The following is a 47658-nucleotide window of genomic DNA, read 5'->3' on the forward strand; positions in this document are numbered from 1 at the left end:
CTGATCTAAACCCTATCGAGAAAAAGTGGGCACAGGCTAAGTTTCTACGCCAAGGGTGGATGGAGAATAATTTACCAAAACTGTTTCAGGATATGGGCTGTATCTCTTTTATTATAGACTGACTATACATTACTTACAAATAACACCGATTTGTATCCACTAATTTCACTCATATAGTTTATCTTGCATACAATTGGCACGCTCAATTGCCTTCCACTGACTATATTCCGGCTCGTCCTTCCCTAGGTAAGCACTGTTTACTTTTATAGCTTGTTCACATATTGCTCGATCATCACTTTTTCTGCGTGCTATATCCCTCTCTTTTTTATCGTCCGCTGCTTTATGAACTACTTTTTCGTTGTAAGATTCTTTTGTTTTTATTGGTGTTTCGCGTACTTCATATTCTTTCTCACTACCCGAAGGGGCATTTGATAATAAAACTTCCCTCGGTCTTGCTTCTACTGATATCACCGGCTCTGGCTTGAATTGCTCCAATGTTACCTTTTCAACTACTTCGTTCTTTGGAGCTTCTAGCGTTACTACTTTCTCAACTACTTCATGATGTTCTATGTTTTTTGACACTACTCTTTTGGTTGGACATATGAAGTTAACAATATCTTGATCTGTCCAATCCGGTGTTGGCGTATACCAATCCCCTAGGTCTGCTGATATTAAGGCCTCAAGATTATCTGATGAGGTTTTTCTTATCTTATCGTTTGCGCAGTCAATTTGCATTTCTCCATAAGCATCACTCTCGTTCCCTCTACGTGCATACTTAACATTTTCAATGCCATAAGATGCAAAGTGAGAGATGAGGAAATAGCGTCCATTTTCACCTGAACCAGAAAGTAACATTGGTATCTGTGTTAATGGAGAATCAAATACTGATTCTTGGACTTGTGGTGATTCTTTATCAGGTTCTGACTGCTCTTCATTGTATTGTCTTGCTTTTTCTCTATAGCCATCATAAGCACTTACAAGCCAAAAGCCGATAAGAACTATAATAATGATTAGGAAGATAGTTGCGCCAGAACAGCCACTATTCTTTTGTCTTTGACGACTGCTTGCTAGCAAATTATTGTTATCTATCTGTTCTGAAGGAGTAGGGAAACCACAACTAGGACAAGCAGTACTTTGATCACTAATTCTTTTAGAACATTCAGGACAGTTAATTAAAGCCATTTTTTTCTACTTTATCTTCATGTGTAATATCATCAGCACATTTCTGCAAGGGTAAGTACTACAAAGTTGTTTAAATTGTTGGTAAATAAGATAAAGATTATAACTTATCAGTAATTTTTGAGCAACAAATGTCAAGATTTTATACTTTTTAAAATAGAGTTTTTAAAGTCTATTTTATATATCACCACCAACAAAAAGGCCACCCCTTAAAGAGTGGCCTTTTATCAATTATTAACCTATTTCTGTTAACTCACTTCTTTCATGCCTTGCTCTAGCATCGGCTTTAAGAATATACCAGTGTATGACTCCTTAACTTCTGCCACTTGCTCAGGCGTACCTTCAGCGATGATCATGCCGCCACCTTTACCACCTTCAGGGCCAAGATCAATCACCCAATCTGCGGTTTTGATGACGTCAAGATTGTGCTCGATGACCACGATAGTATTACCTTTATCGCGTAGCGTATGCAAGATATGCAGCAGCTTATCGATATCATGGAAGTGCAAACCAGTGGTTGGCTCATCCAGGATATAGAGTGTCTGTCCCGTATCGCGTTTGGCCAGCTCACGCGCCAGTTTGACACGTTGCGCTTCACCGCCTGATAGCGTTGGCGCAGACTGACCTAAACGAATATAGCTAAGACCAACATCCATCAAAGCTTGCAGACGACGATAAATCGCTGGAATGGCTGAGAAGAATTCAGTGGCATCTTCGACGGTCATATCTAGGACATCGGCAATATTTTTACCTTTATAGTGAATCTCTAAGGTCTCGCGGTTATAGCGCTTACCTTCACAGGTATCACATGGCACATACATATCAGGTAAGAAATGCATCTCAACCTTTATAAGACCATCACCTTGGCACATCTCACAGCGTCCGCCTTTGACGTTGAAACTAAAGCGGCCCGGCTTATAACCACGAGCACGCGCTTCTTGAGTTTGGGCAAACATCTCACGCACAGGGGTAAACACACCCGTATAAGTCGCTGGGTTTGAGCGCGGCGTACGCCCAATTGGGCTTTGATCGATGTCAACCATTTTGTCCAGATGCTCAAGACCGCTGATGCTGTCATGCTTATCCGCGATGAGCGTTGAGGCATTATTCAATTGCGTCGCTGCCAATGGCATAAGGGTACGGTTAATCAACGTTGATTTGCCCGAACCTGAGACACCAGTCACACAAGTCATAATACCAATGGGAATGGTCAAATCTACATCATGCAAGTTATTGCCTGACGCACCTTTGAGCTCAATCGTCATCGGAACTTGTTTGGGTTTGGCTTTACCTTTGACTTCCATATCGATCGTTTTGGCTTTATGACGAATGGCTGGAATCTCGATTCTCTTCTTACCAGACATATATTGTCCAGTCAGCGATTCTTTGTTTGCCATAATGTCATCGACCGTGCCCTGAGCGATAATATGACCGCCATGTACACCTGCACCAATACCGATATCAATCACATGATCTGCTTGGCGAATGGCGTCTTCATCATGCTCAACGACCAGTACCGTATTGCCCAAATCACGTAAGCGCGTTAAAGTTTTCAGCAAGCGATCATTGTCGCGTTGATGTAGACCAATCGATGGTTCATCAAGGACATACATCACGCCCATTAGTCCTGCGCCAATTTGGCTAGCCAGACGAATACGCTGTGCTTCACCGCCCGATAGCGTTTCAGCAGAACGTGCAAGGGAGAGATAATCAAGTCCAACACTGACGAGGAAGTTTAGACGCTCATTAATCTCTTTAAAGATTTTTTCTGCAACTTCACCTTTATGACCGCCAATTTTTAGCGTTTTATAATAGTCAGCCGCGTCACCGATGGAGAGTTTAACGATTTGAGCGATGGTTTGGTCATCGACACGCACGTTACGTGAAATTTCATTGAGTCGCGCGCCATCACAGACATTACAAGTGGTATCAGCCAGATATTTGGCTAGCTCGTCACGCACGAGATTGCTTTGCGTTTTGGCATAGCGACGTTCTAAATAAGGCAATACGCCTTCAAATGGCACGGTCTTATTGGTTTTACGACCGCGCTCATCAGTGAAATTAAAGGTTAGCTTTTCTTTACCAGAGCCTTGCATAATCAGGTCTTGTTGCGCTTTTGGCAGCTCTTGCCACGGCGCATCCATATCAATTTTAAAATGATTACAAACGGTCGATAGCAATCCAAAGTAGTAGGCATGACGTTTATCCCAACCATTGATTGCGCCTTGATTGAGCGATTTTTCATGGTGGGTAATGAGTTTTTCAGCCGCGAAGTATTGACGTTTACCAAGACCGTCACAGCTTGGGCATGCGCCGTATGGATTGTTAAAACTGAACATACGCGGTTCAAGCTCAGGTACGGCACGATCACAGACAGGGCATGAATGCTTGGCTGACATCACTTGGTTTTCGTCGCCGCCTTCTTTTGGATTGCCATCCATAAAGTGTAACGTCACTAAACCTTGACCTAAACGTAAAGCTGTCTCTAAACTTTCAGCGACACGGTTACCCAAGTCATCACGGACTTTAAAACGGTCAACGACGACTTCAATGGTATGCTTTTTCTTCTTATCGAGTGTTGGTAATTCATCGGTATCGTAGACATCACCATCGACACGTACGCGTACGAAACCTTGTCCAATCAGCTGCTCAAGTAAGACCGTATGCTCGCCTTTACGCTCACGAATCACGGGAGCTAAGATCATGATTTTGGTGTCATTTGGTAACGCCATGACTTGATCGACCATCTCAGTTACTGATTGCGCGACCATTGGTTCACCATGCTCTGGGCAAAAGGGCGTACCAATGCGCGCATAGAGCAGACGCAAATAGTCATAAATCTCAGTAATCGTCCCGACGGTAGAGCGCGGGTTATGGTTGGTTGATTTTTGCTCGATAGCAATCGCTGGCGACAAGCCTTCGATACTATCGACGTCAGGTTTCTCCATTTGTGAGAGGAATTGACGCGCATACGCCGATAAGCTTTCGACATAACGACGTTGCCCTTCGGCATACAGCGTATCGAATGCCAATGACGATTTACCAGAGCCTGATAAACCCGTAATGACCACAAACTTATCTCGTGGAATGTCTAAATCGATATTTTTTAGATTATGAGTGCGTGCGCCGCGAACCTTAATATACTCGTGTGCCATCGGTGTTAGGTTTCCTATTTGCTAAAAGGGTATTGAAAATATCTCAAATTAAAAGGTAAATATGAATCAATTAAATGGTCGGTTAAAAACGTGGATATTCTGTAAATTTATAATGTGGTTATAAATAGTTTTATTATCAAAGATTTTGTTATAAATAATATTTTTATAAAGTGTTCATACGTTGATGAAGTGAGAGCTATAGATGCCTAATTTACTGTTTTAATTTTTATTGCTGAGCGGTATGCTACTTGGCGTTCATTTTGCTGTTTTCTTATTCTACAGCCTTTGAGGTGATTGGTTTTCGTATGACTAAGCAAATCTAAATCAAATCAATGTTAAGTAGTAGTCACCTTTTGTCATGGTTTTGACCAACATGTCGTTTTATAGAGGAGTTTGTCATCTAAGCGATCGCTCTAGCTGACGAGTAATAATGTTTATGACGCCTTACTTTATTGTCATGGCGACCGCATTATTCAAGGTGTGATTGCGCATCCGATGCAGTTGGTAACAAAATAATCGCGTAATATGAATGGCTTGGGTTGAAGAGGTACGGGAGGCTGCATCAATAAGACAAAAGTCTCGGCAAGCAAACGGCGAATGTCTTATACTAGTGGGCTTAATTTGTAGCTAAAGTCTTGATAGCATCACAATAGTATAAGCAGCGCAGTAGTGATAAATCAGCAATGACGAACCAGTGAGGCAAGTATGAATAGCGTAGAAAAACGGGCAATCCTCGGGGTCGGTGGTATATTTGCTTTGCGGATGATTGGTCTGTTTATGATTGTGCCTGTGTTTTCTGTATATGGTGACAATTATACGCACGCGACGCCGTTTTTGATTGGTTTAGCCGTCGGTATTTATGGGCTAGGGCAGGCGATATTTCAGATTCCCATGAGTTTGGCTGCGGACAAATTCCCGCGTAAGCCGATTATCTTTTTAGGACTCATCTTATTTGCTCTCGGCGGTATCATTGCCGCCAATGCGACTGATATTTACGAGGTTATCATTGGTCGGGCGCTGGCAGGTAGTGGCGCGGTATCTGCAGTATTGATGGCATTATTGGCTGATGTGACGCGCGAAGAAATGCGTACCAAAGCGATGGCGACGATGGGCTTGACCATTGCGACTTCTATCATGCTTGCTTTTGCATTTGGTCCGTTATTGGTTGGCTCGCTGGGTATCTCTGGTTTATTTTGGTTGACCTCTGGCTTTGCTGTTTTGGCGATGCTGTTATTGTTGTTTGTGCCGACACCGCTACGAGTACTTAAACACAATTTAGACAATAAATCGATTGGTCAACAATTAGCGACCGTCCTAAAAATTGGCGATTTAAACCGCCTACATATCGGTATCTTTGCTCTGCATCTAACCATGACGGCGATATTTGTGATACTGCCGCATCAGCTTAATGAAGTGATGGGGCTATCGGTACGTCAACAAGGCTTGGTTTATTTGCCGCTGTTATTTATTGGTTTTGCCGTCGCCATTCCTTTTATTATCATCGCTGAAAAGAAACGCAAAATGCGCCAAGTATTCTTAGGTGCGATTGCGCTAATGACCGCTGCTTTAGCGATATTGGCTATTGGCAGTCAGGTTGGCGTTGGTATTATATTAGGTCTGTTATTGTACTTTATGGGCTTTAACTTGCTTGAGGCAACGATTCCATCATGGATATCTAAGCGCGCCCCAGTCGCCAATAAAGCCACTGCGATGGGGCTAAATTCATCCAGTCAGTTCTTTGGGGCGTTTGTCGGTGGAGCAATGGGTGGGTTGTTATTAAGTCAGCCGAATTTGCTGGCGTGGGGTATTTTGGCCGCTATTATGGCCGCTGCTCTGCTCATTATTATCCCTATTTCTCAGCCGCCTTATCTATCGAGTACTACTGTGACCATTCCTAAAGACATTAATATCCAAGACTGGTCACGGCAAATGCTGGCGGTAGAAGGCGTGGATGAACTGGTCGTGATGGCAAAAGAACAAGTTGCCTATCTCAAGCTAGACAAGACACAATTGACAGATGACTCGCGGATGCAGTTATCGAGTTTGGCACAGAGTCCGCTAGATATTTAATACACCGTATAGGCAACGTACTTAGGCGAGTAGAGATAAGGTTGAATAGGCAAAAACTGAGCAGACAACGACTAGATAGACAGCTATTATTAATAAGTGAACGCTAAATCTTTATCTCTATTTAAAAGGAATTAATATGAGTAAGTTTACGATGTTGTCGCACGGTGTTGCGCCTCGAGTAATGGCAAAGCTGGCAATAGGTGCTGGTCTATCAGCCACGTTACTACTCTCAGGTTGCGCCACACAAAATATCCAAGCCTATCAGAACAGCACGCCCACGCTCGATATGCATGAGTTCTTCTCAGGTCAAATCGATGGTTGGGGCATGTTTCAAGGTCGCAATGGCGAGGTCAAAAAACGCTTTTACGTCGATATTGATGCCACTCACGAAGGCGATAATGTCATCGTTTTAGATGAGAAGTTCGCATGGGCAGATGGGTCAAAATCACAGCGTATATGGCGATTGACCAAACAAGCTGATGGTAGCTGGAAAGGCACAGCAGGCGATGTCATTGGCGAGGCAACAGGGAAAGTGGTTGGCAATACCTTGCATTGGAATTACTTGTTAGAGCTACCCGTTGAGGATAAAACCTACAAAGTGAATTTTGATGACTGGATGTATTTGGTTGATAAAGACGTCATGCTCAATCGCTCAGTCATGAAAAAATTTGGCGTAGAACTGGGTAGCGTCACCTTGAGTATGCATCGCAATAACGAGAGCAATGATTCTAAATAAGTTTATAAAGGACAGAGTGAGTTGATAAGTCAGTAACTGGTAATAGTATTAATTCGCTTAATAAAATGGCAAAATAGCAATATCATGGTTTTTTAAACCCAAAAATTATAATATATATCTAAACGACATAGATTGTCGTCTTTAATAGATAGCTTGTAGATATTCCAATAAAAATTGATTACAGTAAAATCATTAATGAATGCACTTAGCTGCACAGTCATTAAAGCGATTCATAAAATTATTCATAAGTAAAAGGACGGTATCATGCGCGGAGTTAATAAAGTTATCATCATCGGTAACCTTGGAGCAGACCCTGAGGCACGTCAATTTAATAACGGCGGTAGCGTGACCAATATCTCGGTTGCAACGTCAGAGCAGTGGACCGACAAGCAAAGTGGCGAAAAAAGAGAAGCGACGGAATGGCATCGTATTTCTCTATTTAATCGTTTGGGTGAAATTGCCGCGCAGTATTTGCGTAAAGGCAGTAAAGTTTATATCGAAGGCAGTTTGCGTACCCGTAAATATCAAGATCCCAATGGTCAAGACCGTTATATTACTGAGATTCGTGCTGAGCAAATGCAAATGCTAGATGGTGCGACTGGTGGTCAAAGTGATAATAGCTTTGGCGGTCAAAATCAGGGTCAAGGTGGTGGCTATGGCAATCAAGGTGGTCAAAGCAATCAAAACAACTTTGGTCAGCAAGCAAACAATCAGCCAGCACAGCAAGGCGGTTACAACCAGCCAGCTGCTCAAGGTGGTCAAAACAGCTTTAACAATCAAAGCGCACCTGCCCAGCAGAATCAGTTCAATCAACCTGCGCAAAAGCCTGCACAGTCAAAGCCAACAGCAATGCCAGACGGTCCTGTCGATGATGATATTCCGTTCTGAGGAATACGTAATCTAATAGTGTTGATTAAATCAGATGGGGTCTATATAAATAGACCCTTTTCTTATGTCTAAAGAATAAAAATAGTTTATAATAGATTTTTGAATAAAATACATGATTAAGTGTTGATTAAAAGGTTTGTCACATGGCTCAGATTAAGAACTTAATATTTAGTAATGGGGAAAGATATCCAATGCTAATGGATTCAGATGGTACTCCTGACTATTGGGTTACATTATATGTGACAGAGAAGCTAAGACCTTCTCAAACACAATCCGCAATTATCAATACTCTTGGGCATTTGATACACCTTAAACTATGGGAAGAGATAAACAATAGAAACCTTATAGAAGAATTTGTAGAGTCTAGGTTCTTAAGTAATGAGGATGTCTACTCTATTCGTGATCACTGTATGCTGGATAGTAGAAGCTTGAGGAGTTGGTTAAAAAGATCAAAGAGTAATGTAGTAAGGTTTCCGTCAGCATCAACTGCGAGCTTTAAGCCTATTCAAAGTGTCTCTAGTAATCATGCATCAAATAGAATGACTCATATAGCTTTTTACTTAGACTTTATAGTTAGAGTCTTACTAAAGAACAAACTAATAAACGAGACTGTGTCTGCTTCAATTACTAGCATGAATAAGTCGTTATTAGCTAACAAGCCCAAAGGCAATAAGGGAAAGGGTTTAGCTGTTGACCCTAATTTAAAGTCTGCACCACCTGAAGCTTTCGATCGAATACTGGAGATTGTAAAAGAAGATTCATCTGATAATCCTTTCAAAGGTACAGATGTTAAATTACGCAATGCAATTATATTTGAAGTCATGAATCAGACAGGTATGAGAGCTGGTGAGATCCTAGCGTTGCAAATTGATGACATAGATTTCCATAAAAATACTATTTCAGTTGTGAGGCGACATGATGCGGTTGAAGACCCCCGAAAAAGGCAGCCAGTGGCTAAAACTAGAGAACGTAGCATACCTGTTAGTGCAACCCTCATTGGACGATTAAAAAGCTATATTATGGAAAATCGTGCAGCTACCGATAATGCTAAGGCGCATCCTTATATTTTTGTCACTCATAAGCGTGGTAACTATTTCGGTAAGCCAATATCCAATAGTACGTTTGTTAACCGTATTATTAAGCCTGCAATAGCAGTTAGCCCAGAGTTACTTGAAGAAGTAACAAGGCATGGTTTTCGCCATAATTTTAATTACAACCTCTCAAAGCGCATAGATGCTAGAAATCAAGCAGCAAAGACCAATCCAGAGATATCTCCAGTTACAGAGAAAATGGAAATACAAATTAGGAAGCAACTTAATGGATGGAGTTCTGATAATACTGCTGAGGGATATAATTTAAGATATATAAGAGAAGAAGCCGATCGCGTTATGCGCGAAGATATAGAACACTGGTCTCAATTCATTAAGAAGGATTTATAGCGTGCAAAGTTTACTGAAAAATAATAGTAGTGTAGAAGTTTGTGCTGAGCTTGAAAAAGCAAGAATCAAGATACCCACTCAACATGTTAGTAAAAGTGGATATCCTTTTCAATTTAATAGTGATGAGTGGCGTTTAGATGGCTCCACTGTTATCTACTTCGAACGTTTGTCACCTATGCCTAATAAGCTAAAAGATAGCTTTAAGAGAGCTTTGTGTCGATATGCAGAAGAGCTTTCAGCAATGCATACCTTCAATATGTTTAATCGTTTTAATGCTTTCATGAAAGCTAATAGTGATGAAAATATAACAGTAGACGCTTTATCTAACTACAGAGCTTCGTTTAACTCAGATAATGAATACAAATTAGGGGCTTTAAAAGGGTTTTTGCTAGCTTGGTATGAATGGCGCTTTGAAGGCATTGGCAAAGAAGTCGCAAGTTACTTGGACGAATTAATACTTAGAGGAAACCCTAAAGGCAATGCTGTCAAAGGTGCATGTCCATATTCGGGGCCGTTGACTCATAATGAGCTAGGGGCCTTAATTGATTGGGCGTCAAATGCATTCAATACGAAATCTCTGAATCTTAAAGAGTATGCTTTTTTTATGACATTAGCATTAACTGGTCGTCGAGCTGTTCAAATTCGATCTCTAAGATCCATAGATCTTATTTTACGTGAAGATGATAACGGTAATGATTATGTTATTAATTGTCCTAGAGCTAAGCAGCGCGGTACTGGTTTTAGAGGACAGTTTACACCTCTTCCAATCAATGAGGATTTGTACCTTATTTTGAGCAATCAGCGTAACGAGTCGATAAAGCGGATTGAAAGTGTATTAGGAGTTGTATTACCTTCAAAAATTCAAGATCAAATCCCCATCTTTCTAGAAGAAGAAAGATTAAAGAAGATAGTGGATCAGAAGGACTTGATAAGACAGTTTACTAAAACACCTGATTTTTTACACATGACAAGAGAGGCAGCTTCTTATTTGCTTCGAAAAGTTTCTATCAAAAATACAGCCTACTCTGAAAGAACTGGTGATTTTATTAACTTTACAGCTTATAGGTTTAGATATACTAAAGGAACTAACCTTACACGTCGAGGAATAACAGGTGTTGCTTTAGCGGCTGCATTAGATCATACGGATACACAGAGTATTGGTGCTTATGTAGAAAATACCGAAGAAACAGCTAAACAGATAGATGAAGTAATGGCTCCAATATTAGCCCCTCTAGCACAAGCGTTTGCTGGAAAACTGATCGCTTCTGAACGAGATGCTATTAGAGCGAATGATCCAAACAGTAGAGTAAAGAATGGGGTTTCGCAAAATATTGGTAATTGTGGGACACATGCATTCTGTGCATCTGGCTATAGAGCGTGCTATACCTGCGTAAATTTTCAACCTTGGTTAGAAGCTCCTCATACTAATGTTCTCACGGAAGTCCTAGAGGAAAGAAAAAAACAAGAGAATCTAGGTATTTCACAAAACGTTATTCAATCAACAGACAAGTTACTACTTGCTGTACAACAAGTCGTTCTTATGTGTGAAGCTATCAAGTCAGAGGAGAAAGTAGTAAATGTCTAATGTCATTCATTTTCAACCTAAAGACGAGCTAACAGCTAAAGAGAACTTAGAGAGTTTTATTGTCCATTGTCGTGATAAGTTGACGCTCTATGATGATCAGGGCGGTTGGCAGAGTAATAACTGGAAACACGAACAAAAAGGGCGTTCAATAGCAATGACCTTTTCAAAATATCGTGAAGTTTCGAATCCTGCTAACTTTGATCCTTTAGAAGAGCCTTTCCTGTCTTTTGCAAAATCTTATATTCGTTACAACCAAAGCATCAAAGCTGTTTCAAGTGTTACTAATAAGATGGTTGCTTTACGCCTAATTCATGATGCTTTGTTTGAGGTTCATGATGATGCGGATATATTAAGAGTTGATGGTTTAGTCCTTATTAAGGTGAATGAACTAACTACGATTCGGATAACTAATGATGACCGCAGAAATAAAGTAGGCTACCAAATTCAAATTCTGCTTGATTTCATTCGGGATAAGAGATTTGAACCTACACTTCAGGCATGGGTAAATCCTTGGCCTAAAGTAGGCGCAAAAGCCGAAAGAACTGACAAAGAATCTATAGAATGGCAGGATACACGTTGTCCAAGTATGCATCAAATGTTAGCTTTGGCAGATAGTTTTGCAAAAGCTGATACTCAAGAAGACAAGTATTGGTCTAGTATTGTGGCACTGCTAATGTTTGCACCTGGAAGAGGCGGCGAGCTTTCGGAATTGACGATTGATTGTATTCATCGAGGCGAAAATGGAGCGTTAGGTGTCAGATGGTATGCTAAAAAGGGCTTTGGTCATACAATCAAGTGGGTTCCTAAAGACCTTGAAGAAACTGTTTTAGAAGCTCATAGAAGGCTAATGGAAATTGGGCAACCTGCACGAGATGCTGCTAGGTTTGCCTACAATAACCCTGATACTTTCTTGCCTCACGAAGAATGTTGCACTTCACATGACTTTTCTGAGAATAAAAAACTAAATGCATACGAATTTGCATGTGCAATGAACTTCTCAAGATCTACTGTTGATGGGTTGCTGTATAAGAATATAGATTTAAAGTCTGACGAAGCTTGGGATTACATCGGTGAAAAAAGGACTAAGTGGATACAGAAGCTAAGATCCAATGGAAGCCCTACATATACAGCGCTAGCTCGATATACCTTAGAAGAGTATAAAAACTCAAGTTGGCCAAACTTACAGTCAATTGAACGTCCAATGTGGGAGTCTCTAGTTCTTATACGTGACCGTGAATTTCATAACCAGTTCTCCGTTAGATCCTTTTCATGGCGTCTGCCTACAGTTAACGAATTAAATGCTCAATTGGCTATCCGAGACAAGCACAAAAATCCACCTAAAACTCTTTTCCAAAGAATGGGTTATAAAGATGAAGATGGATCTGAGATTCGCTTAACTTCACATCAAATTCGTGTTTGGCTATCCACTAATGCTGAGCGTGGAGGTATGGATGCATGGCAATTAGCACGATGGGCAGGACGAGCAAGGATAAACGACAACCGTCATTATGATCTTAGAACTAGCGAAGAGCGAGAGCAACAAGCTAGAAGTGTGATGGAGTTTAATGAGCGTCCAACGGCGCTTCAAGCTATAAAGCTTAATTTACCAGTAAGTTATAAGGATTTAGGCTTAAACCGTATCGGTGTCGCTGATGTTACAGAATACGGTATGTGTACTCATGATTATGCTATGTCACCCTGTACTAAAGGTGGTGAGTGCATGACATGTAAAGAGCATGTGTGTATCAAAGGGATGCCCAACACTTTAGAAAGCATTATTAGACTAGAAGACCAAGTAGAGTCTCAGTTCAAAAAAGCAGAGCGTGATGAAGTTAGCGGTCATTTTGGTGCTAATAGATGGGTGACTCACCTTAGTTGGAAGTTGGCACATATTCGCACGCAGCGTATATTGCTTGAGTCAGAGGACACAGCTGAAGGAGCTATTTTGTGGATTCCACCAGACCATGACCCTAGTCCAGTCAAACGCGCATTAGCACAGAATGATTTACAGATCATAGCGAATAGCGAAGATTACGTTGAAGAATCTACACTTACATCTCTACTAGGAATCGAAAATGCCTAAACAAATTATCACACAAAAAACTCTTCAAGTTGCGTTGCATGAGCTGGATAGTTGGAGTGGTAAGTTAACATGGGATAGATACGCTCAGCAGCTTGCTAAGGTGTTAGGTGAGGATGCAATCAGTCGGCATACTCTAATGTCATACAAGGTGTTAGTTGAGGCTTTTAGAGAGCGAAAAGAAAGCTTGAAAGAAGCTAAAAATAGCGATGCACCAGATATTACTCTTGAGTTTGCCAAAAAACAGATTGCTATGCTAGAAGCTAAAGTGAAGCGACTTGAAAGTCAAAATGAGAAGTTACTAGAACAGTTTGTGAGATGGCAGCATAATGCTTATATGATGCCGAAAGTGGATATGAATTTGCTTAATCAGCAGTTAGATAAACCTTTGCCCCAAGTAAATAGAAGATAGTTAATACGCTTCTATATCGCCCTGTATTAGACTTAAAGAGTAGAGATGGGTAGTTTGTGCTGATTATACTTTAAAGAGCCTGTATCGGCAAACCTGAGGCTCTAAGCACTTGATTAAAGTATTAAATAGACTTAAAGAATTACCTTAGCTCAAACTTTTACTTATAAAAAACTAAATATTTAACCAAATTGGAATAATCATGCCGTTATTAGACTGGGTGAACCGCAATCAGGCGGAAGAAACTGCTGAAAATGTACCTTATCATTTGCTCAAGTTTGAAAAAGCTTACGGTGATAATCGAATAGCAAAAGATAACTTGATTATTAAAGGTGATAATCTTCAAGCTCTAAAAGCACTACTACCTTTATATGGTAATCAGATTAAATGTATATTTATCGATCCACCATATAACACTGAACAGGCTTTTGAGCATTACGATGATAAATTAGAACACGCTCAATGGCTTTATATGATGTACCCTCGTCTGCAATTACTTAAAGACCTACTTTCTGAAGATGGTTCTATTTGGATTACTGTTGATGATAAAGAAGCACATTACTTAAAAGTAATTTGTGACGAAGTTTATGGTAGAGATAATTTCGTGGCTAACATTGTATGGGAAAAGTCTGATAGCCCTAAAATGGATTCAAATCACTTTTCTTCTAGACACGATCACTTACTTATATATTCTAAGTCTATAGAAAAGTTAAGTATAAAGAAAACTATTGGTGAAGTACCTAAGCACTACAATAGAACCGATGATAGAGGTCGAAAATATTATACTAAGCCATTGAGGTCTATGGGTAGTGGTGAAGATACAAGAGAAGCTAGACCTTCAATGTTTTTTGCGTTAACTGCACCAGATGGCACACAAGTATTTCCAATGAAAACTAAGGAAATAGAAGGTCGATGGCGATGGGGATTGGAAAAAGTAGAAAACAATATAGATTTAATAGAATGGGTGAATGGCAAAAATGGCTGGAGTGCTTATTATCGTATATATGCAGACAATATAATAGGTAGGCCTCCTGAAACTATTTGGACACACAAAGATACAGGAAGTAATCGGACTTCAAAAAAGGAAATTAAAGATCTTTTTAAGTCTGATTCAGTATTTAGAACGCCTAAGCCTGAAGCTTTAATAATGAAAGTGTTAGAGTTATGTACCAATAAAGGTGATCTTGTACTTGATAGCTTTTTGGGATCAGGTACTACTGCTGCTGTCGCTCATAAGATGGAACGGAAATATATCGGAATTGAGATGGGTGAGCATGCTAATACATTGGTAATTCCTAGGCTCAAGAAAGTAATTGAAGGTGAGCAAGGGGGAATTTCCGTTACGAAAGACTACTATGAATTAAAAGAAGATACGTTGAAGGATCTAGATTTAGCAGTGGATGATATTAAGATATTTAATAAAGTGTTGCAAAAAATAGGTAAAAACTCAGATCTAATAGATAAAGATTCTTTAAAGGTTATAAAACAAGCTACGAAACTTAAAAAAAATAAAAGTGATGTTGTATGGCAAGGTGGCGGTGGGTTTAGCTTCTATACTCTAGGCTCTCCAGTGTTCGACGAACAAGGGTTTTTACATTCAGACGTTAAGTTTAATGACCTAGCAAGTTATGTATGGTGGTTAGAGACAAAGACTCCTTTACAGTCTAATAAGCATGATACACCATTCTTAGGTATACATAATGAAGTCGCTTATTATCTACTGTATAACGGTGTACTAGGTGATGAACGTCCGCGTGGAGGTAACTTACTGACTCATAAAGTTCTTAAATATCTTGATAAGCATTACCCATACGACGGGAAACGTATCATTATTGGAGAAGCCACACGTATTGGTGATTCAAGCTTAGAAGCATTAAATATCGAGTTTAAGCAAATTCCGTATGCTCTTTACGGTACTCAAGCGAATAAGGATTAGAAAATGAGCTTAAAATTAAAAAATTATCAAAAGAAATCGCTAGAGGCTTTAAATAGGTTTTTTGTACTAGCTTCTTCATTCGGAGCTAAATCTGCTTTTGAGGAATGTATTGCTGAAAATAGCTTAGAGGCTATTAGTTATAACGACCGTCTTGAAGGTGTGCCAAGTGTATGCTTACGTGTTCCTACAGGTGGTGGTAAGACACTGATGGCGGCTCACAGCATCCCTATTGCTGCTGAACAATACGCTAATACTGATACACCTATTGTGTTATGGCTTGTACCTACTGATATGATCAGGACTCAAACTCTATCGGCATTATCTAATCCTTATCATCCCTATCGAAAAGCCTTGCAAGGTCAATATGGTGACCGACTGAAAGTATGTGATATCGAAGCACTACAAACCCTGAATAAGCATGATGTTGAAGGTTCATGTGTAGTCGTAGTGACTACTATACAGGCTTTCAATATTGATAAGGAGAAGACTTATCAGCGTAATGCTTATGCTTTTGACGAAAATTTAAGTGAGTTTTTTAGAAATTTATCAGCTGATCAAGTATCTAAACTAGATAAAGTCACGGAAGATACCTTGCAGCATCAACCGTTCTTAACTAAAAAAGATATAGGTCGCGTTAAACACTCCTTAGTTAATTTTTTCAATATATACAGACCAATCATCATTGTTGATGAAGCACATAAAAACAGAGGGGGTAAAAGCTTCTTTCCTACGCTAAAACGTCTTAATCCTAAATGTTTAGTAGAGTTTACCGCTACTCCCAAAGATAACAATGTGCTGTATTCTGTATCTGCCGCTGAACTTAAAGCAGAAAATATGATCAAATTACCCATTGTTTTAACTGAGCATTCTAATGAGGATTGGCAGTCCTGTATTCGCGACTCACTCATTCATCGTGAGAACTTAGAAATACTGGCTCAAAAAGAGAATGAATACATTCGCCCAATTTTATTGATTCAAGCTCAAGATAAAAATGGAGTGGCAAACGTTGATTCTGTTAAAGACTACTTATTGTCTGAATGTAATATCACAGAGGATTGGATAGCTATCTCAACAGGTCAAACCAAAGAGCTTGAAGATATAAATCTATTTAGTGAGTCTTGTCCTATAAGAGTAGTTATCACTGTAGAGGCATTGAAGGAAGGGTGGGATTGTTCGTTCGCTTATATTTTAGCGAGTTTACAAAATGTCAAATCGGCTACTGATGTAGAGCAGCTACTAGGGCGAGTATTAAGAATGCCTTACGCTAAAGAACGTGCACAATCAGAGCTGAATAAAGCTTATGCACACGTTATATCAAACGATACAACTGAAGCTACCACTCACCTAAAAGATCGTATGGTAGAGAATATGGGCTTTAATAAGTGGGAGGCAGATGCAGCTCTGATTCCGAAAGCTCAATCCGAACTAGGTTTAGGTGAAGCAGGAGGAAGTGCAACTAAGCCTAAAGAGCCTGAGGTTTCAATACCTTTACCGTTTGATTTAAAAACAGAAGACTTAGGGTTAGAGCTGCAATCATCGGTTAAGAAATATGAAACTAGCCAAGGCTCGTCATTAGTGATTATGAAGGGTACGAGTGATGAAGTTTTTGATCGCTTACAAGATATAGCGCTAAACCAAGCCTCTCCTAAACAGCAAGAAAGCATACAATCTTCTTTTGAAGAGGCTAGAGCACAAAGACAATCAGTATTAGCTCCTGAGAATTGGAACGCTACATTTGCACCCATTGCGCAATTAGGTTTGTTGCTAGAAGGAGATTGGCAACTTGCTGATAAGGAAACCATTGAAGATAGTGTTGAGTGGGACTTACTTGATTTTCCAGTGAGCTTAGAGCAATTCAGTATTAGAGAGACTGCTACTAGCTTTGAAATTGATATAAATACAGAACAGAAGTCCCTTAGTTACAAGCGTTTGCATACAAAGCAGCTTCATTTTGAAGATATGCCAACACCAATTACAGAGGATGACTTGATTAATTGGTTAGATAGAAGAACTAGAAGATCGGGATTAACTCAAATACAGCTTAGAGCATATCTTGTGAAGCTACTGTCATACCTTATTCATGAGAAGAAATATAGCTTGACCAGTTTACATCGTGCGCAGTTTCAGTTGGCACAAGCTGTAAATGATGAGATTAATAGACTTTTCAGTTTAGCAAGAAAAAAGGCTTTTCAATCAGACTTATTTGAGCATCTTAAGGTAAGCGAAACTGTTACTCCATATAGCTCTTTTGAGTTCAAAGCAGGTATATACCCTGTAAGAAAGCCATACAGGGGTAGTTTTAAGTTTGAGAAACACTTTTATGGGCAAATAGACGATTTGAAAGAGAAAACTAATTCGGGAAAGATTACGGAAGAGTTTAAGTGCGCTCAGCTGTTAGACTTTCATGAGAAAGTTAAGCATTGGGTAAGGAATATTCCTAAACAGCCACATTCATCATTTTGGTTGCCAACTCAAAAAGACTATTTTTATCCTGATTTCGTTGCCGAGCTTATAGACGGCTCTATTTTTGTACTTGAATACAAAGGTGGTCATATAGATACTGCTGATGATGCTCGTATCAAAAATGATATCGGTAAACAATGGGCTAAAGATAGCAATGGTACGCGAATATTTCTAATGGCAAAAGCACAAGATAATATGGGGCGGAGTTTGGAAGAGCAAATTAATCAGGCGATTGGATAGATATATTTTAACTAAAAATGTTGATTAAGAGCCTTAAAAGGTGGTATTTTATCTCTTAGTCAACTGTTATACTATTTATTGTTGATTAAGAATTTTATTCTAACCTCTTCTCTTTGATTTTAAAGGATTTTTCTGGATTTATTTTATACGTTTAATATTTATGTATTCATTACCGTTCTAGGATGCACCTAAGACTTTAATGTAAAATATATGTTCTAGAAGACCCTGCAATTGCAGGGTTTTTTTATGGCTAGTGATAAATGACTTAAAAAAATAAATTTTCTATAGTGCCCATAAAAATCGTATAAGAGTGAGCGCGTTAAGAAAGATAGACTTTATCAATTGCTATATGATCTCGCTAAAAAATTAAAACGTTTGTTGGTTTTTATAGTTGCGCTCTGATGGTTATTTTAAAGAATAGAAAATTAATTATTGGTTGGTAAACGATTTAGTAAGAAGATAAAGCGGATAAATATTAGCCTACTTCATTGAGTTTATCGATTTTTTTATTCTCATTATCTTATCAAATTTCATATTGAAATTTATGAAAACTACCTTTCATATCCTATATAGACCGTCTGTTCTATTGGATTTAATTAATGCTAACGGTTTATTAAATGGGTTGATATAATCCACTCGAATCAATAATTCAAACAATATTAAATGTGGGGCTTTCATTTAAAGTAATTTTTATTAACCAATAAAAAGTCAAGATTTGACTGTTCAATGGCTGAAATAATAAAAATTCATCTGGTCGACTGCTTACGCCAGGGTTGGTTCAATGTGAAAGGTTAAAGCTGTCACGCTTTTATAATCAATTGACTATAAGAGTGCCCACCTTACTGCTAGTGTTGAGTACAAAGAATGAAAGATGGTGATGTGTTTCAAAAAACTGATTTGGGCAGAGAAGAGATTAAATCTCAGAGTCTCGGTATATTGCCGCGTGAAGCGAGAACATTGCTCATTATGATCGATGGCAAACGCACGTATCAAAGCTATCTTGATACGCTTGACCGTAGCAAAATGTTTGCCGATTTTGGCGGTGTTGCACCACTATTTGAGTTGCTGTTAGGGCTTGAGTGTGTAGAGATAGTGGGCGCTGATAATGCTACCTCCCAAACATCCACTGCGCCGCAAGCACCGACGGCTGATCAGTCTCAAGCATCGTCGTCTGAAAGAAATATTGAGACAGAGTTTGATCGCACCTTTAATGATAAAGGTCTCAATAAAATGGCAGCATTAGGCAAGAAATCAATCAGTAGTATTTTCAAGGCTAGGTTATCTGGTGCGAGCTACGAGACGATAAAGTCAGAGTTGGCTAACTATATTGAAAAAAACGCCCCACCAGTAGAAGCTTGGGGTTACTTGTTGAGTTTAGAACAATGCGGGGATAGCTCGCAATTATTGAGCTTGGTCAAAGAAATACAGAGCACCAGTAGCAGTAATTTATCGCGCGGCATGAATGATTTTATCAAAAAAATTCAACGTTAATATATACGCGACTTATGTTATAAAAAAATGACTTATACCACAAATACTTGGTTATAAAAGAAAGTAGCTGGGTGGTGATAGGTGAAAAATTTAGCAAACTAATTGGAGTGTTTTGTGGAATCAGCTGAGCTTTCAGAATTAAATCGCCTAAAAATGCATCATGGCGAGCATATTATTCTACGTTTAACTTATATTAGCCGTTATAACACTGACAATCCTAAAGGTGAAGTAACGCGCATCCTGACACAGGCTCAGCAAAATAATGAGCGTAATGGTATTACGGGTGCTTTGGTGTTCAATCACAATTATTTTTTGCAAAGTATTGAAGGGGCGAGACCCGTCATCAATGAATTGCTCAGAAAATTGGTTAAAGATAATCGGCATCATGGCTTACAAGTCATCGAATGCCGTGAAGTAGAGCTGCGCCATTGGAGTAAATGGTCAATGAAGTATTTGATTCCAAGCGATGAAAACAAAGGACTTGCGCTCAAGTTTTCGACAGGTACTCAGTTTAATCCTTATTTGATGAACACCAATCAAATCATGATGTTGATTGAGACGTTATCAGACCTTCAAGAGCAAGAAGCAGTGAGCGCCGCCAAAAAGAAGAAACCATGGTTTTCTATTGGCTAATTGACTGATGTTTATAAACGCAAAGAACCATCACAACCATGACATTTTACAAGAGATAAGATATGACATCAGCAATGGAAGATGCACACATTTTGATGAGCATGACATACGCTAGCCGTGCCAACCCAGATGTATCGGCCAACGACTTCAACGAAATCTTGCAGCAAGCACAAGTAAATAATGCCGCCAATGGCATCACTGGTATGCTGACGTTTAATAAAGATTATTTTTTGCAAACCATTGAAGGGCCAAGAGCAGAGATCAATCGTCTGTTATATAGTTTAATTACTGATCCGCGTCATCATGACTTACAGGTTATTGAAACACGTGAGTTAAAGCATCGAGCATGGTCTAAATGGTCCATGAATTATGCTTCACCGACTGAAAAAAATGCGGCGATTTATTTAAAATATTCGACAACGATTGATTTTAATCCCTATTTATTGAGCGCCGAAGCAGCCTATAATTTGATGAATGAGCTTAGCGATCAGCATGATTAATCAATGGCATTTTTGACTAATCGGTAGGTATATATGGAAACAATCGGTTGCTATTTTTAATGGATTTATGTTTGCTGAGTTATTCGTTTAACCGTTTTTAGGACATTGTTTATAGAGACTGGTTTTATCTTAAAATTAATAACTGTTTATGAATAACTATTAAATAAATAGTGGTTTTTCATTTACCCGATTTTACTATTCACTGACTTTTGTTATAGTAGATATAATAATCTACTGTTGTGATAGCAAGGTTTTTTGTTTATATTATCTACGCCATTAGCTATTGTGGCTAACAATATTTTATTTGGTTGAAAAAATATCGATTTGTGACATTCATCGTTGTATTTAATGATGAATACGTCATTCTTAGTTCTTAATAGTGAATAATATCTATTAAGGTTATATTTTTTATCTTACAGTTGGATTTATTATGAGCAAAAATACCGCCATTGATTTAGAAAACCTGAACGTTGATGAGCTACGTGCCATCACTGAAAATGCTCAGCAGCTTATTGCCAAAAAACAACATCAGCGTTTGTATGACGCTTATATGCAGTTTGAGAAAATTGCAGAAGATAGCAATGCCTCTATCGAAGAGATTCTAAAAGCTGGTGAAACGCTAGAGAAAAAACGCAGCATCAAGTATCGCAATACTGACAACAACGAAGAAACGTGGACTGGTCGTGGTCGCAAGCCAACGTGGTTGGTTGAAGCGCTAGCAGCAGGTCGTAGTATCGAAGATTTTGCTATCTAGATAGTGTAGTGGCTAACAGGATGATGTCGGTTTAGATTTAGCAAGGTACAATTTTTATTAAAGGCTATTTAAAATAAGCGCTCGTCTAAATAAGAGCTTGTTTAAATAAGTCCTGTTTTAAAAAAGCGCCATGTTACATCTACTCTGATCATTGGGCTTGTTTCTTATGATTTGTGTGCAATGATAGCGTTTGATCGTGATAGTCCTTTCGTCTTAGAAGCTGATAAAAGCCAGTATCTTTATTGCCATTATGTTGGTAAAAAGATACTGGCTTTTTTTCTGTCATCTGTATGCCATTGTTTGTTATGATAATGACGTTTTTGTCTTATATAAGAGTTATGCAACCGTGCCCCAAGTATCTGCGTCGTCTCATAAGCGCCCTCGTAAGCTGTGGTGGCTGGTTGGGTTTGTATTATTTGCATTATTTGCTGTGTTGCAAATGCCAGCGGCGTGGCTGCTTGAAAAGTATGCTCCCGAAGCGCCTTATGTACAGCATGTGTCGGGTAATTTATGGCAAGGCTCCGTTATCTGGCAGATGCCTTTAGCAGCGACACCGCTCACAGGTACGGCAGAATGGTCGTGGCATCCATGGCATTTGTTATTGGGTAAGATAAGTGCAGAGGTCGATATCAATTCAGCACAAACTCGCCTCAATGGACAAGTAAAGATAGGCAGCAACTCATGGCAAGTGGATAATATGAGCGGCAAGGTAGCACCTGAGACGTTGGCAAGTTTGGTTGATTGGCAATTGCCCAATACACCGATTCAGGTCAATAATGTTTCGCTTAGCCGTCAGTCTGGCTCAAGTGCCGCCGCAGAAAATGCTTCAACAAAAAATTCATCTGGTTTTAGTCAAGCCGATGGTCAGTTGACATGGGTCGGCGGTGAGATAGGTTATCCTAGCGGTGGCAAGGTTTTTTATCTGACCATGCCTGCGATGCGTGCTGAGCTAAGTGCCGAGCAAAAAAACAATAAAAACCTGCTCCATATCAATTTATTAAACAATCAAGATAAGCGCTTGGGCGACTTATATATCGATGGCGATAATATGTTGGATGTCAGTTTGACGCAGCGTTTATTAGAAAGTATGCCTGAGTATAAAGGGCAAGCACCCCAAGATACGCCAGTTGTCAGTGTGCGTCAGCCGTTGCTAAATGGGCTGGGGACACGCTAGATGATGAATGTTTCTACAACTTTAAAACCTGTGCTTAACTCCCTTAATCGATTCTCAGGTTGGGTATTATTATTGGCTGTTGCTTGGTTATGTTGGACAGCGGCTCGATTACTATGGTTGTTGCTCGCCGCACCATTGGCACCGATGCTGCCACCAGCGCCTTTGCAAAACACATCGGCATCTGGCAAGGACTATAGTGGATTATTTGCTATTTTTGCAGACCCTGATCCTATTGCAGCAGCAGTGCAGCCACCGCCCAATGTCAATCTAAAAGGCGTTCTGTTAGCAATGCCAGAGAGCATGTCCTCGGCACTACTGGATATCAATGGTGAAGTGAAAAACTATCGAATCGGTGATGCGCTAAAAGACAGTGGCTATACCCTTGTCGCTGTCGACTGGAACTCGGTTGTCATCGCTGATGCTAGCGACAAGCAAACCGTCATTAGCATGCCAGCCGCGATGCCGTTAGACCAAAGTGACATGATCGCAGGTGCCGTGAGTAATCAGCGCTTGCCAGATAACAGCATGTTGCCGAACGCCCCTCAGCCTACACAAAATACTGAGGAGGCGTCCGCTGCGACAGGCAGTGACAGTAGCCCCCAGTCTGCTATCGATGAGGCGGTCACAGAATTGCAAGAAAACCCCGCCAGTTATTTGAGTAGGATGGGGGTTATGGCAGCAGGGGAAAGCTATCAAGTGACGCCTGCAATGCCAGAAAAGCTGCGTAATCGACTAGGGCTTGAGCCAGGTGATAAAGTACTAACGGTTAATGGTCAAAGCGTGGGTAGTAATCCTGCCCAAGATGCTAGTGTGCTACAACAGGTACAGCAATCAGGTGAGGCGCAAATAGAGGTACAACGCGGCGATCAAGTCATTACCATTCGTCAGCAGTTTTAAGCATAATAAATGGGTGAGAACTCTTATTTTAGGCAAATAAGTTTTAAGCAAATAAGTTTTAAGCAAATAAGTATTTAGATAGTGCCACTTAAATAATGCCATTGTGGGCAGAATGTTAAGTGAGCAAAGCAATCATTGAGCACCTTAGCACACAATAAATCCAGTACATACTAAGCGACATCACTGTAGGTAATCATCAATATGGTAAGTTTTCATAATTTTTCAGTCACGCCTCTGTACCATGTTTTGCAGCGCCTGATGCGCCTGTGTCGTCCTCTTTGCCTCGCCGTACCATTATGGGCTGCCAGTACGGGTCTTGCGAGTGCTGAGAGCTGGAAAGTCAACTTACAAGATGCCGATATCAAAGCCTTTATTAATGAGGTGGCAACCATCACTGACCAAAACTTTGTCCTTGATCCACGTATCAATGGCAATGTGACGGTGATTTCTAACAAAGCCTTGTCGCGTGACGAAATATATCAGCTGTTTTTGAGTGTGATGCAAGTCAATGGTATTGCAGCGATTGACTCGGGAACGACCATTAAATTGGTGCCAGATAATGTCGCCAAACAATCTGGTGTGGCTGTTGATTTACGTGGTGACAGTGTTGGTGAGGCATTAGCTACTCGTGTTATTTATTTAACCAATACCCAAGCTGCAGAAGTGCTGGGTGTCATCCGTCCGCTTATGCCTCAATCAGCTCATGCCGCTGCCGTGCCTGGTGTCAATGCCTTGGTATTGTCCGATCGTGCCGATAGTCTTAATCAGCTGACGTCGCTTATCCGCGATTTAGATAGCAACGTCAATGACAGTTTGCAAGTGATACCACTACGTCACGTCGATGCTGAACGTATGATGGAATTGATTAGCGCCTTGGTTGCAAGTGCTGGTAGCGGGCAAGCACAAGGTGGTAACAACCAGCTTAAAGTTATCGCTGATACCTCTAGCGATAGATTGTTGGTGAAAGGCAGTCCGGAGATGATTGCTAAAGTCAAAGAGATGGTCAATCAATTGGACACCACGCCTACAAGGCGTTTGAGTGGTCTGCGCGTCTTTCGATTAAAATACGCCAGTGCAGGTCATATTGCAGATATGCTACGTGGATTGCTCGCCAATCAATCTATTAATAGCGCTGGAGCAACGTCCTCGTTAGAGTCGGCATCATTGAACGATTCCAGTAGCACGGGTGCTACCTTGACTAATGAGTCTAGCACTAACACGACTAACAACGCGTCGACCTCAGCGACCTCTGGTGCCAATTCGAGTAGTACTGGTACAGGTGTTGGCGGGCGACCTTTTAGTATTATCGCTGATGAAACCCAAAATGCCGTTATCGTTAATGCGGCACCTGAGCTGATGTTTGAGATTGAAGATGCGGTCAATCAGTTGGACAGTCGCCGCGCGCAAGTATTGATTCAAGCGGCTATTGTAGAAGTGTCAGGTGATGATGCGACCCAGCTTGGTGTGCAATGGGCGCTTGGCAATGCCAATAGCGGCTACGGAGTCGTAAACTTCAATAACGTAGGCGCGAGTGCTACAGCACTTGCTGCCGCGGCGTTGGGTGGCGGTGCCGCCAGTATCAGTGCAGCAGCAGGCTCGATAGCTGGTGCTTTGATTGGTATTGGTGATAGCAGCAAAGACAGTCAGGGAAACACCCAGTTTTATGGGGCTATCTTGCAAGCACTTGATTCTTCTACCAGTGCCAATCTGCTGTCTATGCCATCAATTTTGACATTGGACAACGAAAAAGCCAGTATTTTAGTGGGTCAAAACGTGCCTTTTGTGACAGGTTCCTTTACCACCAGTGGCAACGATTCTAGCAACCCCTTTCAAACCATTGATCGTCAGGATATTGGTATCAACCTAAATGTCATTCCTCATATTGGCGACAATGGCACCGTACGCTTGGAAGTCTCACAAGAAGTCTCATCCGTCGTGCCTGGTAGCACTGGAAATGCTACTGGTTTGGTGACCAATAAAAGCCTCATCAATACGACGATTCTGGCTGATGATCAGCAGACCATTGCTCTTGGTGGCTTGATGCGTGAAAACAGCACCACGCGCCAACAAAAAGTCCCTGGCTTGGGTAATGTGCCAGTCATTGGTCGACTATTCCGCTCTGACAATGACACGACGCAAAAAAGCAACTTAATCATATTTTTACAGCCAACCATTTTACGTGATGGCAGGGCAGTCGCCAGTGTCACCGAACGCAAATTTAACCAAATGCGCGTCCTACAATTGGTCATTGATAAAAACGGTACCATCAAACAGCTGCCATTGAGCGGTACGGAAGGTTGGAATGGCGATGTTAGTGCAGATTATGAATTGATGCCGCTCAATCCCCTTGTTCCTAAGCGCGATCAGACACCAAAGTCTCAGTCTCAAGGTTTTACCAAAGTAGACAGTCCTAATAATGGTATGACAACTTACCCTTTAAACCGTTAAGAACTCAAAAAAGCGCTTTATTAATGATAGGTTAATAAAGCGCTCGCCTCCTATTCTTATAGCATTTAGAGACATGGTGTACTAAATAAACTACGCCGTACATTAGCTTGCGTATTCATAACACAGATAAACATAGCAGTTTTTATATCGCAGTATACTAATGAGTAATTGAGTAGTAAGTATGAACACTTGCTGATAAATATTGCAGATGATGATATAAAGGTAGGGGTGGAAGCAATGACAAGTCATAGAAATGCTAAAAAGTGGTTTTTATTAGCAGTCGTTGCCACCGCCTTATTGGTGATTCCTCGGCGTAGCAGTCGACAAGCTGATACCAGAGCGTTAGATGAGCACAATGTATCAGATGAGCACTCAGATGGGCACAATGCAAAAGCCAATCATGATAATACTAATAGGGCGTGTTGAAGGTCTCTTTACTTATCAAAAGCTCTTTTGTTGATTGGCATTTTTTAACTGTCGAAATCATTTTAAATAAAGTTGCCATTCTAAAGTGTTCATTGATGTGGTTATTGCTACAAAATGACAAATAATGTCTATTGAATGACAAATCACGGAACGCCTCGCTGAAAACTATTAATTTTGGAGTCTATCAATGACCCCTATCGCTTCACCTAAGATGCTCAAACAGCCTTTACCTACTATTTATCCTCTCATTGACACGCATACTCATTTTGATGCCCCAATATTTGATGATGATAGAGAAATACTGACGCAGCAGGCTCACAATCAGGGAGTACGCCATCTGGTATTAGTGGGTTATCTATATCAGCATTTTGAGCGGATGTATGAGACTGAGCGCCTGTTAAATACGCTGTCATTACCTACGACAGCCAATGTCGATAGACAAAAAGTGTCAAATTTTAGTAGCCATATTGCGGTCGGTTTGCATCCTTTTTATATTAAACAACATACGGACGATCATCTAACCGCTATGGCAAAAAGGATTACTGATAAACGCCCATTAGCAATCGGCGAGATTGGTTTAGACACCTTTACTGAGGCGATGAAAGTGCCTGACATATTTGCCAAACAAGTACGATTTTTTAAGGCACAATTGGACATGGCGGTGACTCATCAGCTGCCAGTGATGCTGCATATTCGTAAAGCCCATGCAGAAGCATTGGCCATACTAAAAGCGCATGACTACGATGCGCACAAACTTGGCGGTATCGCGCATAGTTTTAGTGGTGGGACGCAAGAAGCCAAAGCATTTGTTAAGTTGGGATTTAAGCTTGGGGTTACCGGTCAAATCACTAATCCCAATGCTAAGAAACTGCGCCGCGCCATTCAAGCAGCGGTTGATAGCTATGGCGTTGAATGTTTGGTGATAGAAACGGATTGCCCTGATATGACGCCTATCATGTGCCAAATATCTGACCATGATTCATCAGTGCCAAATCAAAACTCAGACAGTGCACGGAGGAGTACAGCCGTACATAATAGAAATGTACCTGCCAACTTACCATGGGTATTGCTAAGCTTGAGTGAGTTGCTCAATGTACCACCCGCCAGTCTTACTAAGCAATTGTGGCACAACAGTTGCAGTGCTTTGCAAACAAAATGGGATTATCCGTCGTAGTAGTGCCACATATTTTAATCACTGACGGCTTATTGTATGGCTAGCCATTGATATGATAGTGAATGATATAGCCGTGAATAAAGAAATTGACGTAATATAAGCGCCACCAAAATAATTTAAAAGAGCATTTAATCTGTTATGAGTGAAATACAACCATTTGAGCAAACAATGACAGAATCCATTGGCACCGAAGACGTTACAAAGACAGAAAAGCTTAGCGAAGACAATGTGCAATATGAACGCCGTTTTCAAGGTACGCGCACTCTTTATGGTACGGCAGCTGTCACTACTTTTGCCGATGCGCATGTATACGTTATTGGCGTCGGAGGTGTTGGTTCTTGGGCAGCTGAGGCTTTGGCAAGAACGGCAGTGGGCACTATTACGTTGATCGATTTGGACGTTTTGGTTGCGTCCAATGTCAATCGGCAGTTGCCTGCACTAGACAGCACCTTTGGTGAGAGTAAAATTGCAGCGATGGCCACCCGTATTCGTGAAATTAATCCTAAAGTAACGCTAAACTTGATCGATGATTTTTTAACTGTAGAAAACGTCGCCACTTTATTGCCAAGTCGCGATGAAGCAAAAGCCGCTATCGCTCAAGGCAGACCTATGGTTATTTTGGACTGCGTAGATGATATGAATGCCAAGCTTGCCATCGCGCTACATTGTCGTTTTAATAAATTAAAACTGGTTTGTGCAGGCGGCGCAGGCGGTAAGATAGACCCTAGTCAGATTAGGGTGAGCGACTTGCGTGACAGTTACCAAGATCCTTTACTTGCCAAATTACGCAATAAGCTGCGCCACGAAAAAGGCATTAATAGTACACTAAAAGAAAAGTTCGGGATCAAATGTGTCTACTCTACAGAGCCACCGCGTGTAGATAAGAGTTGTCAGACAGGCGGTTTGCAGTGTGGTGGTTACGGCTCAGCAGTAGTGGTCACATCGGTGGTTGCGATGATTATGGTGAGTGAAGCATTACAATTATTAATAAAACAGGCGGGCATCAAGCCGAGCGTCTGATCTTATTTAATGGAGTCTATCTTGTCTATATTGAACTCACCTAAACACAGCTACCCAGTAGCGGCAGATGAAGTAGAACGCATCAATAAGCTTAGGAAGTATCAGGTGCTCAACGACAATGATGAGCCTGCATTTAAGCGTCTAATTGATCTGGCAAAGCTATTTTTTGATGTACCAGTTGTGACCATTACTTTCATGGATGAAGAAACACAGTATCTAAAATCTGTCCAAGGACTGGGCGGTGTTTGCCGAACGACGCGTGAAGTGGCTATTTGCAATTATACCGTGCTCTCTAACGACGTCTTTGTAGTACCGGACTTAACCAAAGACAGTCGCTTTAGCCACAATCCCCTAGTGACAGAATCGCCATACCTACAGTTCTATGCTGGTGCGCCAATTATCTTGCATGAGGACAATAAAAGCTATCGTTTGGGCTCGCTGTGTGTGATGGATATGAAGCCCAATCATGACTTTGATGAGCAAAAAGCAAAGGTGTTGGCTCAATTTGCGATGATGGCGGCAGATGCCTTGCAGCTACAGGATAAGCAGTGTGATGCCAAACATGCCAATGAGATGAAATCAGACTTTTTAGCCAATATGAGTCATGAAATCCGCACACCGATGAATGGCATTATTGGTATGGTGGAGATGCTCGGTGAGACCAAACTTAGCAGTGAACAACAAGAATACGTGGACAATATCAAAGTTTCCAACGAGCATTTGATGGCGATCATTAACGGGATTTTAGATTTATCGAAAGTAGAATCTGGGAAAATGACCATTGATTCTATTCCTGTCAACTTATCCGCATTATGTAATGAGGTGGTCAGCCTCTTTGCTGTCAAAGCACGTCAGCGAGGGCTCATTTTAGACTACCATTATACTGAGTCGTTATCGCCCTATGTACAAGGCGATCCGGTACGCCTCAAACAAATTTTAGCAAACCTTGTTAATAATGCGATTAAATTTACTCGTGAGGGCGGGCGAGTCACTATTGATGTCAAACATGTACCCAATTGTCATTGTGATGGTTTTGACAATGACAGCGCTGACCAATATCGCGCTCAAGGCATTTCAGCAAGTGATCTCAGCAAAATAACGGCTCAAGAAGCTATCAGTAATACCATCTATCATGAAGTCATGACCCTATGCATTGAAGTCACCGATACGGGTGTCGGCATCAAAGCTGAGTCATTGGATGCGATATTTGATGCTTATGACCAAGCAAATAAATTCACCCACCGTCTTTATGGTGGCACAGGTCTAGGACTCTCGGTTTGTAAGTCTTTGGTTGATTTGATGGGCGGTTATATCGATGTGGATAGCGAAGTGGGTGTGGGCACTACGTTCAGTGTTTTATTGCCGCTACCGACTATTGATGAAAACCAGTATGAGATGTGGCAAGATTCAAATGACTTTACGATGATTGAGCCGACCCATGAGCGTGCTGGTCATATATTGTTGGTTGAAGACGATACCGTCAATGCCATTATCGCTAAAAAAGCCCTGAATAATAGTGGTCATACGGTCACGCATGTCACTGATGGGCAGCAGGCTATTGAGATTTTTGCGCTCTCACCTGAGCGTTATGATGTCATTTTAATGGATCATCACATGCCTATTCTAGATGGTGTACAGGCCACTATTAAATTGCATGAACTCTATGATCCTCAATCATTACCACCTATTATTGCGTTGACCGCCAATGCAATGGATGGTGAGCGCGAAAAGTATTTAAAAGTTGGGATGCAAGATTACTGTACCAAGCCTTTTAAACAAGAGCAGTTGAATGCATTGGTACAATATTGGCTGATACAGAAACATTCATCAGCAGAGTAGTGGTTTGGTAGGTATTTATAGAAGGTTATTTATCATCGCTGTCATCAATAGCGACAGTTCATCCACTATAAAAAACCACAGCGTTAACCTTGTTTGACATACTTCATATGAATTTTACTCGGTTGTTTTGGAATACTTTTCAATCAAATTAACTACAGAGACAATATTAAAAAAATATTTATAAATAAAAAAAGCTGAACCGCTTTATCAGTGGTTCAGCTTTTTTGTGGAATAACAGCTAGAGGCTAACTGTTAAGTTCTATTATGTAAGTTCTATTATGTCGAGCGCTATAACTTTTACATACTATTGGCTAACGCGAGTTTGATAGTCACCTGTGCGAGTATCAACACGTACGATTTCTTCTTGTTGTACAAATAATGGCACACGGACGACAGCACCTGTCTCTAACTTGGCAGGTTTGCCGCCACCACCTGAAGTATCACCACGCACACCAGGATCTGTTTCAGTGATTTGCAACTCAACAAAGTTAGGCGGTGTTACTGAAAGAGGAGCACCGTTGAATAAAGTGATGGTACATAGTGCATTGCTGTTTTCTTTTAGCCACTTTATTGAATCGCCCATCGCTGTTTTGTCCGCTTGAATCTGCTCAAAACTTTCAGGGTGCATGAAATGCCAAAACTCACCATCGTTATATAGATAGTTCATTTCAGTGTCCATGACATCAGCAGCTTCTAAGCTATCGCCTGACTTAAAGGTTTGTTCCAATACTTTGCCACTACGAAGGTTGCGCAATTTAACACGGTTAAAGGCTTGACCTTTACCTGGTTTGACAAACTCGTTTTCAAGAATGGCACAAGGGTTGCCATCGAGCATGACTTTTAGACCAGCTTTAAATTCATTAGTAGAAAAACTTGCCACAAGAAACTCCTAGGGGTTATAAATAGGGTGATAGATAAGGGGATGAATAGCTTGCTGCGTTAAAATCGCTTATTACGCTAAGTGTTTAAAGGATAGGTCGTATGCTTTGATAGGCTACGCACTAAGCGCGTATAATAGCGACTTTTGGGCACAGGTATTAGGTTGTCATGATAAACCATTTAATCACACAAAAAAACTGGCAAACGCAATTATCCGAGGCCATTACCTCTATCGATGAGCTGTTAAGTATCCTAAAGCTAGAATCATTGCGGGCAGAGGTTTATGTACCTAAGCATTTTGAGCTGCGCGTACCACGTGGATTTGTGGCAAAAATGAGTATCGGCGATAGCAATGATCCTTTACTGAGACAAGTATTGCCTGATCAGCGCGAGCAAATCAAGGTAACGGGCTATGTGGCAGATCCCTTGAGCGAGAATACGCAAAACCCAGTCAAGGGTATGCTGCATAAGTACCAATCCAGAGTATTATTGACCGTGACAGGTGCTTGTGCCATTCATTGTCGTTACTGTTTCCGTCAGCATTTTGACTATAGTGCCAATATGCCGACGGCTGATGCCAAAGAAAATATCATTGATTACATTACCGCACACCCTGAGATCAATGAGGTGATTTTGAGTGGTGGTGATCCACTGAATGTGACAAATAGACGCCTGTTTGCTTGGCTAGATACTTTAGAGTCACTTCCGCAATTGACCACCATTCGCTTACATACGCGCTTGCCATTGGTCATTCCAGCACGTTTGGATGATGCGTTATTGACCAGACTGTCTCAAAGTCGCTGTCATATTGTGATGGTCATCCACTGTAATCATGCCAATGAAATCGATGCCTTAACAGCAGAGCATCTGCAACGTGCTCGAGCGGCTGGCATCACTTTATTGAATCAAGCGGTGCTATTAAAAGGCATCAATGATAGCGTTGCTGTTCAAATGCAATTAAGTCAGCGTTTGTTTTCATGTGGGGTACTGCCTTATTATCTACATGTATTAGACAAAGTTGCTGGTGCCGCACATTTCGATAATGATGAGCGCTTCGCAATTAAGCTGTATTGGTCATTGTTGGCAGCACTCCCTGGTTATTTGGTACCCAAGCTAGTGAGAGAGCTACCAAATAAACCTTTCAAAGTACCGATTGATATTTACAATGATCGTTAATATAGGCACTATGGTATATTGAAAAATTAGTGAACAAAGCGTGGTTTTTAGAAGATAGGCGTGCGGTTAGATGATGCTATAGAAATTAATCGTTACTAAAAATGGGTGCTGTCGATTTTGATGGTTGCTGCTGATTTGTATCTTTTATCTTGTATTGTTGCATACGGCATGGTTGAATATTTGCCTCCTGCCAAGTTACTCAAGGTTACTAGGAATACTGATGATAACTTTATCGACGTTTCAAGAGCACCTATCTTCTACAGAGGCATTGCCACTAGTTTCTAAGCGATCCGCTAATGGCCAAGAAGGTTATTTGCTAAAATTGTTGGCAGCGTTACCTTCGCAAACGCAAGCACAGCAAGCTGAACAATTGGCAAAAATACTTACGGTACTACGTGTGGCCAATATAGATGAGTCGCAACGTCTTACCCTTATGGCGACGGTGATAGACGCCTCAGATCAGTTAATTGCCACTTTGCGACAGTCTTATATTTATGAGACAGGTGTGCTTAGCGACATTCAAATGGGTTATGTGGCTCAAATAAAGTCGCTATATTATTCAATGATTATGGTCTATGACAGAGTGATACGTCATAAAACTTCATTGCTCAATAATCAGCGGAAATATGCTGCAAGTAATGGCTGGCAGCGCTATTTTAATGGTGATAAGTCCTCATCAACGACACTCGCCATTGCTATTTACCAGACGCTGCTAATGTACCAGAAGCTATTGGGTGAAGAAGCACTGTGCTATCAAAAACCCTCATCTTACTTATGGCACAAAATCAATCAGCTGTATTACCTTGCTTATCAGTATCATGCGGCTGAGATTAATATGAGTGTCACGGCAGGCACCCAGCGTGCCAAGACGGTTCATCAGCTGTATTGCCAAATTTGTTTATACAGTCTATTAAATGTACGTGCCATGCGTCGTCCCAATATTCTGCTCGTCCAACGTTTGCTACCTGAATGGGCTAAGCATATCGTTGCGACGATTGAGCCAACCACCGAGACCCGCGTGTTCGTTGATTTACAAAGTGACAATCCGCCAACTTACCTGACGGCCAGCTCTACAATTAACCCATACGACGATCGTTATCACTGTTTATTTATAGAAATTGCCCCGCTGGTTGAGTATCTTAAACGACGCAAACAGGCTTTAGTTAAGGAAGGGGGTGACGGCGTTGAGAGTCATTTGCTTAATAAAATAGCGATGACGCTCAATTACCGCTATTTACAGCCGCCGCTTACCCTAGCGACTAAACATAGTGCGAAAGAAGACGCTGTTTTGATTACAGGTTTTAATAATATTCATTATCGGGTGAGCCATTCGCATAGCTTTACCAGTTTAATCGCTATAAAAGAGTTACCAGATGAGCAGCGTCCTCGTTATGATACCGTGAATAAAAAACAAGACAGCAGCCACGTATTAGCCAGTGAAACCTTTGATCGTAATGATGATTTGTCATTATTTCGTACCCTACGATTATTACCAACAGTAGATATTTTAAATAAAGACCGCTTTCATAATGATGGCTTTCATAAAGACAGTCTTAACATAGTGGCTGATGAGGATACATCTGCGACGACTGCACCGCCAGCATTACATATGATGAGCCTTTTTTTGGTCTGTCGATCTGATACAATCACGCCGCCTGATTGGTCAATGGGCGTGGCGCGCTGGCTTGATTTTGATAGCAAAAACCCAGAGATCGAGTGGCAAGTACTCGGACATCAGCTAGTGGCTTGTGGCTTGCGTTTAGAAGGTAGAGAAACGCGTAGTCGCCATTTTGTGCCAGCATTTATCCTTGGTAGAGATGAGCGATTACAAACCACTGGTACTTTGATTGTACCGACTTCTTACTTTCAGACCGATGATAGAGTCATTATGCGTATTAATAGCAAACAAACCCCTTTACGTTTGGGACAGAGGTTGCTGATTACGGATGAATTCAGCCAGTATGAGGTGGTGCAGCTTTAGTTTGTTTGAGCGTCTATTGAAAAGTTGTCAAATAGTAATGTCAATAAATGCTGGTTTAAAGGTTACTTCATTGAATTTTTTATTCGATAATAGCAGTGAATAAATGTACTGAATAATGATGATAAGTTAGTCTGCAATCAGTCAAGTTATTGTCTATAATGATTGATACAGTTATGTTGGTTTATACGATGTTTTTGCTTCGCCAAGATGTCGCCTTGATTCGAAAGACGATGCCAGTCTACTAAAAACCGCTAAGCCTATCCCTGATAGTATTTTCCTTGCTAGGTTAATGCTTGGAAAAGGTATAGGGTATCAAACATAAAAATAAGATCACAAGATCCAAAAGGCTTCTTATGCGTACTCAGTCCATCTTAAACCTCTTAGTCATTGATGACGATCAGCTCTATGCTGAGCGCCTTGTGCACTTACTAGGTTGCTATTATGACACCATCAATTTAGGGTTTTTGGACGATAAAGAGGAGCTGTTAAAGTCACTGCGACAACCGTGGGATGTCTTGGTGTTTGGCAATGCTTATGATATGAGTTTCACCGACGTGGTGGGCGTCGTTCAAGAGCAAAGTATTGATTTGCCTATGATCTGCCTATTCAATGAAGAGATGGTAGCGTCCACCAATAATGATGAGGGGTTACCTGATATTATTAGCGGCACGATGGTCAAATCGCTCAAAGTAGACCAAGAGATGGCAGTAGTGATGTCTATCTGTCTACAGCATGATAATTTACGCAGTCGCCGTGAGCTTAGAACGTTGCGCCATGTTCTCTCTGAAGCAGAGCAACGCGCCAACGTATTGATTAAAAACTCTAAAAGTGCGGTCGCTTATATTGATCAGGGTATCCATATTTTTGCCAATGACCCTTATCTTCAGCTTTTTGGTTTTGAGTCGATTAATGATGCCATAGGCGTGCCTGTTGTTGACCTGATTGCAGGCGGTGATAACGTTAAGGGTTTCAAACAGTTCTTACGTCAATTTGATAAAGGCAGCCGCCAAGAAGTCGAGTTCAATTTTGAAAGTAAGCGGATGGATGGTAGTACTTTTGAGGCAAAGCTACAATTGGCAGCCGCGACCTTAGATGGCGAGCCAGTGACGCAGGTTATTATCCAACAAAACCATAATAATAGTGCGGAAGTCGCTAAGCGTTTGGCAGCTGCTGAATGCAAAGACAGCCTGACAGGAATCAACAACCGCCGCGGCTTTGAAGAACAAATGGCAATCGTGTACCAGCAAGCACGTCAAGGTGTACTGACGGCTGGGCTTTTGTATATTCAGCTCGATAATGTCGGTAAAATAAGAAGCAGTCTAGGTTTGCAAGGGGTAGATGCGACCGTCAAGCAAGTCGCCTATGCGTTAGATGAGCTGATATCAGACGGGCATGTGAGTCGTTTTAGTGATACTGCCTTTACCATACTGGTCGAGGACAAGAGCACCACAGAGCTTGAAGAACTGGCTAAGCATATTGGTTCACGTATCAGTGATATGCTGATTGAAGTAGATAAGCGTACGACCAGTACGACTGTCAGTATTGGGATTGTCAAAATCGAAACCAATACAGCAGAGCCAAGTATCGTGCTCGAACGTGCGATGGATGCTATCAATCAGATTATGATAGAGACCTCTAATCATGGCGGCACCTATCATTTGTACGATCCAAGCGAGCATGCCAATAGTGATGATCATGCGCTTGCCGAATCTTTAGTTGATGCCATTGCCAATAGCCGTTTTGAGCTGTCATTCCAGCCAATATATGATATTAACAATGACCGAAGCGACTTTTTTGAAGTATATCTGCGGTTGCCATTGGCGGATGCGGACAATACGATATTGACACCTGATCAATTTATGGCAGTCGCCAAGACGCATAAATTGCTCGAAAAAATAGATCGTTGGGTGCTCATCAATGCCTGTAAAAAGGTTAATGAGGTACGTAAAACACATCCTGAAGCCAGATTGCTAGTGCAATTGACTAGTGCCTCATTGATAGACAAAAAACTGCCTAGTGTTGCCAGTCAGCTTATAAAGGCGGTGGGCGGTGCAGCTGGTGTGCTCACCTTGCAGTTCAACGAAAAAGACGTCTCAGACCATCTCACAGTGGCAAAAACACAATTTGCCGCCCTTAGCCAAGTCAGCTGTCAGATGGGCATCAATAACTTCGGTTCTTCTGCTAAATCCATAGAGATTGTCAGTTTTGTGCAGCCAGATATGGTGCGTTTAGCACGCAGCTATGTGGATGGCATTGACTCAGCAGACAATTTAGAAACTGTCAAATCACTTATTATGCGTACTAATGAAGTCAATGTGGACGTATTGATGCCTTATATTGAAGATGCGGCGACCATGTCCGTTGCTTGGAGCGTGGGCGCGCGCTATTTACAAGGCTATTATTTAGAAGAACCCAGCAGTACGATAAAGGTTGCGACCTAACGTCATTTAGGATCCGTTTGATATGCAACTATCAACAGTGCCTATTTATGGAATACTCGACACGGCTTAATAGTTCATAAATTCTTTATCGTCATACCTTACAAAAGCCTTACTCAAACTGTCCTATAAGCGTTGTTTATTGGCTTAATATGCCCCAATGAATAACGTTATGTTTTTACAAGCAGCTGTTTAGATGTGAAGAGGGTTCCACTTTGCATGTGTTTGACCCTTACCTTATTGTCTATATTGTTCACCTATAGCTGACATTCCTTAACCAAAGATTGCCGAAAATGCCCATCATTAATAAATATCAAATAAGCAGTATATTTGCTGCTGTTTTATTGCTCAGCGCTTGCGGAGAAAGTACGCCACCGGATCATCGTGCTGCTGTGACATTGCCGATCTATACGGAAGGTGATGCTGATAACGGCGCGATCATTTATCAAGACGCTTGTGGTCAATGTCATCAGCTGAATGCGGGGCTCAATAAAAAAGGTCCGCAGCTGATGAATATATACGGTGCGCCCGCCGCTGAGCTGGAAGATTACACCTATAGTAACGGGCTAAAAACATCAGGTTGGGTATGGGATGCGCAAACGCTCGACCCTTATATTGCGGATGCAGAAAAAGCCATGCTAGACTCAAAAATGCTATCAAACCCGATGCCCGATGCCCAAGAACGCGCAGATGTCATCGCTTATCTGTCAACGCTTCGTGCCGCCGTGCCGATAACTGAAGATGACTCAAAGCAATAGCCAATCTATGGCGTGTCCTCAAGCTAAACGAAAGCGACTAAATGGGCTAAAGATGGTTAAATTTTGCCAAATCATGTCAAACAACTGGTTAATATCTTGATGTTATCTGTGCTATTTTCCTTGTTTGGCTGCCATTTATCTCATTTTTATCACTACTTTCAAAATAAGAGCACGCCCTAGAAACACTAATCCCATAAGAAATGAGCCAATAATTGACTATGACCCACGCAGCTATCGATAGAGCCATTACAACACCACATCAGTCAGCAGCAGAGGTGATTCATAAGTCGCCCTTTAGCGCTGCCGATTATCGTCACAATCAGCAAAAAATTGCCCAACTTATGGCGCAGCTAAATCATATTGTGTTAGATAAGCCGCAAGTGGTTAAGCTTGCGCTGAGTGGTATTTTGGCAGGTGGACATCTGTTACTGCAAGATCTGCCGGGTATGGGCAAGACGACGTTGGCGCAAGGCTTGGCGCAATTATTAGGCTTGAGCTTTAGCCGTGTACAGTTCACCAATGATATGCTGCCAGCAGATATCTTAGGCATGAGCATTTATGATCAAAAGAAACAGCAATTTGAGTTTCGAGCAGGTCCTATTTTTACTCAGCTGCTACTCGCTGATGAGATTAATCGCTCTAGCCCTAAGACGCAAAGCGCGTTACTAGAAGCGATGGAAGAACGGCAAGTCACTCAAGATGGGCAAACCTATCCTTTGCCGCAGCCGTTTTTTGTCATTGCAACCCAAAATCCTTTGCAGCAAGCAGGTGTCTATCCGCTTCCTGAATCACAGCTAGATAGATTCTTACTATGCTTGTCGCTTGGTTATCCGTCGCCTACCGCAGAGCGTGAGCTATTAAAAGGTCAGGATCGCCGCGAGCTACTAAAAAATTTAGATGCGCTGCTTGATACCGAGGCGGTCTTATTAGCACAGCAAGGTGTTAAACACGTTTATGTTGCGGATGTGGTCTTGGATTATCTGCAGCGATTGGTCGCAAAGACACGAGCAAGCTCCGAGTATCATGGCTTATCACCGCGTGGAGTATTGTCGCTACAGCGTGCTGCGCAGGCTTATGCGTACGTATCGGGGCATGTGGAAGTGACACCTGAGGATATCCAAGCGGTGTTTGCCGCGGTCACAGATCATCGTCTCGGTCAGCGCTTTGTCCCAGCGCATGTGACTGGTGGGCAGGCGACGCAGACCATCGCACAACGTATATTGGCAGAAGTGGCTGTTATCAGTTAAATGATGGTTATTTAAATAGTTGTTACTTCAATCACTATTATCTGAGTATTTATTTTTTAGCTGCTTGTTGTCTCATGGCGTATTTGTTTTAAAACTATCACCAATTGTGAATGAGAGTATCAATTTTATGGTAAGGATAGTGTAGTCATGAGCTTTTTGCCAAAAGCCTTAACCGTACCAGCCACTTCCACATTAAGCCGTTGGTTTGCCTCGCGTGCGCCCAAAAGCGATAGCGCCCCCCTCAATTTGCGTAACGTCTATATCTTTTTTAGCCGTGAAGGGACGCTATATGCAGTGTTATTAATCATCACCTTTATCGCTGGCATTAACTATGGCAATAACTTGGTGTTAGGTTTATGTTTTTATTTGGTCAGCGTCTGGCTTATCAGCTTTCATGTGACCTTTGCCCACATTTCAGGTCTGCAAGTACGTTTGCTTGAAGTGACCATGGCAGAAGCGGGCGCGCCTGTCTGGGTGACTTTGCAGTTGCGCAGTGAGAGCCGTCAACCGAGACGACAGTTGTTATTTAGCTTTGAGCAGACTGATGACAAGGCTAATAGCAAGAAAGATAAAAAAGCCCATAAAAAAATCAAACATGGCGCTGATAATAAACAGTCAATACTGGTGACACGACTGCAAGGCGAGAAAATTATTCGCTTGCCAGTCCCGACGCAGAATCGTGGGCAGTTTGAATTACCACGCTTAAAAATAAAAACGGTTTATCCTTTGGGCATTATGCGGGCGTGGTCCTATGTTTATTTTGCCCGTACTGCTTGGGTCTATCCAAAACCTGAAGTGTTTGATTGGCAAGCGCAATATGCCGTTGCCAGTCAAAAAGATTTGCCAACAGGTGGGCAATATCGGCAAGGTCAAGATGATTTTGAGCGGCTAGATAACTATGTTGAAGGCGAGTCGCTGGCACGGGTATCGTGGGGACATGTAGCACGTGGTCAAGGCATGTTTACCAAGCACTTTGCTGATCCAGTTGGTCATGAGCAAACGTTGGATTATGCTGATATGCCAGCAGCACATCATGAGCAAAAACTCGCACAACTGGCGTATGGGGCGATGAAATTAGGTGAGCTGGGCGTGACATTTCATATGCGCTTACCCAATGATACCCATTCTACTGCACCAATGGATGAAGGCGACAGTTTTGCACAAGCGTGCTTGCTAAGGTTGGCGAAAGCACAATGACTAATAGGACCAACTCAAAAAAACTCCCTACAAATGACGCTGAAAACACATTTATAGGTTTTCCTGAAACAAGTCCCACAAGCTTTGAGCAGTTGGCACTGGGTCAAAACGTCACTGATCGTGCTATACAGGATAGCGCTGCAAAATGGACTCGTAAGCTATTCGCCTTGCCTGCTTATTATTGGGTACTAATTGCTCAAATTACCGTTATTTTACCTCATGCGGCGCATCTGCCGTTTTGGTTGATAGGTTTTGCGGTGGTCAGCATTGCCGCACAGTTACCGTCTATAAAAGCTAAGTTCAAAAAAATAGCGCATTTAAAACGTGTCTATCAAGGCATGCAAATGCTCGGCTTTTTATTGGGGCTGGCAGGTCTATGGCTGACTTACAATACAGCGTTTGGACTGGATATGGGCGTGGCGTTTTTAGTGCTATGTCTCATTAGCAAGCTGTGGGAGATGTATAAACGGCGTGATGCTTATGTGGTCCTAAATTTATCACTGTTTGTTCTTGCTGCGCTGTTTTTGATGGATCAAGGTCTTGTTACGACTTTAGAAGTGATTGTTGGTGCAGTTATCATTTTATTGGCATTTATTGCGCTTAATGATGATGGCAACACTCGCGGTGATGGTCGCTTGCGTACTTTGGGTGTGCTGGGTATCGGGGCGTTGCCGTTATTAGTCGTGCTATTTTTGTTCTTCCCGCGCTTGCCACCACTATGGTCAGTACAGCTATCAGGTCAGCAAGCAACCACTGGCGTGTCCGACAGTATGTCGCCCGGTGATTTTGCCAATTTAGGACAATCTACTGAGCTGGCGTTTCGGGTAGAGTTTGCAGATAATCGCCCGCCGCAACAGCAGTTGTATTGGCGTGGTTTGGTGTTTAGCGACTTTGATGGAATTACATGGCGTCCTAGCCCTCAGCAACGACAATGGCGACCTGCACCGCAAATGCCATATTGGATTGAGAATGCCTTTGCAACTGTCCCCGACTCAGTAAAAACTACGCCTACCAGCTATGAAATTATCTTAGAGCCGACGCAGCAAAACTGGCTATTTGGACTTGATTATCCTTTTGCTCAGCGCCAAGACGTCAGTATCACCTCAGACTTTACCCTATTAAAAGACCAGCCGGTTACCCAACAGCTGCGCTACGAGGTATTGCAATTTGCACCGATGCGTATTGACCCTGTTCTCTCTGATGAGTTGCGACGTTTGAATCTTGCCTTGCCAGCCGATGGAAATCCGCAAGCACGCGCGTTGGCACAGCAGCTATTTGCGCAATCAGACTCAGACCCAGTGCGTTATATGGCGGCTATTGAACGCTGGATTAATCAAACAGAATTTCGTTATACGTTATCACCGCCACGGCTGAATAATAACCGTATTGACGAGTTTTTATTTGAGACCAAAGCGGGATTTTGTGAGCATTATTCTTCAAGTTTTACGTTTATGATGCGGGCAGCTGGCATACCTGCACGGGTCGTGGCAGGCTATCAAGGTGGCGAGCTAAGCCGCAGTGGTAATGTTTGGGAAGTACGGCAAAAGGATGCGCACGCTTGGACAGAGGTTTGGCTTGAGGGTCAAGGCTGGGTACGTGTCGATCCGACGGCTTTTGTTGCGCCTGAGCGCGTCGAGCAAGGGATGGATGCGCTGACGCAATCGCAGGGAGCGGCGATGTTTGGTGATGGTGCTGGAGCACAAATCAGCTATCAGCAGTATCAAATGCTACAAACCTTACGTCGTCTCTCAGATCAAGCCAGCTACTATTGGCAAAAAGACGTCGTCGGTTACGATCAGGACAAACAAGCTGACTCGCTACTCAAATGGTTCAACATCCGCTCAGTCATGCAGCAAATTATTTGGTTGGCAGCGAGTGCTATCACTGTCATGGCTATTTTAATCTTTGTCATTTGGCAACGCCGCCGCAAGCGCTGGCATCCAGCAGACCAGCCGCTTGCACAGCTATCAAAACGTATTGGCAAAAGTGATAAAGCGCTTACTCGTCAAGAGAGCGAAGGACAGCTTGCTTGGCTTGAGCGTGTGGCAATGGCTATTGATTTAAATTCCGAAGGTGGTGTTGATACCTATTTAACAGATAGTGGTCATTCAGATATTGTCAAAGCAAAAATTATGCAGATGAGGCAGGACTATCGTCAGCTCCGTTATGGGCGTCTAAGCACATTTGAAACCAATCATAGCGAATACCAAGCCGTACTCAAACAGCTTAAGAAAGATGCACGTGAATTGTTCTAATGGCTGCTCTGTGAAGGCGTTGCTTAGCACGTGATAAAAAGTTAAGGATAATAAAGGAGGCGGTTCTATGGCAATCTACGTAGATTTTATGCAGATAGAATTTAAAGGCTATAAATGGTGCCATATGCTGGCGGATACGCTACAAGAATTGCATGATTTTGCCGCACTAATTGAAGTGGATAAGCGCTTATTCCATCGAAACGCCAGCTATCCGCACTATGACGTCACGGTACAAATGCGAGAAATAGCGATTGAATATGGGGCTATTCCTGCTGGTCGAAAAAAGATTATCGAATGTGCAAAGAAGTTAAAAATAGAGTTGCATGAGCAAATCGCACAGTCTGAGGATTGCTAGTACGTTAATCTTCTAGAGATATAAAAAGGTGGGAGTGCTTTTGCATCCCACCTTTTTTTGTTCAGGTTTTCATTTATAGCTTATTTTGCAATAGCTGCTTTACTAACGCCATTAAGGGCTTTTGCGATGCTATCAATAGCAGTATCACAACCCTTTATATTATGGCGGTCTTTGAGATATTCAGGATTGTTGTACGACAACCAGACCTTTTTATCGGCATCTTCACTGATAAGGATTTTTTGCGGCAGATCGATAGCGACGCTTTGCTCGCAATTCATCAACGGCGTACCCGCTTTTGGATTACCAAACATGATGACCTGCGTCGGTCTTAATGTTAAATTGACACCTTGGGCGTTCTTTTGATGATCGACGCGCGCAAATACTTTCATACCTTTGCTTTCAATAATTGCCGCCAGTTTATCAGCGGTATCTTGCACGGAATGATTGCTTTGCAGCGTAACCAAGCCTTTTTCGGCATCGATAGCAGTCATCGTTGCTGGCATTGATGGCATCTTATCAGGCGCTTTTAAAATATTTTCAACACTGGCGCAGGAGGATACGACCAATGCTAGGGCAGCGATAGAGAGAATCTTAAGCATGAAAAGTCCTTTTATTGTCATTGTTTATTCAGCGAATGATGGCTGACAACATCGAATATTTAGTGTGAACCATAATATTCCTTGTGCTTAGTAGTATTGTGCGTAATAAACCGCGCATAGTAAAGCCTCGCATTGCAACACACCTTAAAGAATGCCTAAGCCAAAACGCATAGCTAAACCAAATGCTCTGCTAGATAATCGACGAGCAGTCTAATCTTTGGCGATAAATGACGGTTGTGCGGGTAGACAGCCCAGATACTTTCTTCAGGCTCTCGATAGTTATTCAATAAGCTGACCAGCTCACCTGATGCTAAGTATTTTTGCACATAATAATCAGGTAGCTGGACGATACCCAGACCTTTTAACGCCGCATCGACTAGACTGTGACCACTGTTATATTGGACACTGCCAGACACGTGCAGGTTTTTTTCTTTATCAGCGTTTTTTCCAGAATCTATTTTACCATCTTCTATAAAGTGCCAATAGTCACGCGTGCCAAGTAAGCAGTTATGCTGACTCAGATCGCTCAAAGAATGTGGTATACCGTATTTTTCGAGATAAGCAGGCGCGGCACAGACGAAATTGGTACGACGGCTAAGCTTTTTTGCCATCATCGTCGAATCGCTTAATTTGCCGATACGAATCGCCAAATCATAACCGCCATCAATGAGGTCGATTTTTTGATTGCTCAAAAATGCCGTCACTTCGATATCGCGATATTGCACCATGAAATCATTGACTAATGGCAATAATTGCTGCTCGCCATAAGTGACAGGAGCGGTTAGTTTAATCCTACCTTGAGGCTTTGATTGTAAGTTGCTAACCGCCTGCTCAGCGGCATCCAAGCCATCGAGCACACCGCGGCAATGCTGATAAAACACGCGACCTTCTTCAGTCAGCGATACTTTACGCGTCGTGCGATAAAGCAGTTTAATATTCAGTCGCTTCTCTAACGCGCTTATCTGTCGACTGACTTGCGCGGTAGAAATGCCCAATTCTTTTGCCGCGCGCGTAAAGCTTTCGTAATCTGCTACATAAACAAATTCGCTAATACCATCCCAGCGCATGATTATTACCACTGTGTAAAAGATATTTGCAAATATAGCACATTGTTATCGCTATAGAAAAAACTATAATAGTCAGTATAAAGCTTTACAGACTGCTACAACTGCCGCTTGCCTCCATTCAACAAGCAAGATAAGCTGAATAGAGGTCTGCGCTTAATAACCCATAAAATGAATTAAAAAGAGAGATAACGATGTCAGATAAATTTATTAAATCAAAAGCCGCCATTGCTTGGGGTCCAAATGAGCCACTATCTATCGAAGAAGTGGATGTGATGCTGCCCCGTAAAGGCGAAGTATTGGTAAAAATCGTGGCAAGCGGCGTCTGTCATACTGACGCTTTTACTTTATCTGGTGAAGATCCAGAAGGGGTATTCCCAGCGATTTTAGGTCATGAAGGTGGCGGTATCGTTGAGCAAATCGGCGAAGGCGTCACCAGTGTGCAAGTAGGCGATCATGTCATCCCTTTATACACAGCAGAATGTGGCGTCTGTAAAATGTGCCTATCAGGCAAAACCAACTTGTGCTCAGCGGTACGCGAGACCCAAGGTAAAGGCTTAATGCCAGATGGCACTACGCGCTTTTATAAAGATGGTGAGCCAATTTATCATTATATGGGCTGCTCAACCTTCTCTGAATATACGGTGTTGCCTGAGATTTCTTTAGCGAAAGTAAATAAAGAAGCACCACTAGAAGAAGTCTGCTTATTGGGTTGCGGTGTCACGACTGGTATGGGTGCGGTCATGAATACGGCAAAAGTTGAAGAGGGCGCGACCGTTGCTATCTTTGGTCTAGGCGGCATTGGACTGTCAGCGGTCATCGGTGCAGCAATGGCAAAAGCCAGTCGTATCATTGCTATTGATATCAATGAGAGCAAATTTGAGTTAGCCAAGAAGCTTGGCGCAACTGATTGTATCAATCCAAAAGATTATGACAAGCCAATTCAAGACGTTATCGTTGAATTGACCGATGGCGGCGTCGATTATTCATTTGAGTGTATCGGTAACGTCGACGTTATGCGCTCTGCGCTTGAGTGCTGCCATAAAGGCTGGGGCGAGTCGGTCATCATCGGTGTCGCTGGTGCTGGACAAGAAATCTCGACTCGCCCATTCCAGTTAGTGACTGGTCGCGTCTGGCGCGGTTCAGCGTTTGGCGGCGTAAAAGGTCGCAGTGAATTACCAGGTTATGTTGAGCGTTATTTGGCTGGTGAGATTCCACTACAAGATTTCATTACCCATACCATGCCATTAGAGGATATCAACGAAGCGTTTGATTTGATGCATAAAGGCGAGAGTATCCGTACGGTTATTCATTTTTAAAAATCATTATTAATAATAGTGATTATAGATTTAGCCTCATAAAGTAGCAGTATGCTAAACCAAAAATGCCGTCCTTATATAGGGCGGCATTTTTTTGGCATTGGCAATTATTTTTTAGTGGAAAAAATTATTTGTTCGGCAAGCGTGGTTAGATCTGCTGCTACAAAGTCTGGCGCTGGAACGTTTGGCGCTGATAATAAAGCATTGTGCGGTCGCGTGAGAAACGCCCCTTGGCAGCCAGCCGCTTGAGCGCCAATCGTATCCCAAAGATGACAAGCGACAAGGCACAAATCCGATACGTCAACAGACAATGCATGAGCGACCATTTGATAAGTCTCAGGCGCAGGCTTGAACTTTGCAACCTGCTCAACACTAAAGTGCTGTTCAAAAAAATGGCTGATGCCAGCTTTTTCAAGCGGGGTCGGGGAAGCGCTATTTGCTGAGTTGGTCAATGTCACTAGGCGAAACCCTGCCTCACGCAGCTTGGTTAATGCTGGTATTACATCAGGATGAGCAGGCATTTTGCTCATACGCTCTTTTAATTCGTCGACATCGCTATCTATCAGTCTGACGTTATGAATATCAGCGGTCATCTGTAAGGCACTGACGCCAAGCTCACCAAAAGGCGTATAAAGTCCTGACAACGTCATGGTTTGTGAATATAGCACCAATTGGGCAAACCATTCTCTTAGCATCTGCCTGTCATCAAACAATCGGGTAAATAATGGCTCAAGAGTGGTAATGTCGAGTAGCGTCTCATTGACATCAAACACGATAATAGGGAGAGACTTATCAGAGAACATAATAGATCCTTTTTTGAACAGCTAAAGAAACCTTGCCAAGAAACCTCGTCAGGAAAACTAGGGCGTGTCTTCATTTCAAAAATGTTGATAAAAATAAGATAAATTGCCGTCAAACGAGGAAAATAGTGCAGATAATATCGGGATATTAACCAGCTGTTTGACGATGTTTGGCAAGATTTAACCATTTTTAGCCCATTTAGATGACTATCGAATGAACTGAAGATGCGCCCTAGTCTGGCATGTCAGCCAACTGCTGCAAGATATTTTTGAAATTTTCCACACCTTGTGCACCACTAACCAGATGACGCTTATTAAAAATTACCGCTGGTACGCTTTGAATGCCTTGTTGTTGCCAATGTTGCTCTTCTGCGCGCACCTCTTTAGCGAACCTTTGGTCTGCTAATACGGCTAGTGCCTCGTCACGATCTAGTCCAATCTCTGCTGCGATATCAGCAAGTACCGCATTGTCAGAAATATTGCGACCATTGGTAAAATGAGCGATGAATAACGCCTGCTTTAAGTCATGCATGCGACCTTGCTGATCTGCCCAGTGCAGCAATTGATGCAAGTTGAACGTGTTGTGCATACGCGTGTCATCGTTAAAATTAAACGTAAAGCCAACCTCATTACCCGCTTCCATTAATCGAGCACGGCTAGCATCAGATTCTTGCTTGCTCGAACCATATTTCTCCATAATATGTTCACGCATATTTTGTCCTGCGCTTGGCATATTTGGATTAAGCTCAAACGGATGCCAGTGAATCTCGTGTTCGGTGTTGGTTTGCTTGAGGGCTTCTGCCAGCTGGCGGTAACCAATGACACACCAAGGACAAACAACGTCTGAGACGATATCTATGCGTAGTGGCTGCTCTGAGAATAACTGCTTTGAATGTTCCATATCTATCTGCCTAATTCAGTATTTATTTTGGGGCTGTCCTAGATAAGTAAAATTATTTAGGATAGCACTATGAGAAAAAGCAAACTAAGTTGGTATAAACAAAACAGACTAATCGAGTTATTTGTTGCCGGTTCAACCGCCAGAACAGCAGCA

36 protein-coding genes and 1 pseudogene are annotated in these 47658 nt (G+C 41.9%); 30 read left to right on the forward strand and 7 right to left on the reverse strand.

Translation table 11 applies throughout. The features are described 5' to 3' along the window. Positions 1–165 precede the first annotated feature (165 nt). Positions 166–1182, reverse strand: coding sequence for a hypothetical protein (locus JMW94_RS12530; protein WP_201604625.1), 1017 nt, complete (start codon positions 1180–1182; stop codon positions 166–168). Between the two features lie 245 nt (positions 1183–1427). Further along, positions 1428–4334, reverse strand: a complete 2907-nt coding sequence (uvrA, locus tag JMW94_RS12535) for an excinuclease ABC subunit UvrA (RefSeq protein WP_201604626.1) — start codon at positions 4332–4334, stop codon at positions 1428–1430. Between the two features lie 705 nt (positions 4335–5039). Here uvrA and JMW94_RS12540 point away from each other — a divergent pair. The 20 genes from JMW94_RS12540 (at position 5040) to JMW94_RS12635 (ending at position 30536) form a co-directional block, all read left to right on the forward strand. Continuing rightward, positions 5040–6404, forward strand: a complete 1365-nt coding sequence (locus JMW94_RS12540) for an MFS transporter (protein WP_201604627.1) — start codon at positions 5040–5042, stop codon at positions 6402–6404. A 136-nt stretch (positions 6405–6540) separates the two neighbouring features. Beyond that, a complete protein-coding gene (locus JMW94_RS12545) occupies positions 6541–7140 on the forward strand; it encodes a DUF3833 domain-containing protein (protein ID WP_227685515.1) in 600 nt (199 codons plus the stop codon). Positions 7141–7404: 264 nt separating this feature from the next. Beyond that, positions 7405–8028 (forward strand): single-stranded DNA-binding protein, encoded by a 624-nt coding sequence (ssb, locus tag JMW94_RS12550; RefSeq protein ID WP_201604628.1) that lies wholly within the window; start codon positions 7405–7407, stop codon positions 8026–8028. A 143-nt stretch (positions 8029–8171) separates the two neighbouring features. Continuing rightward, positions 8172–9467, forward strand: a complete 1296-nt coding sequence (locus tag JMW94_RS12555) for a site-specific integrase (RefSeq protein WP_201604629.1) — start codon at positions 8172–8174, stop codon at positions 9465–9467. A 1-nt stretch (position 9468) separates the two neighbouring features. Continuing rightward, positions 9469–11052, forward strand: a complete 1584-nt coding sequence (locus JMW94_RS12560; RefSeq protein WP_201604630.1) for a site-specific integrase — start codon at positions 9469–9471, stop codon at positions 11050–11052. Continuing rightward, positions 11045–13135 (forward strand): hypothetical protein, encoded by a 2091-nt coding sequence (locus JMW94_RS12565; RefSeq protein ID WP_201604631.1) that lies wholly within the window; start codon positions 11045–11047, stop codon positions 13133–13135. Before JMW94_RS12560 ends, JMW94_RS12565 begins: the two co-directional genes overlap by 8 nt. Then, complete coding sequence (locus tag JMW94_RS12570; protein ID WP_201604632.1) at positions 13128–13544, forward strand: hypothetical protein; 417 nt, start codon at positions 13128–13130, stop codon at positions 13542–13544. The genes JMW94_RS12565 and JMW94_RS12570 overlap by 8 nt, the downstream gene beginning before the upstream one ends. 199 nt (positions 13545–13743) lie before the next feature. Further along, positions 13744–15477, forward strand: a complete 1734-nt coding sequence (locus tag JMW94_RS12575) for a site-specific DNA-methyltransferase (RefSeq protein WP_227685516.1) — start codon at positions 13744–13746, stop codon at positions 15475–15477. Between the two features lie 3 nt (positions 15478–15480). After that, the gene (locus JMW94_RS12580) at positions 15481–18180 is read left to right on the forward strand and encodes a DEAD/DEAH box helicase (RefSeq protein WP_201604633.1); all 2700 of its coding nucleotides are present in this window, start codon (positions 15481–15483) and stop codon (positions 18178–18180) included. Between the two features lie 879 nt (positions 18181–19059). After that, positions 19060–19671, forward strand: a complete 612-nt coding sequence (locus JMW94_RS12585) for a hypothetical protein (protein ID WP_201604634.1) — start codon at positions 19060–19062, stop codon at positions 19669–19671. A gap of 114 nt (positions 19672–19785) precedes the next feature. Further along, entirely contained in the window at positions 19786–20304 is a 519-nt protein-coding gene (locus JMW94_RS12590) for a BLUF domain-containing protein (protein ID WP_227676075.1), read from the forward strand. 62 nt (positions 20305–20366) lie between these two features. Beyond that, positions 20367–20804: a BLUF domain-containing protein gene (locus tag JMW94_RS12595; RefSeq protein WP_193008609.1), complete on the forward strand. Its 438-nt coding sequence runs from the start codon at positions 20367–20369 to the stop codon at positions 20802–20804. A gap of 430 nt (positions 20805–21234) precedes the next feature. After that, a complete protein-coding gene (locus JMW94_RS12600) occupies positions 21235–21558 on the forward strand; it encodes an H-NS family nucleoid-associated regulatory protein (protein WP_045453321.1) in 324 nt (107 codons plus the stop codon). A gap of 346 nt (positions 21559–21904) precedes the next feature. After that, entirely contained in the window at positions 21905–22732 is an 828-nt protein-coding gene (gene gspN, locus JMW94_RS12605) for a type II secretion system protein N (RefSeq protein ID WP_201604635.1), read from the forward strand. Then, entirely contained in the window at positions 22733–23629 is an 897-nt protein-coding gene (locus JMW94_RS12610) for a type II secretion system protein N (RefSeq protein WP_201604636.1), read from the forward strand. Between the two features lie 201 nt (positions 23630–23830). Further along, positions 23831–26077 carry a type II secretion system secretin GspD gene (gene gspD / locus JMW94_RS12615; RefSeq protein WP_201502757.1) on the forward strand — a complete coding sequence of 749 codons (2247 nt, stop codon included), beginning with the start codon at positions 23831–23833 and terminating at the stop codon, positions 26075–26077. A 237-nt stretch (positions 26078–26314) separates the two neighbouring features. Then, positions 26315–26503: a hypothetical protein gene (locus JMW94_RS12620; RefSeq protein ID WP_201604637.1), complete on the forward strand. Its 189-nt coding sequence runs from the start codon at positions 26315–26317 to the stop codon at positions 26501–26503. Between the two features lie 187 nt (positions 26504–26690). Next, entirely contained in the window at positions 26691–27677 is a 987-nt protein-coding gene (locus JMW94_RS12625; protein ID WP_227685517.1) for a TatD family hydrolase, read from the forward strand. Positions 27678–27845: 168 nt separating this feature from the next. Further along, a complete protein-coding gene (locus tag JMW94_RS12630; protein WP_227685520.1) occupies positions 27846–28697 on the forward strand; it encodes a ThiF family adenylyltransferase in 852 nt (283 codons plus the stop codon). A 21-nt stretch (positions 28698–28718) separates the two neighbouring features. Further along, positions 28719–30536, forward strand: a complete 1818-nt coding sequence (locus tag JMW94_RS12635) for a GAF domain-containing hybrid sensor histidine kinase/response regulator (protein ID WP_227685518.1) — start codon at positions 28719–28721, stop codon at positions 30534–30536. 304 nt (positions 30537–30840) lie between these two features. Here the strand turns inward: JMW94_RS12635 and efp are convergent, their stop codons facing one another. Continuing rightward, positions 30841–31416: an elongation factor P gene (efp, locus tag JMW94_RS12640; protein WP_055124654.1), complete on the reverse strand. Its 576-nt coding sequence runs from the start codon at positions 31414–31416 to the stop codon at positions 30841–30843. Between the two features lie 167 nt (positions 31417–31583). On the opposite strand from efp, the gene epmB reads away from it, so the two are divergent. The 8 genes from epmB to JMW94_RS12680 all read left to right on the forward strand — a co-directional run bounded on the left by epmB (position 31584) and on the right by JMW94_RS12680 (position 42822). Then, a complete protein-coding gene (gene epmB / locus JMW94_RS12645) occupies positions 31584–32591 on the forward strand; it encodes an EF-P beta-lysylation protein EpmB (RefSeq protein ID WP_201604640.1) in 1008 nt (335 codons plus the stop codon). Between the two features lie 220 nt (positions 32592–32811). Then, positions 32812–34572, forward strand: coding sequence for a hypothetical protein (locus JMW94_RS12650; protein ID WP_201604641.1), 1761 nt, complete (start codon positions 32812–32814; stop codon positions 34570–34572). 353 nt (positions 34573–34925) lie between these two features. After that, positions 34926–37013 (forward strand): EAL domain-containing protein, encoded by a 2088-nt coding sequence (locus tag JMW94_RS12655; protein ID WP_193008618.1) that lies wholly within the window; start codon positions 34926–34928, stop codon positions 37011–37013. Between the two features lie 290 nt (positions 37014–37303). After that, on the forward strand, positions 37304–37768 hold the full coding sequence (locus tag JMW94_RS12660; RefSeq protein WP_201604642.1) for a c-type cytochrome: 465 nt from the start codon (positions 37304–37306) through the stop codon (positions 37766–37768). A gap of 218 nt (positions 37769–37986) precedes the next feature. Then, positions 37987–39015 (forward strand): AAA family ATPase, encoded by a 1029-nt coding sequence (locus JMW94_RS12665; protein ID WP_201582159.1) that lies wholly within the window; start codon positions 37987–37989, stop codon positions 39013–39015. 147 nt (positions 39016–39162) lie between these two features. After that, positions 39163–40212, forward strand: a complete 1050-nt coding sequence (locus tag JMW94_RS12670; protein ID WP_201604643.1) for a DUF58 domain-containing protein — start codon at positions 39163–39165, stop codon at positions 40210–40212. After that, positions 40209–42467, forward strand: coding sequence for a transglutaminaseTgpA domain-containing protein (locus JMW94_RS12675; protein ID WP_227685519.1), 2259 nt, complete (start codon positions 40209–40211; stop codon positions 42465–42467). Before JMW94_RS12670 ends, JMW94_RS12675 begins: the two co-directional genes overlap by 4 nt. Positions 42468–42534: 67 nt before the next feature. After that, on the forward strand, positions 42535–42822 hold the full coding sequence (locus tag JMW94_RS12680) for a DUF4031 domain-containing protein (RefSeq protein WP_201604644.1): 288 nt from the start codon (positions 42535–42537) through the stop codon (positions 42820–42822). A gap of 80 nt (positions 42823–42902) precedes the next feature. On the opposite strand, the gene JMW94_RS12685 is transcribed toward JMW94_RS12680, so the two are convergent. Both JMW94_RS12685 and JMW94_RS12690 read right to left on the reverse strand, forming a co-directional pair. Continuing rightward, positions 42903–43421, reverse strand: coding sequence for a DUF302 domain-containing protein (locus tag JMW94_RS12685; protein ID WP_201604645.1), 519 nt, complete (start codon positions 43419–43421; stop codon positions 42903–42905). A 173-nt stretch (positions 43422–43594) separates the two neighbouring features. After that, entirely contained in the window at positions 43595–44488 is an 894-nt protein-coding gene (locus JMW94_RS12690; RefSeq protein ID WP_201604646.1) for a LysR family transcriptional regulator, read from the reverse strand. Between the two features lie 191 nt (positions 44489–44679). On the opposite strand from JMW94_RS12690, the gene JMW94_RS12695 reads away from it, so the two are divergent. Next, a complete protein-coding gene (locus tag JMW94_RS12695; RefSeq protein ID WP_201604647.1) occupies positions 44680–45804 on the forward strand; it encodes an S-(hydroxymethyl)glutathione dehydrogenase/class III alcohol dehydrogenase in 1125 nt (374 codons plus the stop codon). 107 nt (positions 45805–45911) lie between these two features. Here JMW94_RS12695 and JMW94_RS12700 read toward each other — a convergent pair whose 3' ends face one another. Beyond that, complete coding sequence (locus JMW94_RS12700; RefSeq protein WP_201604648.1) at positions 45912–46607, reverse strand: haloacid dehalogenase type II; 696 nt, start codon at positions 46605–46607, stop codon at positions 45912–45914. Between the two features lie 229 nt (positions 46608–46836). Next, a complete protein-coding gene (locus JMW94_RS12705; protein ID WP_198329412.1) occupies positions 46837–47505 on the reverse strand; it encodes a DsbA family protein in 669 nt (222 codons plus the stop codon). Between the two features lie 69 nt (positions 47506–47574). Between JMW94_RS12705 and JMW94_RS12710 the strand changes: the two are divergent. Beyond that, positions 47575–47658 (forward strand): annotated as a pseudogene (locus tag JMW94_RS12710) (IS1595 family transposase); the annotation flags it as partial.

It is taken from the genome of Psychrobacter immobilis (genome assembly GCF_904846185.1).
GTDB lineage: Bacteria > Pseudomonadota > Gammaproteobacteria > Pseudomonadales > Moraxellaceae > Psychrobacter > Psychrobacter immobilis_B.

Excerpts from the sequence above, each read along its gene's own strand:
- JMW94_RS12580 (WP_201604633.1), top strand. The coding sequence starts at position 15,481 with ATGAGCTTAAAATTAAAAAATTATCAAAAGAAATCGCTAGAGGCTTTA.
- JMW94_RS12530 (WP_201604625.1), bottom strand. The coding sequence starts at position 1,182 with ATGGCTTTAATTAACTGTCCTGAATGTTCTAAAAGAATTAGTGATCAA.
- JMW94_RS12625 (WP_227685517.1), top strand. The coding sequence starts at position 26,691 with ATGACCCCTATCGCTTCACCTAAGATGCTCAAACAGCCTTTACCTACT.
- JMW94_RS12595 (WP_193008609.1), top strand. The coding sequence starts at position 20,367 with ATGACATCAGCAATGGAAGATGCACACATTTTGATGAGCATGACATAC.
- JMW94_RS12705 (WP_198329412.1), bottom strand. The coding sequence starts at position 47,505 with ATGGAACATTCAAAGCAGTTATTCTCAGAGCAGCCACTACGCATAGAT.
- JMW94_RS12695 (WP_201604647.1), top strand. The coding sequence starts at position 44,680 with ATGTCAGATAAATTTATTAAATCAAAAGCCGCCATTGCTTGGGGTCCA.
- epmB (WP_201604640.1), top strand. The coding sequence starts at position 31,584 with ATGATAAACCATTTAATCACACAAAAAAACTGGCAAACGCAATTATCC.
- JMW94_RS12545 (WP_227685515.1), top strand. The coding sequence starts at position 6,541 with ATGAGTAAGTTTACGATGTTGTCGCACGGTGTTGCGCCTCGAGTAATG.
- JMW94_RS12690 (WP_201604646.1), bottom strand. The coding sequence starts at position 44,488 with ATGCGCTGGGATGGTATTAGCGAATTTGTTTATGTAGCAGATTACGAA.
- uvrA (WP_201604626.1), bottom strand. The coding sequence starts at position 4,334 with ATGGCACACGAGTATATTAAGGTTCGCGGCGCACGCACTCATAATCTA.
- JMW94_RS12555 (WP_201604629.1), top strand. The coding sequence starts at position 8,172 with ATGGCTCAGATTAAGAACTTAATATTTAGTAATGGGGAAAGATATCCA.
- JMW94_RS12620 (WP_201604637.1), top strand. The coding sequence starts at position 26,315 with ATGACAAGTCATAGAAATGCTAAAAAGTGGTTTTTATTAGCAGTCGTT.
- JMW94_RS12680 (WP_201604644.1), top strand. The coding sequence starts at position 42,535 with ATGGCAATCTACGTAGATTTTATGCAGATAGAATTTAAAGGCTATAAA.
- JMW94_RS12630 (WP_227685520.1), top strand. The coding sequence starts at position 27,846 with ATGACAGAATCCATTGGCACCGAAGACGTTACAAAGACAGAAAAGCTT.
- JMW94_RS12665 (WP_201582159.1), top strand. The coding sequence starts at position 37,987 with ATGACCCACGCAGCTATCGATAGAGCCATTACAACACCACATCAGTCA.
- JMW94_RS12670 (WP_201604643.1), top strand. The coding sequence starts at position 39,163 with ATGAGCTTTTTGCCAAAAGCCTTAACCGTACCAGCCACTTCCACATTA.
- JMW94_RS12540 (WP_201604627.1), top strand. The coding sequence starts at position 5,040 with ATGAATAGCGTAGAAAAACGGGCAATCCTCGGGGTCGGTGGTATATTT.
- JMW94_RS12570 (WP_201604632.1), top strand. The coding sequence starts at position 13,128 with ATGCCTAAACAAATTATCACACAAAAAACTCTTCAAGTTGCGTTGCAT.
- JMW94_RS12600 (WP_045453321.1), top strand. The coding sequence starts at position 21,235 with ATGAGCAAAAATACCGCCATTGATTTAGAAAACCTGAACGTTGATGAG.
- JMW94_RS12655 (WP_193008618.1), top strand. The coding sequence starts at position 34,926 with ATGCGTACTCAGTCCATCTTAAACCTCTTAGTCATTGATGACGATCAG.
- JMW94_RS12575 (WP_227685516.1), top strand. The coding sequence starts at position 13,744 with ATGCCGTTATTAGACTGGGTGAACCGCAATCAGGCGGAAGAAACTGCT.
- JMW94_RS12565 (WP_201604631.1), top strand. The coding sequence starts at position 11,045 with ATGTCTAATGTCATTCATTTTCAACCTAAAGACGAGCTAACAGCTAAA.
- gspD (WP_201502757.1), top strand. The coding sequence starts at position 23,831 with ATGGTAAGTTTTCATAATTTTTCAGTCACGCCTCTGTACCATGTTTTG.
- JMW94_RS12610 (WP_201604636.1), top strand. The coding sequence starts at position 22,733 with ATGATGAATGTTTCTACAACTTTAAAACCTGTGCTTAACTCCCTTAAT.
- JMW94_RS12660 (WP_201604642.1), top strand. The coding sequence starts at position 37,304 with ATGCCCATCATTAATAAATATCAAATAAGCAGTATATTTGCTGCTGTT.
- ssb (WP_201604628.1), top strand. The coding sequence starts at position 7,405 with ATGCGCGGAGTTAATAAAGTTATCATCATCGGTAACCTTGGAGCAGAC.
- JMW94_RS12700 (WP_201604648.1), bottom strand. The coding sequence starts at position 46,607 with ATGTTCTCTGATAAGTCTCTCCCTATTATCGTGTTTGATGTCAATGAG.
- JMW94_RS12650 (WP_201604641.1), top strand. The coding sequence starts at position 32,812 with ATGATAACTTTATCGACGTTTCAAGAGCACCTATCTTCTACAGAGGCA.
- JMW94_RS12675 (WP_227685519.1), top strand. The coding sequence starts at position 40,209 with ATGACTAATAGGACCAACTCAAAAAAACTCCCTACAAATGACGCTGAA.
- JMW94_RS12685 (WP_201604645.1), bottom strand. The coding sequence starts at position 43,421 with ATGCTTAAGATTCTCTCTATCGCTGCCCTAGCATTGGTCGTATCCTCC.